This is a genomic window from Sphingobium sp. B11D3D, from assembly GCF_025961755.1.
GTDB lineage: Bacteria > Pseudomonadota > Alphaproteobacteria > Sphingomonadales > Sphingomonadaceae > Sphingobium.
On record NZ_JAOQOG010000001.1, the window covers coordinates 2,609,767 to 2,667,194 of the forward strand.

Genomic DNA, 57,428 nt, shown 5'->3' on the forward strand with positions numbered 1-57,428 from the left:
GCAAAATCGGGAGGGAAGGCAGGACGAGCGCCGGCGGGGGCCAGTTCGGGGCGATGATCCAGAGAAAGGCATGGCCGAACAGAAGCGCGCCGAAGAAGGTGCCGTTGGCGAACAGCAGGAACACGCTGCCCCACCAGCCGGGCGATCCGCCTATCTCGGCATGGGGCGGCGCCTCGACCCCATGTCCGATGGGCAGCGTGCCGCGAACCTGCTTGTCGCCAAGGAGCCACGCCCAGCGCCAGCCAAGCGCCGCCAGCAGGATGAGCGGCACCGGCGCCAAGATGTAGAGCTTGAACAGCATCAGCAGGAAGAAGCTGCCGGTGACCATCGCCGTCCACAAAGGCAGCGTCGTGTTGCCCGGCAGGACGACGATGTGCTCCACCCGCCCGCTTGCCGTGTCGACGGCCAGCGTCTCGCGCCAGCCATGGCGCGGCTCGGCGAGATAGCCCTCCCCGCGCGCCAGCGAAAGCGCAAGGTCGGGCGCCTTTTCGAGCGGCTCGCGGTCATCGACATGGGGCAGGCTCGCGATGTTGTAGGATGGCGGCGGCAGCATCATCGCCCATTCCAGCGTGCCCGCATTCCACGGGTTGCGGCGGGTGCGCGGCGCGTGGAAAATCTGCAGCGCAATGTCGATGACGAACAGGGCCACGCCGGTCGCCATCACAAAGCCGCCGACCGACGAGAGCAGATTATAGCCCGTCCAGCCGAGCCCCTCGGGATAGCTGTCGATGCGGCGGGGCTGGCCGAGCAGGCCGACCAGATGCATCAGGAAAAAGGTCAGGTGAAAGCCAGTGAAGATCAGCCAGAAGGCCGCCTTGCCGAGCGTGTAGCTATACTGCCGCCCCGTAAAATGCCCGAGCCAGTAATAGGCCGCCGCCAGCATCGGGAAGACGAAACCGCCGAACAGCACATAATGGAGATGCGCGGTGACGAAGGCGCTGTCATGCGCCTGCCAGTTGAACGGGACCATGGCGACCATCACGCCGGTCAACCCGCCCATCACGAAGGTGACAAAGAAGCCGATCAGGTACAGCATCGGTAGCTTCATTTGCGGCCGGCCGGCCCATAGCGTGCCCAGCCAGGCAAAGATCTGCACCCCGGTCGGCACCGCCACCAGCGTCGAGGCGGCGGAGAAGAAAGCCAGCGCCATATGCGGGATGCCGACGGTGAACATGTGGTGGACCCACAGCCCGAAACTCAGGAAGCCGAGCGCGAGGATCGCCGCCACGATCCAGCCATATCCAAGGATGCGGGTCCGCGCCATGACCGGCAGGATGGTCGAGATCGCGCCGGCGGCCGGCAGGAAGATGATGTAGACCTCCGGGTGGCCGAACAGCCAGAAGAGGTGCTGCCACAGCAGGGAGTCCCCGCCCCGCGCCGCGTCGAAGAACGGCCAGCCGAACGCACGTTCCAGTTCGAGCAGGATGGAGCCGAGGATGAGCGGCGGGAAGCCGATCAGCATCATCAGCGCTGTCACCAGCATGTACCAGGCGAACAGCGGCATCCGATCCAACGACATGCCCGGCGCCCGCAATTTGAGGATCGAGACGACGATGTCGACCGCCGTCACCATCGCGGAAATCTCCACAAAGGTGATGCCGAGCAGCCAGAAATCGGAATTGATCCCCGGCGAATAGGGTTTGGACGACAGCGGCGTGTACATGAACCAGCCCGCATCGGGCGCGATGCCCAGCAGCATGGCCACGATCAGCATCGTGCCGCCGAACAGATAGCACCACCAGCCATAGGCGGTGATGCGCGGGAAGGCGAGATCGCGCGCGCCCAGCATCTTGGGGAGCATGTACATCGCGAACCCTTCGAACATCGGGATCGCGAACAGGAACATCATGATGCTGCCATGCATCGTGAACAGTTGGTTGTAGATATCTGGCCCGACAAAGGCGCTGCCCGGCGTCGCCAGCTGGGCGCGGATCAGCATCGCCAGCAGGCCGCCGATCAGGAAGAAGATGAAGGCGGTTACCATCAACCGCACGCCGATCACGCTGTGATTGACCGTCGAGATGGTGCCACGCCAGCCGCGCGGCGTTCCCCAGATGCGCTCTAGGGCACGATGAAGCTGGAGCGCCTTCACTGCCCCTCCCCCGCCACAAAGCGCGCCCAACCCGCTGGGTCATGCGCGACGACGCGGAAGGCGTGACCCGTGTGCCCCGGGCCGCAAAACTCGGCGCACAGGCCATGATAAACGCCCGGCACGTTGGCCTCGATGCGCAGGACATTGCGATGGCCGGGAATGGCGTCCATCTTGCCCGCGAGGCGCGGCACCCAGAAAGCGTGAATGACGTCGAGCGTCCGCAGTTCGACATCAACCGGCTGGCCGGCGGGAATGTTGAGCACATCCTGCGTGACGACATCGCCGGTGCGGCCGGGCTGCGTGAAGGTCCACTGCCACCGGCTCGCTTCGGCGATGACGCGCAGGGTCTGCGCATCGTTGCGCGGCAGCAGCCGCTCGCCAATGACCAGACCATAAGCCAGCAGCGCGACGAGAACGACGGACGGGAAGATGAGCCCGCCGCCGATGATCCACCGCTTGGCCGAGGTCGGGCGCTCCAGTGAGCCGCGTCGAAAGGCGAGCGCGAGCAGCGCGCAGACCAGCACAAGGATCGCCACCGCCCCGGCCAGCATGACCCACCACAAGGATGCGATAGCATCCGCCGCCGGCCCTGCGGGCTCTAGCGTCGAGTAGCGGCCGGCACAGCCGCTGGAGAAAAACGCCGCGCCGGGCATTATGACCCGAGAGCGCAGACAGCGTAAAGGACGGCCATGCCCAGCACCGAACAGCGCGAAGATGCGCTGACCGACCCAATCAGCGCGAACCCCTCCTTCGATGACGCCGAATCGAAAATCGCGGTCTCTGGGCACCCCGTTCACGCCATGCTCGTCTCGTTCCCGATCGGCCTCGCGGCCTGCGCGCTGGGCGCCGATCTCTTCTATTGGTGGACCGGAGACGGCTTCTGGGCGCGCGCGGCGCTGTGGAGCACCGGCATGGCCTTTCTGATGGGCCTGCTCGCCGGCCTTTCCGGAACCGTCGAGCTGCTTAGCGTGCCGGGTATTCGCGCTCGTGCGGCAAGCTGGACGCACTTCATCGTCGCGATCACCCTGCTGTCCGTCCTCGGCGCCAATTGGGGCTATCGGCTGTCCGGCTATGAATCCGCCGTGCTCCCTTACGGCCTGCTGCTCTCCGTGCTGTCGGCCATTTTCGTGGCCTTTGCCGGATGGCATGGCGGCAAGCTGGTGTTTGACTATCAAATCGGCACCTCGTCGACCGGCAATTGACGGCCGCGCGGCGTCGTCAGCCAGTCCGGCATGGTCAAGTCGATGGAGGGCTTGCTTAGTACGATCGCAAAGATCGCCGCGCACAGAAGGAGGGCGAGCAGCACGAGCGGCAGGATCGGCGAGGGCTGACGCTGATTGCCATGCTCGCCCATCCGCACGACGAGATTGCCGATCCAAGCGTGCAGCCCGACCAGCAGCCCCACGAACAGCAGCTTGCCGAACATCCAGGGCACGAACACTTCGCGCAGAAACAACAGCGCGGTGCCGGCCGCAACCGCGATCACCGCAGCGGGGGTCAGCAAATGAGTATAGCCATAATGGGTGAAGCGGCGGATGCGCTGATACGCCTGCTGACCCTGCCCGCGCTCATGCTGCGCCAACAGCAGCGGCAAGGCGATCAGGCCGGCAGCCCACAACAGGATCGCGGCGATGTGCAATCCCTTGATGAGCGGAATCCACGCTGTCACGCGGGCGTCCACCGCCAGCCGTCGCTCCAAGCGCGCCGCGCGATCAATCCGGCGATCACGGCATAAGGCAGCATCGCCGGAACCCACATGATCAGACCGGCAAGCTGCTGATCGTGCAAGGGATCGATCCCATAGGCCAGGGGCGCGATGCGGTGATGGGGATAGAGCACGCGCGGTGCGAAGGTGATCAGCGCGCCCAGCAGGCCCATCTGCCCGACCCCGGCGGCAAGCGTGACCATCGCGGCAGGCCACGCCGCGCGCGCCGAGAATATCGCGCGCCAGAACCAGATGGCGGTGCCGAGCAGGGAAATCTGCATCAGCCAGTACAGACCATGATGATTGAGCGCCGCCGTGTAGAAAGCGGGGATGTGCCAAAGCCAGAGCGTGCCCGTGGATACGGCGAAGGGCAGCGCCGCGCTGCCGGAGCGCCCGCGCGGCAGAAGAAGCGCAAAGACCGGCGCCGCGCAGGCGACCAGCAGAATGTGGTGCACGGTTCTCGCGGAGAACAATGCGCTTGCGAGCGCACAGAGCGGCGACACGAAGGCGACCAGCATGATGCCGCAACCGGCGGCGACCAGTCCGGGCCGCTGTCGCCCGACGGTCGCGAGCAGCAGGATCGTCCCGCCCAGCATGGCGGCCAACAACCAGGGATCGAAGTTCCAGCTAAGGAGCAGCAGGCTCGGGTCCGGTGGTGCGCCACAATAAGGGATATTCGTGACGATTATACTTCCCCGAAAAGGTCCCAGGAGGAGTTGAGCAGCATCCCCGCCGCCACATGCCAGACCAATTGAACCAACGCCGCCAATCCGTGAGGGTTCCCGCCCGCTGGAGCTGGCAGCACACTTGCGAGAAAAGCTTCCCAGGCTAACACTGGCGGCGTCACCCGGTACATCTGCATCTCGGAGGATTTATGGACATTTCTGAAGCCGGCGGTCGCACCATTGCGGCCGACATCGAAACCGCCTTCAACAGTACGGACCTGGCCCTGCTCGATCTGGCGCGGCTGACGACAAGTATCCTCGAAACCAAACGTACCACGGTGATTGAGCCGGCGCGCTTTCAAAAGCTGTTGGATGATATGTCTGCCGCTCTATCAAATCTCGTCGAGGGACGTCGCAAGATGGTCGCGGTGCACAGAGCGCTCGTCTTGATCAAACGGGAAAGCAACTTGGCTGAGGTCGACTTCGGATGTTTCGGTATTGCTAACAGAGCAGCCGGCAAGCAGCCGGTCGATTCTCAGCGAAGTTGATACCGTTCAAGCCCGACCTTTCGCGACTGCAACTTGGCTGCTCATGCGTTTCACGAGCCGCAGTGTCAGGCGCCGACCCGCGTCGTTCGCAAATTGACGCTGTGATGAGCCTATGCCATAGGCGTCGCCGCCGCCGCGGTTGCCAAAACGATGCAACAGGGACGGCCTGATCAGCGCGAAACGCCTGATTAGCGGGTGTAGCTCAATGGTAGAGCAGCAGCTTCCCAAGCTGACGACGGGGGTTCGATTCCCCTCACCCGCTCCAATTTCCAGAAATTCCTACCAGCATTAAGCCGCCGAACCGGTTGAATTTTCCCGCTCGCACGGTGCATTTGAGGGTGGCCGCTCCACTGCGCTTGATCCACGCAGCGGAGGTCGGCAGATTCAGCGCGTGATGGCCGCTTCCTGACTGATGCGGCCCATTCGTCGGCTCAGGAGACAAAGAATGCGATCAGCGCTGGCAGCCCTCGTCATGATGATCGGCGCGATGTTTCTCTCGAGCGCAGCGACTGCCCAGCCGGCGCAGGCCTCCTCCGGGGGCGAGCCGTCTTCCGCTGCCTGCGTGAAAGACTCGAACGTCGACAGTTGCTGGCAGGCTGGCGTCGCGGCGGAACGGCGGGGCGATGCACGCGCCGCCCTCGCCGCCTATGAAGCATCCTGCGACGCGGGTTTTCAAGTGGGCGGCTGCTATGAGGCCGGGAAGATCTATTTTCTGAACAGCACGCTGCGGGACTATGGCGCCGCGAAGGAGAAAATGGCGCGCGTCTGCGATTCATCCGACATCGGGATCGGCCCCTATGCCTGCAAATATCTGGGGATCATCTACCGCAGGGGCCTCGCCGGCCAACCACAGTTGGACAGGGCCTTCAACATCCTGTCCCGCGCCTGCTTCCTCCACAATGACAGCCCGTTCATCGACGGAAATGGCTGCGAAATCCTCGCGGATGACATTCCAGACGCTGATGCGTTGGGCGTCTCTGACGATGTGTGGGCGCCGGACTATATCGCTTATCTGGCCTTCGCGATGGGCTGCACCGACGACATGCCAGCACTCTGCACCCGCGCGCTGACGATCCATGACCGCGCCGTCGCCACATCGGCCGGTTGGCTCGCGCGCTGCGCCGAGGATGCCGGGGCAGTGCAGTTCTCGGGGCGATGCGGGGATCTCGCGCGCGCCGCTACCGTCGACAATTTCGACCAGCGGCAGGCGCTTCGCCGGCGCCTCGTGCGGATGTTCGTTCGCGCGACGGAATATGCGGGATAGAGCACGCCCCCGCATCACCGCCAGGCGCGGGCCGCCCTCTGTGCGTCAGATACCGCCGTCGACCGGCTGAAAACCCGCCGCGACCAGCGCCGCGTTGAGATCGTCCACGCAGGCATCGAGCCGCGCCTGATCGGTGGCGCGGACTACGAAATTGGCCCCGACCTTGCCTTCGCGGAAGAAGGGATAGCTGCCGATCTGGCACCCCTCGTGCTGCCGCTCGATCTGGGCGAGCTGATCGGCAATCTCGCTTTCGGCCACATTGCAGCCAATGGTGCGCGAGAGCAGCGGCGCGCCGCCCTCGAGCTTGCCCGTCAGTTCCGCGAGCATGCCTGCCGTGATGTGCGGCACACCGGCCATGATGAAGATGTTGCCGACCTGAATGCCCGGGGCGCCGGAATAATGATTCGGGATCAGCGCGGCGCCCTCCGGCACGCGCGCCATGCGCAACCGCGCCTCGTTGATGCCGCCCCGCGAGGCGTAATAGGCTTCCAGGATTGCACGCGCTTCGGGATGGACGACCACGGGCACGCCCAAGGCAGCCGCGATGGAATCGACCGTGATATCGTCATGCGTCGGGCCGATGCCGCCGGTTGTGAAGAGATAATCGTTGCGGGCGCGCAGAATATTCACCGCCTCGCCAATCGCCGCCGCATCATCGCCCACCACGCGCACTTCCCGCAGGCGGATGCCCTGCACGTTCAGCCAGGTGCCGATCTGCGCCACATTGCGGTCCTGCGTGCGACCAGAAAGAATCTCGTCGCCGATCACGAGAAGGGCGGCAGTCCAGATGCGTTCGCTCATGGCCTGGCTTTAGACCCGGCGCCGCATCGCGCCAAGCGAGACCGGAAAATTTCTGCCCGGCGCCGTCATCCGCCGCCAGCCGCGCGCTGGGCGATGAGCGCCTCAAGGCGCGATAAACGGTCGGGCGGGAGGAGCTCGGCCGGGCTGTAGGTGGCCTCAAAGCACGGGATATCCTCGGGGAGCGCCGTCCATGGCATTTTGCTGGCGGTGAAGATCACCGCGTCCAGCTTCACCCGCGCGGGGTCGTCCAGCGTGCCGACCCGCACCCCCGCGCCGAGCCTGCCCAGTCGGGGATAATAGCTCCAGAGCGCCGTCCCGCATGCCGTGCAGCGGCAGATGATATGGTCGCCGCCACTGCCCGCCTTTACGACATGCTCGCTGAGCGTTCCGCTCAAGAGGTCCACGCTTTCGGCCTCCACGAACATGTTGACGACCGACGTCGACCCCGTCTGCACCTGGCAGCGCCGGCAGTGGCAGTTGTTCACGAAGATCGGCGCGCGCGAAACGCGATAGCGCGCCGCGCCGCACGCGCAGCCTCCGCTGAGGTCCCCTCCGGCTATTTGCGTAGCGTCCTGCATTGCGTCCCCCATCCCGTGGCAAGCCTATCGCCTTTCCGCACGCCTCCCCCTATATGGAGCGGATGACGACCTATCTCACGCCGACCGCCGAAACCCAGAACGTCCGCACCTCCGCCATCAAGCTGCATGGCCCGGAGGGCTTTGCCGGAATGCGCAAGGCGGGCCGGCTGGCCGCCGAGATTCTCGATGCGATCGTACCACTGGTCGTGCCGGGCGCGAAGACCTCCGACATCGATGATTTAATCCGCCAGATGATGCTGGATGCCGGCGCCGTGCCCGCGACACTGGGCTATCACGGCTATGCCTATAGCTGCTGCATCAGCCTCAATAATGTGATCTGCCACGGGATGCCGGGCGACAAGCCGCTCAAGGACGGCGACATCGTCAACATCGACGTTACCCCGTTGGTGGAGGGCTGGCATGGCGACACCAGCCGCATGTACCTGGTCGGCGATGTACCGGTGAAGGCGCGGCGCCTGGTCGACGTGACTTATGACTGCCTGATGCTGGGCATCGAGCAGGCCAAGCCGGGCAATCATCTCGGCGACATCGGTCATGCAATCCAGAGCTATGCCGAACGGCATCGCTACGGCGTGGTGAGGGATTTCTGCGGCCACGGCCTCGGCCGGGTGTTCCATGACGCGCCCGAGGTGATCCATGTCGGACGGCCCGGCACCGGCCCCGAATTGCGGCCGGGCATGATCTTCACCATCGAGCCGATGATCAATGCCGGCAAGCCGACCGTGAAGATGCTCGAGGATGGCTGGACGGCGGTCACGCGCGACCGATCGCTCTCGGCGCAGTTCGAGCATTCGATCGGCATTACCGAGGATGGCTGCGAGATTTTCACGCTCAGCCCCAAGGGTTTGCACCGCCCGCCTTATTGACGCTGGCCGCTATCCGGAGCTCGTGTTTCGACAGGCGCAGATCGGTGCCTATTATTTGGGCAACTGCTGTCCAAAATGCCCGAAATCCGGGCAATATCGACAAGTCACCGCAAAGTGTCCAATGCTTCGCTGGTGATTCGCGAACGGGCGCTGTAGCGTCCGATTTCCTGCGCGGTCGCGCATGTCGCCTGGGTCGAAATCGTCCGGGCAGCATGTCGCGGTCCGCAATCAAACCGCGAAACAAAGGGGTGCGTTTGACATGAAGAAGGTGGAAGCAATCATCAAGCCGTTCAAGCTGGATGATGTGAAGGAAGCGCTGCACGAAGTCGGCGTATCCGGAATCACCGTCACGGAGGCGAAGGGCTTCGGGCGACAGAAGGGTCACACCGAGCTTTATCGCGGCGCCGAATATGTCGTGGACTTCCTGCCGAAGGTGAAGCTCGAAGTGGTGGTGGCGGACGAGATCGTCGATCGCGTGGTCGATGCCATCTCCAGCGCCGCACAGACGGGCCGCATCGGCGACGGCAAGATCTTCGTCATCCCCGTCGAAAAGGCCGTGCGCATCCGCACCGGCGAGCTCGACGAAGCTGCCATCTGACCGTTTCCGTTCGCTGACCGAAGACCCGCAACAACTCAGACCAAAGAGAAGGTAACATCCTCATGGCCAATACGCCCAAAGACATCCTCAAGATGATCGAGGAAAAGGAGATCGAATGGGTCGATCTGCGCTTTACCGATCCCAAGGGCAAGTGGCAGCACCTGACCATGTGCGCCGGTGTGCTGGGCGAGGACGAGCTTGAGGAAGGCCTCATGTTCGACGGCAGCTCCATCGAGGGCTGGAAGGCGATCAACGAGTCCGACATGATCCTGAAGCCCGATCTGGACGCGGTCTATGTCGATCCGTTCAGCGCGACGCCGATGATGATCCTGTTCTGCAACATCGTCGAGCCCTCGAGCGGCGAACTCTACGGTCGTGACCCGCGCTCGACCGCCGTGCGCGCCGAGGCCTATGTGAAGGCCGCCGGTTTCGGCGACACTGTGTATGTCGGCCCGGAAGCCGAGTTCTTCATGTTCGACGACGTCCGCTTCAACACGGACTACAACGAGTCCTTCTACAAGATCGACGACATCGAGCTGCCGACCAACACCGGCCGCGAATATGAGGCCGGCAACCTCGGCCACCGTCCGCGCGCCAAGGGCGGCTACTTCCCGGTCGCTCCGGTCGATCCCTGCACGGACATCCGCGCCGAGATGGTCACGACCATGCTCGAAATGGGTCTGCCCTGCGACAAGCACCACCATGAGGTGGCCGCTGCGCAGCACGAGCTGGGCCTCACCTTCGGCACGCTCGTCACCACCGCTGACCGCATGCAGATCTACAAGTATGTCGTGATGATGGTCGCCCAGGCCTATGGCAAGAGCGCCACGTTCATGCCCAAGCCGATCGCGCAGGACAACGGCTCGGGCATGCACACCCACATCTCGATCTGGGACAAGGGCAATCCGCTGTTCGCTGGTAACGGCTATGCCGGCCTGTCCGACATGTGCCTCTACTTCATCGGCGGCGTCATCAAGCACGCCAAGGCGCTTAACGCCTTCACCAACCCGACGACCAACAGCTACAAGCGTCTGGTCCCCGGCTTCGAGGCGCCCGTGCTTCTGGCCTATTCGGCTCGCAACCGCTCGGCCTCCTGCCGTATTCCTTACGGTTCGGGTGCCAAGGCGAAGCGCGTCGAGTTCCGCTTCCCCGACGCGATGGCCAACCCCTATCTGTGCTACGCCGCGCTGCTGATGGCCGGCCTCGACGGCATCGAGAACAAGATCCACCCCGGCGAGGCAATGGACAAGAACCTCTACGACCTGCCGCCCGAAGAGCTGAGCCAGGTTCCCACGGTTTGCGCCTCGCTGCGTGAAGCGCTGAACAGCCTGGAAGCCGACCACGACTTCCTGCTCAAGGGCGACGTGTTCTCCAAGGACCAGATCGACGCCTATATCGAGCTGAAGTGGCCGGAAGTGTACCGCTGGGAAATGGCGCCCAGCCCGGTCGAGTTCGACATGTACTACAGCTCCTGATCCTCAGGACTAAGCTAACGGAAGGCCCGGGATCGAAAGGTCCCGGGCCTTTTATTGTGGGTGAATGCCAATGATCCGCGCCGCCGCCACGCACAGGGCGCGCCAATCATCCTCGCTTGTCATCCGCAGGGCCGCTCTCTACCCCTGAGCGAAGCTGGGGGAGGATCGCGCGACAATGGGCGGCAGAAGCGTCTCGATGACGGAAGGGCGGCTGCTCACGGTGCTGCTGCGCGTGGCCTGGCCGATCACCGTCACCAATCTCGCGCAGGCCAGCTTCGATATCGTCAACGCCTTCTGGGTTGGCCGGCTCGGCGAGGCCGCGATTGCCGCTGTGACCGCCAGCGGGCCGCTGTTCTTCGTGCTGATCGGCCTGGGTTCCGGCCTGTCGACTGCCGGCGCGGTGCTCATCGCGCAGAATATGGGCGCGCGGCGCATGGAAGCGCTCGATCATGTCGCGGCGCAGACCCTGCTGATGGTCGGCATCGTCGCGCTGGCCTTCACACTCGCGGGCGCCTTCTCGGCCTCGGCCGTGCTCACCCTCATTGGCGTGGAGCCGGCAATCCATGCGCGGGCGACCGATTATCTGCACATCCGCTTCATCGGCATGGTGCCGATGTTCGGCTTCATGGCCATGCAGGCGATGTTGCAAGCCGCCGGCGAGGTGCGCTTTGCGATGCGCGTGCAGATCGGCAGCGTCATCGCCAATGCACTGATCGATCCGCTGCTGATCTTCGGCATCGGGCCGTTTCCCGCCCTGGGCATTGCCGGGGCTGCGCTGGCGACGGTGATCGTGCAGATCGGCGCGCTGCTGGTACTGCTCCATCACATGCTCTCAGGGCGATCCGCCCTGCATGTGCGGGCCCGGCATTTCCGCGCGGACTGGTCGCATATCCGCCTGGCGCTGGGGCTTGGCCTGCCTGCTTCCATCGAGCAGGCGATCCGCACCTTCAGCTCGGTGCTGCTCATGGCGCTGGCCGCCAGCTTCGGCACGCTCGGCCTTGCTGCTTATGGCGTGGGGACGCGGCCGCTGTTCTTCTGGTTTACGCCCATGCTCGGCCTCTCCATCGCCACCGCAGCCGTGGTCGGCCAGAATGTCGGCGCCGGCCTCACCGAGCGCGCGGAACAGGCTGCGCGCCTTTCTGCCTGGCTCGGCTTTGGCGGGATGACGCTCATCGGCTTGTTTAATCTGCCATTCGTGCCGGCGATCATGGCCGCGCTGGCGCCGGGCGAGCCGGATGTGATCGCCCTCGCCTCGACCTTCGCCTATGTCTACTTCCCCTTTCTGGGCGTGCTCACCGTGCCGCAAGCGTTACTCGGGGCATTCCGGGGCGCGGGCAGCCCGAGCCACTCGATGGTCATCTCGATCATCATGCAATGGGGGTTCCAGATGCCGGCGGCCTATCTGATTGCTTATGCCACCCACTGGGGCATCGCAGGCGTATGGTGGAGTTATCCGATCGCCAATGTCGCGGCGGCCTTGCTCTGCCTCTACTGGTTCCGCCACGGCAGCTGGCGCCGCCGATTGACGCCGCCCGCCCCGGCTCAATAATCCTTGGAAATCCGCGCCGCCGCGCTCTGCCGGCCGATGGTCGACACGGTGGAGATCAAGGCCAGCCAGCGGGTGATCTGATATTCGATGCTGGTGGCGCTATAGCCCTGCCCGTCCGTAATCAGCTCGACATAGAGATGCTCGCCGATATTCTTGCCGGCCGCGATCGAGGTTTGCCGTCCCGTGGTGGTATCGGCCGCCAGCACGCGCAGCCGCGAGAGGCCGGTCGCGCGGCGGACGGCGTTGATCGGGTCAAGACCGCCACCCCCGCCCTGGAATGCCGCCACGGCCGAGGCAAGCTGCAGCGCCTCAGGCGCCGAGAGGTTGGCGATCGAGGTTCCGAACAGCAGGCGGGAGAGCAGTTCATCCTGCGCCATCGCCGGAATGCTGGAGAAGGCGATGATCGGCCGCATACTCGTGCCGGTCACGTTGATCGTTGCGCTCAAATCCTGCACGTCCGCCACCGCGCGGATATCGAGGCGCGGATTGACGGGGGTGCTACCGGTGAAGGTCAGGCGGCCCTCCTGCAGATCGAACCGGCGCCCCGCGAAATCATAGGTGCCGCGCGTCAGCGTCGCCACGCCGGAGAAGGCCGGCGCGGTCGCCAGCCCGCCGATCTTGAGATCGGCCGACCATTCGCTCTGCATCCCCAGCCCTTCGACGATGAGGCCGCGCGGCGCCTTGGCGGTGATGTCGAGCCGCCAGGGCGCATCCGCCCGCGCCCGCTCCACCTGATCGCCCGAGCGGTTGATCTCGACCAGACGCAGGCGCGGAATTTCCGTCGACGAACTGGCGCGCCCGAGCGTAAACCGGCTGGAGACGGCCTCCAGATTGCCCGAGATCGTGCCCCCGCTGCCGGAGGAGACGATGCGTACGGGGCCGGTCACTGTCGCGCCGACATCGTCGCGGTCCATCAGCACTGCGCGATCTGCCTGCAGCGCGATATCCATGCCGATGCCGCGCTCGGCAGAGAGATCGAACACCGCCGTACCGGTAACCTTGCCGCTGCCGGCCCGGCCCTGAAGGTCTGGAATCGACAGTTGCGATCCGTTGAACCGACCGCTCGCCTGCACATCGCGGATCACCATGCCGGTCACCGGGCTGGTGATGCGGCCATTGCGCGTGGAGAGCGTCCCTTCAATGCGCGGGTCCGACAAGGTGCCGCCGGCACTGGCGGACAGGCGCAGATCGCCGCCCAGCGAAACGATCTCGACATTGGTGAGCCGCCAGAGCGTGTCGGCATCGCCGGCATAGCGGAACTGGGCCTGCAAGGGCGACCGGAACAGACGCTGGCTCAGCGACCCGCTGCCAAGCGGTGTCACCAGCGCCTGCGCGCGACCGACCACCTTCCCGCCACGCGCCACCACGGCACGGGCTGCCAGTCGGCGCGTATCCAGCTCGGCATTGAGGCCCATATCGATCGGCGCTGAGCTGAGCGCCAGGCCAGAGCGAGTGAGGCCTTTCACGCGCAAATTGAGCTTGCCGGTCGGCGGCCCGTCGACCGGCGCGACATAGTGCGCCGTGCCGTCCATGGTGCCACCCAATCCCAGGTCGTCATTGGCCAGATCGAGCAGCAGCAGCGGCACCGCCTGCATTGTGGCATTCAACTCCGTGCGCGTGGCGCCGAGGAAGCCGGACAGGCGCAGGGCGCCGCGCTGCATCCGCAGCGTCGCGGGCGCGAGGCGCCAGCCATCCCCTTCCCGGCTGAACACCGCCGTCCGGTCGAGCCGGATCGCCGATTCATCCAGTGAGCCATCCAGATCGATGCTGATCCGGTTCGGCGCGATGCCGGCGCGCGCCTGCAGATCGAAACTGCGCCCCGTCCGCGCGTTCATGGAGACGGTGGCCGTTCCCTCGCCATTGACCAGCTTGAGCGCACCGGCGAACCGCCCGATCCGCACGCCGCCGACGCGTACGCCGCGACCCTGCGCATTGGCGTTGATCGTCACCGCGCCAGGACGGAGCAGCGCTTCGCCCTCCAGCGAGCCACGATTGATGACGATGCCCGGCGAGCCTGTGAAGTTGGCCCCGCTCAGATCGACATCGAAGCCGATGCGCTGCACGCCATCGACCATGCCCAGCGTCACTGCGCCCTCGGCGGGACCGGAAAGCGACAGGGCGCCCTGCAAGCCGCCGTCCACCGGCACGAGATCGCCGCGCACCGTGACGCCGCTCACGCCCAGATCCGCCACCGAGATCGTCGCGGCGCCACCGCGCGGCAGCAGGATCGCGCCGGTCGCGGCGAAGGTGCCGAACATCGAGCCGCCCTCGACCGTCACGGCATAGCCCTGATCGTCCGGGGTCAGCAGCGCGTGGACATTGGCGAGGCCAACTGCCGGCAGCGGGCGCGCAAGGGTGATGTCGACCCGGGGGCGATCCGGCTTCCCAGCGAGCGCCAGTTGCAGGGGACCGTAATCGCGATGCTCGCCCTGCCCGCGCAGATCGAGCTGGCCAGCGCCGTCGATCCGCCCTTGGCCGACAAGGGTGAGCGCGGGCGCCACCAGCCGCAGATCGCGCAACGCGATGCCGCCGCCCGGCGCCAGCCCGACCTGACTGGTGATGATCGGCAGCCCCTCCCCAAGGCCAAGCAGGAAGCGATTGTCGAGCCGCCGCATCGTCGCGCGGGCCGTGCCGGAAAAGCTGCTCTGCCCTTGCGGCGGCCGGGCCAGCCGCAGCACGGCATCGAGATCGAGCCGACCCAGGCCGGCAATCTCCAGTCCATTCAGACCGCCGCGAAAACTCGCGAGATAGCTCCCAGAGCCGAGATTGCCTTGCCCCTCGATCTGCCCGCGAAAACCGCTGGCCCGCACGTCCGAGCGATCCATGCGCAGATCATCGCCATTCTTCAGCAGCACGCTCTGAATCACCAGATTGCGCAGCCGCTCATCCACGGCGCGCTGGCCGACAGTCAGTGCCTGCGCCGTCAGCCGGATGGGAAAGCGTCCGCGCGGGCCGTTCAGCCGGCCCTCGCCTTCCAGACGGATATTGCGAAGCGCCAACCCGCCCTGCCGCAGCTCGGCAGAGGTCAGCAGATACCCCACCTCCATCGCATCGAATGCGCCGGACAGCCGGGCGCGCAGATTGACGGACTGGCCGGCGACGCCCTTCGCCAACTGGCCGGGCCGCGCGACCACCGCCGAAACGCGCAGCTCATCGAACCGATTGCGGCCGAAATCCACACCGCCATTAGCCGTCAGCTTGGCGGCCGGCATCGCCAGTGAGGCGGTGCCCGAGAGCAGCCGGTTGTCGAACCGCACGTCCGTCTCGATCTGCGCCTGCTGGCTGCCCAGCGCGGTCAGCGGTTCGAGCGGGCCGAGCAACGCCAGCGGCCCCTTCGCCTGATAGCGGCCCTCAACTGCGGTCAGTGCGACGTTCGCGGTGAGGCGGTTGGCGGTCAGCGCCGTCAGCCGGCCCTTCCAGCGGCGCCAGTCGCCATCGCCATGGATGCGAAGCGAAACCGGTTGCTGGGCGTCCAGCGTACTCGCGATCACGCCGCCCTGTGGCCCGACGACAATCGCATCGAGATCGAACCGACGATCGTCCGGGCGACTGTCCAGCGCCACACGCAGCACATCGCCCGTGCGCGGCGCGGTCGCCAGCAGGTCGATGACCGCGCGACCGGAGCGCACGTCGGCATTGCCAATTGCGCGGACCACGTGCGCCTCGCCCAACACCGCCGGGCCGATGCCCAGCCTGTCCACCCGCAGGTCCGCCAGCCGAATGTCGAACCCCGGCAGCAGCGGCTGCTTGGGCGAGGTCGAGGGCTTGAGCGCGGGCCGGCGGGAAAGGTCGGCCGAATGGATGTGCAGCCGATCAAGATCGAGCCGGTTGGAGAGCCAGCCGAGCGGATACCAGCTCACATCGGCGCGATCGACCCTGGCGAACTGCCCTTGCGTATCGAAAAAGCGCACATCGCGCAGCACCATGTCGTTGAAGACGCGCCCCTCAATGGCGCCCACGGTGATGCGCAGGCCGGAGGTCGCCTCCCACTGCGCGATCTTGCGGATGATGAAGCGATGGCCGCCTTCGCTATCCAGCCAGCGCACCCCACCCCAGAGCGCCACCACCAGCGCTACGATGAGCAGAATGACCGAGAGGCTGAACCCCGAGCGCAGCAGCGAGCGCTTGCGGCGGGGCGGCGGCGGCGCCTGCTCCGACGCACCCTCCGGCAGGGGCTCGTCTTGCGCGGCCATCAGAATGCCTGCCCCAGCGACACATAGACGCCGATGCGCGAGTCGCCCGGTTGCGGATTCAGCGGGGTGCCGACATCGATCCGGATCGGCCCGAAGTTGCTGTAATACCGAAAGCCGAGGCCGGCACCGACGCGCATCTCGCGGATCGTGGGCAGGGGATCGGGCGAGATCGTCCCGGCATCTATGAACGGCACGATGCCGAACTGGTTGAGACTACCGAAGCGATAGCGCGCTTCCAGCGAGATTTCGCCAAGGCTGCGCCCGCCCACCGGATCGTTATTGAGGTCGCGCGGGCCGATGGCCTGATAGGCATAGCCGCGCACCGAGGCGCCGCCGCCGGCGTAGAAGCGCCGCGTCGGCGCAATGCGGTCGGCCGACGCGCCGACGATGGTGCCCAGACGCGCGCGCCCGGCGATGGTCAGTCGCTCGCCGACCGGAATATAGGTGCTGCCATCGATCTGCGCGCGGACATAGCCGAACGCGCCATCCTGCAAAGAGAGCTCGGGAGACAGGCGCCCGCCGAGGCGGAAACCCTTGCGCGGATCGAGCAGATCGTCGCTGCCATCATGAGTCAGGCTCGTCGGCAGGGCGAGAATGAGATAGCGGCGCCGCACCGGATCGGGCGACCCCTCATATAGGCGCCGCTCGTCGCTGACACGCAGCTCAAGGCCAGCGGACCAGGTCCATTCCTTCTGGAAAATCAGGTTGGTGTGCTTTTCCAGACTCGCGGCGATGCCTGCGGTCAGCGCGTCATAAGCCGGCTGATCGACATTGGCGATGCTGAGCTCGCCATTGAGAGCCTGATCGCGCTGCCACAGATTGTTGCGCCGGAAGATCGCGGACGCGCTCTGTTCCTGGGTACCGATCACGCCGCGCAGCGTCACCGCCCCTTCCGGCGGCACCAGATTGCGGTGCTGCCAGCGCACTTCCACGCGCGCGCCTTCGCCGGTGCCATAACCGATTTCCCCCGCGATCGTCCGTGGCGGCGCGCGGGTCATGTTCACGACGATGTCCACCGCCTCGCGGTCAGGCCGCGCTTCGGGCGTGATGGTGAGCTGGGAGACCAGCCCGGTCGCGACGATGGCCCGGTTGAGATCGGTCAGCTCGCTTTGCTTGAACGGGTCGCCGGGCGAGAAGCGGCTGATGACGGCCACGTGCCGCGCATCGAACGGCGCGCCCTCATTCACACGGATTGAGCCGAAGCGAAGGAAGTCGCCGGTATCGGCGTTGAGGCTGAGCAGGGCCTGACGCTGCTGGTGGTCGACAGTGAGCACCGGCTCGCGCACCTGCGCAAATGGATAGCCGCCCTCTTCGAGGCTGACGCGCAGCGCGCTTGTCGCGGCCAATATGGTGTCGGTGTCGGCCGGGTCTCCCACCTTCACGGGGAAAAGCGAGCGCAACGGCTTGCCGTCCGCCATCGTCCCGTCCAGCCCGAACACCTCCACCGCGCTCAGGGCGAAGCGCTGGCCGGGGACGGCCCGTAGCGCGACGCGGACATAGGGGTCACTTGCTCCACTGACGCCAAAGCGCGCACGGCTCCGGCCCTCATAATAGCCCCGGGTGCGCAGCAGATCTTCGAGCAGTTCCTCATCGGTCTGCGCCCGACGCCGGATCTGCGCGATGCTGGCACGGTCGCCTTCCCCCGTCCGCAGCGCCGATAGTGCATCGAACCGGCTGTAGAACATGGGATCGGCAGCATCATCCAGCCCTTCAAGATTGAGCTGATAACGCAGCGGCTGGGTGGGGTCGAGCGCAGCAAGGGCTGCCGCTTCGCCCGCCGTGCCGCCTAGGGGGTCCGGCTCAGTGCCGGCGGGAGCTTGCGTTGGAGGCGTTGCTGTCCCCTGCCCGCCCGCTAGCGCGGGCTCGGCCTCTCCTCTGGCGTCACTGTCCTCCACTGCCAGAGGTTCCCCCGGCTGATCGAGGTCCGGCCAGTCGAGGCCGATGTCGGGCATGTCCTCGAGATCGAGCGCGTCCTGCGCGGCGTCGGGCGCTGGGGTGGCTTGACCGGGCGACGTTTGCGCCAGCGCGCGGTCGCACGTCAGCGCGCCCTGCGCCGCCAGCAGGATCGCCATGAAAGTCCCACCTGCACGGGAACACCTGCCCAAACGCGATCGCCGCAGCATCAGGCCTGTCTATGAGCTTGTCGCAGGACTGCAAGCAGCATTCGCGCGTGACGTACCGTTTTGCGGCGGGCTGTCCGGCCGGACGGCTCAGAAGGCCCGTTCAAGCCGCGTCAGCAGAACATGCGCCGGATTGATCGGCATCGCCGACAAGCGGGACCTGCGGGCCAGGAACTGGCGCTCGAGGCGGGCCACTCGCGCATAGAGCTCCTCGGAGCTGGCGATGAGCGCGCGCATCTCTTCGTTGAACTGGCACGAGACGTCGAGCGGCGTGAGGGCGGCTGGGCCAAGCCGATAGCGCTCCTCCTCCCGCGCGGATTCGCGCATCTCGCCGTTGAAGATCGCGCGCTGCGTGAGCAGCCACGCGATGACGTGCATCAGCCGCGTCGTCACCTTGATCGATTCGCAGGAGAAATCGACCCAGCCGATGCGACCCAGCGACTGACGATGCTCCTCGGCGCGATCATCGAAATAGGAGCGCGCCTCATCAGCCAGCACCATGGCATCGACATACAGGGCGTCGACAAGCTGACGGTCAAGCACGTGCGGGGGCATCGAGTCGTTCATGAGACTGTGCTGCCACAAGCCGGGCGGAACGTCAGGTCGATTAACCTTCAATATACCATCTGGGCGGATCCGGCGGCCGCTTATACCCGTGGGCGGTCAGGCGATAATGTCAGGAATGAGGCTGTTTTCCAGCATGGTGATCTCGTCGCGGAGGCGCAGCTTGCGCTTCTTGAGGCGGGCAAGCTGGAGTTGGTCGGGCAAGGAAAGCTGACCCAAAGCCGCAATCGCGCAGTCGAGATCGCGATGCTCGACACGCAAGGCTTCCAGCCGCTGCTCGATTTCCTCGATCGATATCACCGATTCGCCCCCAGTTCTGAACGGCACGCCTACATGGCAGGGCACCCTTGGCGCGGCAATGCGCAACTGCGCAACAAAAGAAGGTGGTTAGCGACTTTTCTTTCGCGTGCCCGCAAGCTTCTGTCTGCCCACAGAAAGAATGTTTAACGAAAGAACGTGACACCGCATGACGGGTCTCGATTTATCGCAGCTTCGCGCAATTGCCAGAGACAGCGAGCGCGATTGGTGATCTACTGAACCTCCATTGAAGCAATGGCCAAGGAGGACATGATGGACACAAGCCACGTTTCCGCACTGCACGCCAAGCATGCCGGGCTGGAGGCCCGGATCAAGGACGAGATTACCCGTCCTGCGCCGGACAGTTACCGGCTCGCCACCCTCAAGAAAGAGAAGTTGCGCATCAAACAGGCACTCGCTTCCGCAGCGACCTGAGCGCCAGGGCTATGACAGCCAGGTAGGGGCGCTGGTCGCCCCTGCTCTGGCCAGCCCGGCTATCGTCAGACGACTGACGATCCCCCAACGACCAAGCTGAAAACGCCTGCCGGAGCCACATCGTGCGGGACGCTCTGTTGGCACGCCATCGCGATGGAGCCCGATCAGTAAACGCGCTTCTTCGGCGCGATATAGTCGATGTCGTCGGTCAGCGTGTAGTCATGCACCGGACGGCTATCGAGCTTCACGCTGCCTCCCTTGCCACCCCAGCCTTCGAACCAGCCAAGGGTGTGCTTCATCCAGTTGGCATCGTCGCGATCGGCATAATCCTCGCGTGCATGGGCGCCACGGCTTTCCTTGCGCGCAATCGCGCCGTGGATGGTGACGCTGGCTTGCGAAATGAGGTTGTCCAGCTCCAGCGTCTCGACGAGATCGCTGTTCCAGATGAGCGAGCGATCGGTGACCCCGATGTCCGTCATCCCCTCGTAGATTTTGCCGAGCTTTTCGACACCTTCCGCCATCAGCTCCTCGGTGCGGAACACGGCGGCGTGAGCCTGCATCGTGCGCTGCATGTCGAGGCGGATCTGCGCCGTGGGCGTGCCGCCCTTGGCATTGCGGAAGTGATCGAGACGACCCAGCGCCAGCTCGTCACCGCTCTTGGGCAGCGGCTTGTGCGGCGTATCGGGCTTCACGATCTCGGCAATACGCTTGCCGGTCGCCCGGCCGAACACCACGAGGTCGATCAGGCTGTTTGAGCCCAGGCGATTGGCGCCGTGTACCGAGACGCAGGCAGCCTCACCGACCGCGAACAGGCCCGGCACGACATGATCGGGATTGTCGCCCTTCCGGGTGACAACCTCGCCATGATAATTGGTCGGAATGCCGCCCATATTATAATGGACGGTCGGCACCACCGGCAGCGGCTGGCGGGTCAGGTCCACGCCCGCGAAGATCTTGCCGCTCTCGGTAATGCCCGGCAGGCGCTCGGCCAGCACCTTGGGATCGATATGATCGAGGTGCAGGTGGATGTGATCCTTGTTCGCGCCGACGCCCCGACCCTCACGGATTTCCATCGCCATGGACCGCGACACGACGTCGCGCGAGGCGAGATCCTTGGCGGACGGGGCATAGCGCTCCATGAAGCGCTCGCCTTCCGAGTTGGTGAGATAGCCGCCTTCGCCGCGTGCGCCCTCGGTGATGAGCACGCCTGCACCGTAGATGCCAGTCGGGTGGAACTGGACGAACTCCAGATCCTGCAGCGGCAGGCCGGCGCGCAGCACCATGGCACCGCCGTCACCCGTGCAGGTGTGGGCGCTGGTGGCCGAGAAATAGGCCCGGCCGTAGCCGCCCGTAGCGAGCACGACGCAATGGGCGCGGAAGCGATGGATCGTCCCATCATCCATGCAGAGGGCGATGACGCCACGGCAGACAGGGCCGTCCGGCGTGTCCTCCATGATCAGGTCGAGCGCGAAATATTCAATGAAAAAGTCCGCGTCATACTTCAGGCTCTGCTGGTAGAGCGCGTGCAGCATGGCGTGGCCGGTGCGATCCGCCGCCGCGCAGGTGCGCTGGGCCGGCGGGCCTTCGCCCATATTCTGCATCATGCCGCCGAACGGGCGCTGGTAGATCTTGCCTTCCTGCGTGCGGCTGAACGGCACGCCGGCATGTTCCAGCTCGTAAACGGCCGCGGGCGCCTCGCGCACCATATATTCGATGGCGTCCTGGTCGCCGAGCCAGTCGGAGCCCTTGACCGTATCGTACATGTGCCAGGTCCAGTGGTCCGGCCCCATATTGCCGAGGCTCGCCGCGATGCCGCCTTGCGCAGCGACGGTGTGGCTGCGGGTCGGGAACACCTTGGTGATGCAGGCGGTCTTGAGGCCGCTCTCGGCAATACCCATGGTGGCGCGCAGGCCCGAGCCGCCGGCGCCGACGACGACGGCGTCATAGGTGTGATCGATGATCTTGTAGGCTTGCGTCATGATTAGAGCGCCCCTCCGGCCAAGGCGATTTTCGCGACAGAGAACAGGCTGACCGCGGCACAGCCGATAACGAAGAAGTGCAGCAGGATGAGCGTGGCGAACTTCAGCCCCTCATCATGCACATAATCCTCGATAAGCACCTGAAGACCGAGGCGGATGTGATAGAAAACGCTGACAATCATCACCATCATCGGCACCGCGACGATGGGCTGGGTCAGCCAGCCGGTGATGGCCGCATGATCATGCGCCGGAAGCAGCGCCAGGCTGGCCAGCAGCCAGCTCACCAGCAGCAGATTGCCGATCGCCGTGAAGCGCTGGGCGATCCAGTGATGCGTGCCGCTCCGTGCCGAGCCGAGGCCACGCACGCGGCCCAGTCTGGTTCCGCTGCCCATCAGAATGCCCTCCCCACGAAGATCCACGCCCAGAAGGCCACAGTCGCCAGCGCCGAGGCGGCGAGAATGACCTTCGACCACCGCTTGTTCGCCGTCAGCTCAAAGCCCGCGCCCATGTCCATCACCAGATGGCGCAGGCCCGAGAGCATGTGCTGGAAGAAGGCCCAGGTCAGGCCGATCAGCACGATGCGCGCGATCACATTGGCAATCAGGCCAGCCAGATCGCCCGCATCAGCTTGCCAGACATAATATTGGAAGTTCGCATAGGCTGCGGGTCCGCTCGCCGCCGCATACAGCCACCAGGTCAGGCCGAGGCCCCCCAGAATCGCCATGCCATCCCCCGTCACCCGGTGGAGGATGGAAAGAAGCATATGCGGGCCCCACTTCCAGATGGTGAGGTGCGGGGAAAGCGGCCTTCGCCCGGATTGCGCCATGATCGAGCAGTCCTGTTCGTGAAAGAATGCGCCCCTTTAGCGCAAAGCTGCTGCACTGCAAACGCTCGCTGGCGCCATGTCACCAATGTGCAGACTGAGGTCCCGATGAACATGGAAAACAGAGGATGTTAGCCCTCGATTAACGAAAGGCCGATATCACGCCACCCCATACGACCCGGCAAATGGCAGGACAAAAGGGGCACCGAGGCCATGATCGCAGGAAAAAGCGACACGATTTCAATGGCTGAACGGCTGCAGGAGTTCGACCCCCAAGCGACATTGCCGGGGCGGGCGCGTCAAATCCTGGCTTATCTCGGAGACCGCATCGACGAACTGGGCGACACCGCCATGGCGGTCTACCTCCCCTGCATCGACCTTACGGCGGTCGGCCCGGCGGAGCTGGAAGCCACGCGGCAGGGCGCAAGAACCTTCCATCGAACATTGCTCAGCGATTTCGCCGGGGAAGAATGGACGGAGATGGCGCGGACCGGCGTCATGAAGATGCTGGCGCGCGATGTCTCCATCCGCACCCAGATCGTCATCATTAACCGCGTGGTCGACAAGGTCCGTGATATCCTGACGGAGCTCGTGGCCGATCGCGACGAGCGCTCGGAATTGCTGGCCGCCATGCGGTTCATCTCGCTGGTGCAAGCGGAAGTGTGCTGCGCCTTTTACGCCGACACGATCCGCGAGCAGGACCGGATCGAGCGGCAGCGCCAGCGCGACAAATTCTCCGAACTTCTCAACACGCAGATCGATCTGGCCGCGCAACTGGGCGAGCGCCTGCGCGAACAAGCCCGCGAATCCTCGAACGCCACGCGCGGGATGCTCGATAAGGCTTCCGAAGTCGCCGCCGCTGCCGAACAATCGGCCATCGCCATGCGCGAAGCCGCGCACACCAGCTCCGGCCTGATCCGCGCCATCGAGGAAGCCCGCACCGAAGTGGACCAGGCGGCGGAAGTCGCCGCCCTGGCCTCCGAGCAGGCCGGCGAGGCCGTGAATGTCTCGACCGCGCTGAGCGATCACGCACAGTCCATCGAATCGATCCTCGGCCTGATCCGCGATATTGCCGGGCAGACCAATCTCCTTGCCCTCAACGCGACCATCGAGGCCGCGCGCGCCGGCGATGCCGGACGCGGCTTTGCCGTCGTCGCGCAGGAAGTGAAGTCGCTGGCGAGCCAGACCGCCCACGCCACCGACGACATCGCGCAGAAGATCGCCGCCATCCAGAACGCCACGCGGCATACGGTCGAGACCAACGAACGCATCCGCGAAACCGTGCTCAACGTGCAGACCATGGGCATGCGCATCCGCACCGCGATGGACGCGCAATCGCAAACCGTAACGATGATTACCGCTGCAGTGGACGAGACGGCGCTTGCCGCCGACTCCATGTCATCCAACATTTCGGCGATCCGGCAGGATACGGAGATCGTCGCCTCGGAGATCGACGAGCTGGAAAGCGGCTTCACCGAAGTCCGCAACCTGCTCGGCGCCCTGCGCACGCGCTCGGCCAATTTCGTGGTCTCCATGGCACCGGCGACCGACGCCCAGGCAGAGCCGCAGCCGGCTTATCCGCCAATCCGACGCGCCGTCTGACAAATCCGCTCCGCGGGGGGTGACACGGTCCATTCTCTCTCCCTTTGCCGTCCAAATCGGCTAGAGAGAGGGCATGACAAAGCGTTCCTCCACCGCCAGCGTCGCGCCCGCGACGCCCTGGCAGATGACCTTTTCCTGCACGCGCGCCGTCGCCGAGCGGTTCGAGCTTGAGGCCGAGCCGCTGTTCATCGACTGGCCCTCGCCGCCCGCGATTCTGGCGAGCGAGCCGGACGAAAGCCAGCCCGATGCCTGGCAGCTTGACATCATCTTCGAAACCAAGCCGACGCGCGCGACCATCGATGCCATCGCGGCGCTGATGCCCGATGGCGCGGCCACCCCCTACACGCTGGCGCAATTGCCGGACACCGACTGGGTGACGCAGAGCCAAGCCGGCCTGGAACCGATGACGGCCGGGCCGTTCCATGTCCGCCACGACAGTGTGGACAGCCCGCGCGCCGACCGCATCGATTTTCTCATCCCCGCCAGCCGCGCCTTCGGTACCGGCCAGCATGAGACGACACGCGGCTGCCTACTGGCGCTGGCCGACCTCAAGGCGCGGGGTATGCGCTATGGCAATATTGCGGACATCGGCACCGGCACCGGCCTGCTTGCATTCGCCGCCAACCGTCTGTGGCCGCGCGCTCATGTGCTGGCCTCCGACATCGATCCTGTCGCGGTGGACGTTTCGGCCGAAAATGCCGATTTGAACGGCGTTCCGCTCGGGGCCGGCGCGGGGGCGCTGCGGTTGGTCGCCGCGCCGGGGGTCGAGCATCCGCTCATTCAAGGCCTTGCGCCTTATGATCTGCTCATCGCCAATATTCTCGCCGGGCCGTTGATCGAGTTGGCGCCAAGCCTCTCCGCACAGGTCGCCGAGGGCGGCACGCTGATGCTGGCGGGCCTGCTGGATAGTCAGGCCGGCCGCGTGCAGGCCGCCTATCGCGCGCAGGGCATGGTGCTGATCTGGCGGTTCGACCATGGCGACTGGCCCACGCTCGTGCTGCGCAAGCGCCATCGCTTCGGCTGGCGCCGCCCGACGCGCTGGCGCACGGGCGATCATGGCGCCGCGCCCGGCTTCGGCAGCTGGTAAGACCGGCTACGCATTGACAGGGCGCCCGCGCCGACCGACCATCCCCGCCTGACGCTGCGAGGGAGAGATTCGGCATGTGCGACAATGACATCCATCAGGGCCTGGTCGAGGATTGGAGCGTCACCCGGCGCATGTTCATGGCCACCGGTGCCGCCGTCGGCTTCGCTGGCGCGGCGACCGCGCAGGCCGTCGCCAACGTCACCGAGAAGAATGTGACCATCAAAACGCCCGACGGTTCTGCCGATGCCGCCCTCTTCCACCCCGCCGGCACGGGGCCCTGGCCTGCCGTGCTGATGTGGCCGGACATAATGGGCCTGCGCCCGGTGTTCCGCGAGATGGGCCGGCGCCTAGCAGCCGAGGGCTATGTGGTCCTCGTCCCCAACCCCTTCTACCGCAACGCCGTCGCGCCGGTGATCGACGGAACATTCGACTTCAGCAATCCGGAGTCGCGCAAGATCCTGTTCGGCTATCGCGCCGCCATGAGCGATGCCGCAGTCGATCATGACGCGGCGGCCTATCTCGCGTTCCTCGACGCGCAGCCGCAGGTCGACAAGGGCCGTAAGGCCGGCGTGCAGGGCTACTGCATGGGCGGTCCGCTCTCCTTCCGCACCGCCGCTGTCGCTTCGGCACGGATCGGCGCGGTCGGCAGCTTCCATGGCGGAGGCCTGACCACCGACCAGCCGAGCAGTCCGCATCTGCTCATCCCCAAGACCGATGCCGCCTATCTCGTCGCGGTGGCGCAGAATGACGATGCCAAGGAGCCGGAGTCCAAGACGATCCTGCGCAAGGCGTTCGATGCGGCGGGCAAGACCGCCACGGTCGAGGTCTACCCCGCCGACCATGGCTGGTGCGTGCCCGGCAGCCAGGCCTATAACCATGACGCGGCGGAAAAGGCCTGGGCGGCGTTGCTCGCCATGTACCGCACGGCGCTGGCCTGACGCGGAGGCGCCCTAGCCGGCGCTCCGCACGATCTCGGCCCAGGCGGCCTCGTCGATCACCTCGATCCCGAGGTCGGCGGCTTTCTTGAGCTTGGAACCGGCGCCCGGCCCCGCAACCACCAGATCGGTCGACGCGCTGACCGATCCGGCGGACCGGGCCCCCAGCGCCTCGGCCTGCGCCTTGGCTTCATCGCGGCTCATCGTCTCCAGCTTGCCGGTGAAGACGATGGTCTTGCCCGAGACGGCGCTGGCCTTCACATCCACCACATAAGGCGGCGGCGAAACCTGCGCGAGCAGGTCGTCCCACGCCGCGACATTATGTTCCTCATGGAAGAAGTCGCCCAGCGCCTCGACCACGGCGCCGCCGATGCCTTCGATCGCGGTGAGCGTGGCCTTGGCCTGTTGGACAACGTCCCCGTTCGGGTCGAGCGACGTCGAGACCCGTTCGCGCATCAGCATCTCGACTTCGCTCGATGCGAACGGAAGCCGGTCGGCATTGGCAAGCATCGACCACGCTTGCAGCACCGGCAGGGTCGCGAAGGCCTTCATCAGATCGCGCGCTGTTACCGCGCCGACATGGCGAATGCCGAGGCCGAACAGCAGCCGCGCGGCATCGGGCGCGCGCCGGTCCTCGATGGCCTTGAGGAGATTGTCGACCGACTTCTCCTTCCAGCCCTCGCGGCCCAGCAGATCGGCGCGATGCTGCCTGAGCCGGAAGATGTCCGCCGGGCCATACTCCAGCCAGCCGAGCGCGAAGAACTCGCGAATGGTCTTGTCGCCCAAGCCATCGATATCCATCGCGCCGCGACTGACGAAGTGGTTGAGCCGCTCGATGCGTTGGGCCGGGCAGATGAGGCCCGCCGTGCAGCGCACATCGACCTCACCTTCCTCCGCCACCGCCTCGCTGCCGCATTCCGGGCAATGATCGGGGAAGACATAGGGCGCCCGCTCCGCATCCCGCGTCAGATTGTCCACGACCTGCGGGATCACATCGCCAGCGCGCTGGACGAGAATCCGGTCGCCGGGCCGCACGCCCAGCCGCGCGATCTCGTCGCGATTGTGCAGGGTGACGTTCTGGACCACCACGCCACCTACCGTGACCGGCTTGAGCCGCCCCACCGGCGTCAGCTTGCCCGTGCGGCCGACCTGAATGTCGATGGCTTCCAGCGTCGTCTCGGCCTGTTCGGCAGGGAATTTATGCGCAATCGCCCAGCGCGGTGCCTTGGCAACGAAGCCGAGCCGCGCCTGCCAGTCCAGCCGGTCCACCTTGTAGACCACGCCGTCGATATCGTAATTCAGGTCCGCGCGCTGCTGCTGGATGGCGCGATAATGCGCCAGCATCGCCGCGCTGCCATCGCACAGCACCAGATGCCGCGACACCGGAATGCCCCAGCCTTCCAGCGCTTTCATCACGCCATATTGCGTATCCGCCGGCAGGCCATCATCGCTCACCACGCCCCAGCCATGCGCGAGAAACCGTAGCGGACGGCTGGCGGTGACGCTCGCATCCTTCTGGCGCAGCGATCCGGCAGCGGCATTGCGCGGATTGGCGAACTGGCGCACGCCCTCGGGGTCGAATGCCTCACCGCGCGCCTCGGCCGTCGCGCGCGCCTCGTCCATCAGCCGCGCATTGAGCGCGGTGAAGGCGGCCTTCTCCATATAGACCTCGCCGCGCACCTCCAGGATGGCCGGCGCGTCGACGGGCAGGGTCTGGGGAATATCGCCGATATGCGCAACATTGGGCGTCACGTCCTCGCCCACCTCGCCATCGCCGCGCGTCGCCGCACGGACGAGCTTGCGGTCCTCATAGCGGATGGAGAGCGACAGGCCGTCGATCTTGTCCTCCGCCGTCATCAAGACCGGCTCGTCCTCTCCGAGCGCCAGATACCGCCGCACGCGCGCACCGAATTCCGCCACATCCTCGTCCGCAAAGGCGTTGTCGAGGCTCATCATGCGCTTCTCGTGACGCACCTTGGCGAGCGCAGACGTCGCCACCGAAGCGCCCACCTGCCGATTGGGGCTGTCCGCACGGATCAGATGCGGGAAAGCTGCCTCCAGCGCATTATTCTCGCGCACCAGCGCGTCGAAAGCGGCATCGCTGATCTCGGGCGCGTCATTGGCGTGATAGAGCGCGTTGTGCCGCGCTATCTCCTTCGCGAGCCGCATGAGGCGGTTCGCGGCCTCAGCTTCGGTGAGTGTGTGGGGGTCGGTCATGCGCTTTTCCTCCCCTCCTCTTCAGAGGAGGGGCCGGGGGTGGTGTTGGACGTCCCCATCCTCACACCCCCTCCAGCAGCCGCTCGGCCTGCGCGCGGGCTTCGTTGGTGATCTCGGCGCCGGAGAGCATGCGGGCGATTTCCTCGCGGCGTTCGGCATCGTCGAGCGGATGGACGCCGGTGCGCGTGATGGTGCCCTGCGAGGATTTGGCGATGAGCAGATGCGCTGCGCCGCGTGCGGCCACCTGCGGGGAGTGAGTGACGACGATCACCTGCCCGTCACCGGAGAGCCGTGCCAGCCGCTCGCCGATCGCGCCGGCCACGGCCCCGCCGACGCCCCGGTCGATCTCGTCGAAGATCATCGTGCCCGCGCTGCCCTGCGCGGCGAGCGCGACCTTGAGGGACAGGATGAAGCGCGACAATTCGCCGCCCGACGCGATCTTGGTGAGCGGTGCGAAAGGCGCGCCGGGATTGGTAGAGATCATGAACTCGACCCGATCCTTGCCGGACGCGCGCCACTGCCCTTCCGGCAGCGGCTCGACATCGGTGCGGAAGCGCGCCGCATCCAGCTTGAGCGGAGCCAGTTCGCCGGCGACCGCCGCGTCCAGTCGGGCAGCGGCCTCCCGGCGGCCATCGCTGAGCGCCTGGGCTGCGGCTTCATATGCCTGCCGTGCGGCCGCGACGTCCCGTTCAAGATCGGCCAGCCCTGCCTCACCCGCATCGATCCGCGCGAGCTGATCGCTCATGCGCGCCGCAAGATCGGCCAGATCGTCGGCCGCGACCTGATGCTTGCGCGCCAAGGCCCGCAGATCGAACAGCCGGGTCTCGATCGCGTCGAGCCGCGCGGGATCGACGGACAGCGCTTCGCCGGCCCGCGCGAGATGCTCCTCCGCTTCGCTGGCCTCGATCACGGCGCGATCGAAGGCAGCCAGCGCCTGCGTCAGCAACTCATGCTCCTCGCCGATCCGGTCCAGCCGTCGCGCTGCCTGCCGCAGCTTGGCCAGCGCACCGTCCGATCCGCCGAGCAGATCATCGAGCGCAGCCATGTCCTCGGTGAGGCGCGCGCCTTTCTGCATGTCAGCACGCTCGGCGGCGAGCGTCTCCTCTTCACCCGGTTCGGGCGCGAAGGCCGTCAGCTCCGCCACGGCATGGGCGAGATAATCGCGTTCACGAGCGGCGCTCTCCAGCGTCTCGCGGGCCTCGGTGAGCCGCGCCTGCGCAGCCTGCCAGACGCCGTGTGCGGTGCGTACCGCTCCGGCATCCAGTCCGCCAAAGGCATCGAGCAGGTCCATATGCCCGCGCGGATTGATGAGGCCGCGCTCGTCATGCTGGCCGTGAATCTCGACAAGATAGGCGCCGACATCGCGCAGCAGCGCCGCCGAACAAGGCTGATCGTTGATGAAGGCGCGGCTGCCGCCATCGGCCTTGAGCGTGCGGCGGATCAGCAGCGGCTCGCCCGGCTCCTGCGCGACGTCGCTTTCGGCCAGCAGGATGGCCAGGGCAGAACCGGGCGCCGGCGGATCGAATGTCGCGGTCACGCTGGCCTGATCGGCACCGGCACGCACAAGGCCGCTATCGGCCCGCATCCCCAGCGCAAGGCCCAGCGCATCGAGCAGGATGGACTTGCCCGCGCCGGTTTCGCCGGTGAGCACGGTCAGCCCCCGCTCGAACACGAGATCGAGCGCCTCGATGAGCACGATGTTACGGATCGAGAGGCCGGTCAGCATATGCGGTGCAGAGCTAATCCATTGCCCTCATGCTGTCACCCGCCTTCGCCAGCGCAACGCGCCGGAAAGAGATCAGGCGCTCGGAGCGTGCTGCGTCATCAGGCGATAGGAGCGCTGATACCAGTCCGAATCAGGATAGTTGGTCTGCAGCACGGCAGCGGCCCGCTTGGCTTCTTCCGTCATGCCGAGCGCCAGATAGCTCTCGACCAGACGGTGCAGCGCCTCTGCGGTGTGGCTGGTTTGCTGGTAATTATCGACGACCTGACGGAAGCGCATCGCGGCGGCGATCCACTCGCGGCGGCGCTGGTAGAAGCGGCCGACTTCCATTTCCTTGCCGGCGAGATGGTCGTTCACCAGATCGAGCTTGAGCCGTGCATCGGATGCGTAGCGCGAATCGGGGTAGCGGCGGACCAGCTCGTTCAGCGCGTCACGAGCTTGCAACGTCAGCTTCTGGTCGCGCGTCACGTCGCTGATCTGCTCATAATAGCACAGAGCGATCAGATAATAGGCATAGGCCGCGTCGCGGTTGCCGGGATGGATGGAGAGAAAGCGCTGGGCCGACTGGATCGACTGGCGATAATTGCGCGCGGCATAATAGCTGAACGAGCTCATCAGCTGCGCGCGACGGGCCCAGGGCGAATAGGGATGCTGGCGCTCCACCTCGTCGAACAGCACGGCAGCCTCGGCAAAGCGACCATTGTCGAGCCGCTGCTGGCCCGCCAGATACAGCGTGCTGACGTCGCGCGCGACATAGCGCGTATCAACGCGGTTCGAACTGCGCGCGCAGCCGGCCAGCAAGGCGAGTGAGATCAGGCTGGCGGCAATCAGCCGGCCACGACGCAGCGGTGTAACGGTCATGCGCAGCCTCTTAACCGAGCAACCGGACCGCGCCAAGCGAATGATGCGCGCTTTGCGCCACGGGCAGAAGACAGATGATGCATGGCGCGCGAAACAAGGACCGGCCCGTTGAACCGGCGCTGAACGAGAGCGGCTGAATGGGCGCCTGACCCTCTTTCCCCATGCGGGCGCACCGCCCGCAAACCGCGCCGCCGCTCTCTGTGTGGGAGGTGGGAAGCGGCGACGCGGCCTGCACCTTGCGGAGCAGAAAACGGTCGACGCCCGACCCGAACCGGGGAATGCGCACGCCAGCGTGGGGGATGGCGGCACACGGTTCAGGCCGGTCGTCGACCTGCGAAGCTGTCAGACGTCCGGGTGGTCGCTGACATAACTCCGCATCCTCGCGGACCCGAGGGGCGTTAGCCCGACCGTCCGCCGCTCGGGTTCTTCACCCGCAACGACGGCCAGCCCCGCTTGGACCAGTTTATCGATCACTGCAGCGGCCTCAGCCGGGCTGAGCATGTTGCCCACGGCCAAGGCCGTGTCGCTCACCGGACTGGACTGCAGTTCACCGACGAAAAGAGAGAGCATCACGTCCATGGCGCGATCGGCCATGACGGGCGTGTAGAAATGCTTGCTGCGCAGACGGCCGAGCATGTGCATGCGGCCGGCCTTGGCCCGCAGAACGCTCGAAGCTTCCGCGGAGCGAGGATCAGCCGGCGCGTCCGACCGGGCTGCGGCGTCGCGTTGCACGATATTGGGCACGTCAAAAAACTTTCGATTCGGCATCGGACTACCCTCGCCGCGCGGGAAACACCCCGCGCGCGAAAGATGCGCCGCCGCTGTGAGAAGAGGCGGCGGATAGACCACCGTCTCTGCCGGCGCATGTCCCGTAACCACCAGACAGGAGGAGCCTATCGTCACCAGCCGCGCTCACTGACCGGGAAGACCGGGCCGAGCGGCGGGAATAAGACCCGTGAGGTGGTCGGGTTGACCACTCATTGTCCAATACCGCGATGGTCGCCGAGATAATTGCGCATTCGCGCCGATCCCATCGGGGTCAGGGTGATCGCATCGCCTTCGCCGACAGCAGGCCCGCCCGCTCCCGCCGACCCGGCGCGGACCAGACCTGCCTTGATTAGCGCTGCAACCACCTCGTCTTGCGGATCGCTGCGCAGATCCTGCGCGCCGTTCAACGATGCCCGGGAGACCGTCCGCCCCTCGCTCTGGGCAAGGAACAGCGTCAGCATGGCCGCCATGGCGTCATCGGCCATCACCGGCTCTGGAAAGAGGGCACTGCGCTGGCCCATAAGGGCCTGCAAACGCCGCGCCCGCTCGATCACCGGGTCATCCGGCAGACAAGCGCGCGCATCGTCGTCCACGCCCGGTGGGCGCGGCTTATTGGCTGTATCGAACATCACGATCCGTCCCTGGGATATTCGCGGGGTTCACACTGAACCCGTGTCTCCTCGCCTATCCCTGCCTCAACATCATTCTCAAACGCGTGGCAGTCAGCGGCGGTCCGTCATGTCTTGAAGTCGATTGTCATCTGGTGCGACCCTGCAATTTTAGAAGCCTTTTTGGCTTTCTAAGGCAACATTATGTTATGCGAGCTTCACTTTGTGCGCCGTGATCACGGGAAGTCAACCGCTAAAGGACGGGTCGATGGAGCGATGCGATGGGGGCCCACCTCATCTGTCCCGTTTTGATTCGTTCCTGCCGGAATCAGCACCAAAACGGCACGCTTCGAGGATGTTGGACAGCGCCGGCAGCATTGCCGCGCGAAAGGCATAGCTGCGGCGGCCTGTCTCGATCGCCGATCCGGCGAGGCCTTTTTCGCTGAGCGCAGCCCGCAGCGTGGAGATGTGAACCTTGATCGCCGCACGCGACATCGCGCCGCGGTCCAGGAGCAACGCAAGTTCATCGAGCGGGATCAGCCGGTCAGGCTCGGCAATCAGGCGCAGGAGCAGGCGCGCACAGATATGGCCCCGCAGTGCCAGGGCCGCATTCAGATGGGCAACTGCAATCGGCTCGTTCGCGTGGCTGAGCAGCCCAACCGGCAACGCGCCGTTGGCAAAGGGCCTCACACCGGCCCCTTCCGCATCGTTGTGCTCTATCTCAAGCAGATGGCGCGCGGCCTCGATGCGGTCTGCAGCTTCCTGAATCAGCCGGGCCGCACGATGACGACGCGCTTGGCCGGATCGATCTGGCTCCGTCACCCCGCCCCTCCACGGTCAACGGGGACACGTCATTGGGCGGCTTGCAATGGCGCGGTGCGGCACCGGTCTTATGCCCTGCAAGGTGCCGGAGCGTGGCATGGGTTCCTTCCTGTCGATCGAGCAGGAGACGCTAACCCAGTCCGCCCCCGGCATTCCATCAATTGCCTCCATTTCGGAGTCGAAAAGGCGCGGCGAGGCTAGCACCGCTGCCGGGCGCGCTTCGTCAGCCTGCGGCTCGCGCGGAGCCCTGCCCCTTTCGCCCTTTGGCTCCGCCACCAAGTGCCGATACGAGCGCGGCAAAGCATATTGCCGCCTAGATCAAGACAGCACGCCGCGCGCTACCGAGAGAGAGACGGGATGGGATGGAGAGGTGAGCTTTGCAATCTGAACAGCTTTTGAGCCTGCGCAATGTCCGCACGGTGCGCATCGGTGCCGGTCTTCTGCCGGCCTGTGCCGCCGATGTCGTCGCGTCCGGCGCCGAAAGCGCGCTGATCGTCTCCGGCAGCCCCCTGCGTGCGCTCAGCGAAGCACTCGCCTCCGAACTGGCCAAAGCCGGCTGCGCCGCCACGATTTTCGACGCCATTGCCGGTGAGCCGACCTTCGCCGATTTTGAGGCCGCCATGGCGACGGCGCGCGAGAGCCAAGCCGGCTTCATCATCGGACTGGGCGGCGGCAGTGCGATGGATGTCGCCAAGCTGGTCGCCGCGCTGATGGATGGCGCGCAGGGCATCGATGACGTCATCGGCACAGGCCTCCTCCAAGGCCGCGCCATTCCGCTCGCCTGCATCCCGACCACCGCCGGCACCGGTAGCGAAGTCACCCCCATCGCCATTCTGGAAGACGTGGCGGCGGAACTGAAGAAGGGCGTGGTCAGCGATCATCTGGTGCCGGATTTCGCCTATCTGGATGCCGAACTCACCGTCTCAATGCCCCGCGCCGTCACCGCCGCGACCGGGCTGGATGCGCTTACGCATTGCATCGAGGCCTATGCCAACCGCTTTGCCCATCCCGTCGTCGACGCCTGGGCGCTCGAAGGCATCCGCCTGATCGCCGGCCATCTCGAACGCGCCTGCACGGACGGCACAGACCTGGAGGCGCGCGATGCCATGCTGCGCGCGGCGCATCTGGGCGGCATGTGCCTTGGCCCAGTGAACACCGCGGCAGTCCACGCCTTGGCCTATCCGCTCGGCGGCGAATTCCACATCCCCCACGGCGTCGCCAACTCGCTGCTGCTGCCGCATGTGCTGCGCTTCACCCTGCCTGCGGCCCCCGCTCGCTACGCTCAGGTCGCTGCCGCCCTTGGCGTGGCGCGGACCGGCGATGACGAGGCGGATGCGCTGGCCGGCATCGCGCAGATCGAGCGCCTTTCCGCCGCCATCGGCATCGAGCGGCACTTGTCCGCCTTCGGCATCGGCGCCAACGCGGTGCCCAAAATGGCTGCCGCCGCCATGACCGTGCAACGGCTGCTCATCAGAAATCCGCGCGAGGTCACCGAATCCGATGCGCGCGCCATCTACGAAGCTGCGCTATAGGACCGACACCCCATGAAAGCCGACCTCTTCTCCTGGTATCGCGGCGCGGACCGCAAAACCCGCCGCGTGTTCTGGACGTGCAGCGCCGGCTGGGCGATGGATAGCGCGGATGGGCTGGTCTATCAGTATCTCATCCCGCTGCTCATCGTTGGTCTTGGCATCTCGCTGACCGAGGCCGGAACCATCGCCAGCGCCAATTATTTCGCGGCGGCGATCGGTGGCTGGATCGGCGGCTGGCTATGCGACCGCTATGGCCGTGCCCGCATCCTGCAGCTCACCATCCTGTGGTTCTCCTTCTTCTCCTTCGCGTCCGGCTTTGCGCAGAATTTCGAGCAACTGCTCGTGCTGCGCGTGTTGCAGGGCATCGGCTTCGGCGCGGAATGGGCGGTGGGTGCGGTGCTGCTCGGCGAAATCGTCTCGCCCAAGCATCGCGGCAAGGCGCTGGGCACACTGCACAGCGGCGCGGCAGTCGGCTCAGGCCTCGCAGCCTTGATCGCCGGACCTTTCGCCTCCGCCTTCGATCCCGAGATCGGCTGGCGCCTCGCCTTCTTCGTCGGCATCATTCCGGCCGCGCTCATCTTCTTCATCCGGCGCGGATCGGACGATTCCGACCTGTTCAAACAGGCCCAGCAGCGCGCCCAGGAAACCGGGCAGCGCACCAGCCTCACCAGCATCTTCCGGCCCAAGGTCGTCCGCATCACCATCTTGGCATCGCTGCTGGCCGTCGGCGCGCAGGGCGCGGGCTATGCGGTGAGCAGCTACCTGACGGTGTTCCTCGCCAATGAGCGCGGCATCGGCATCGCGATGGCCGGGCTGTGTGTGATGTTCAACAGCGTCGGCGGTTTCTTCGGCTTTCTGTTCAACGCCGCGATCAGCGACTTTGTCGGGCGCCGCAACGCCTTCCGGCTGTTCGGCCTCGGCTTCGTGATCTCCGCCGCCATCTATCTGTTCGGGCCATGGGGCGGGAATGTCTGGTTCCTCGTGCCGTTCGGCATCGTCTACGGCTTCTTCCAGTTCGGCATCTATGCAAGCTTCGGCCCCTATTTCACCGAACTGTTCCCGACCGAACTGCGCGGCACCGGACAGGCCTTTGCTTATAATTTCGGCCGTGCCGCGAGCGCTCTGTTCATCATGACCGTACCCTTGGTGGCCGCCATCATCCCGCTGGGCGCGGCGATGGCCATCGTCGGCATGGGCGGCATCCTGTGCGCCCTCATCGCAACGCTGATGCTGCCCGAGACCGCCGGCCGCGCGCTGCAGTCCCTCGATGATTTCGGTCGGGACGAAGCCCCCCAACCCATTGAGGCAAAGGCAACCGCTCCATGAGCCAGCACCCCATTGCGATCGTCATCGGCGGCAGCCGCGGCATCGGCGCCGCCATCGTCCAGCTGCTCGCGGCGTCCGGCTACCATGTCGTGTTCAGCTACGCGCGTGACGCAGCGGCGGCGCAGACCGTCGCAGCGAGCGTCACCACTGCCGGCGGTCAGGCCCACGCGGTGCAGGCAGACAGCGCGCGGGAGGCCGATCTGATTGCCCTGTTCGACGAAGCGCAGGCGCTGGGGCCGATCGGCGCGCTCGTCTATTCCGCCGGGATCACCGGCCAGGCCTCTCCCCTGGCGGAGGTCTCGGCGGAAACCCTCGAGCGCGTCATGGCGGTCAATCTCACCGGCGCGATGTTGGCCGCGCGTGAAGCCGTGCGGCGCATGGCCCTCTCGCGCGGCGGCGCGGGCGGCGGCATCGTCTTCATTTCGTCGCGGGCGACCGCTTATGGCTCGGCCGGGGAATATGTCTGGTATGCGGCATCCAAGGGCGGGCTCGACAGCCTGATGACCGGACTGGCGCGGGAAGTCGGCGGCGACGGCATTCGCGTCAACTGCGTCTCCCCCGGCCCGGTCGCTACCGAAATGCTGAGCGCCGAGCGGCTGGCCGCCGGCGCTGCCCGCGTGCCGATGCAGCGCGCTGCACAGGCGGATGAGATCGCGCAGGCGGTCCGCTATCTGCTCTCGTCCGAGGCCTCTTTTGTGAATGGCGCGAACCTCGCCGTCTCCGGCGGCGTGTGACTATGGGAAACTTGCAAAGCGCCTTGAAATGGTTGACCCTGAAGGAAAGCGGCCGGGACGCCTCGATAGAAGGACAGAGGGCACGCGGAGAGGATAAACATGGAATCCTACAGCACTGAAGCCTTCCCCATATCGACGCGCGCGGCGGCATGGACAAAGCTCTATTCGCAGCAGCTCAATCGCGTGAACTTCACGCCCGCGGATCGGCACGAGTTTGCCGCGCGCCTCAGCCTCAGCCATTTCGGGCCGATCCAGCTCGCCAGCATCGCGGCCAACCGCAGCCATATAGAGCGGACGCGCAACCACATCCGCCCCGGCGCGCCGCGTCTCTATTCTTTCCTCATGCAGGCGCGCGGCAACAGCGTGCTCGACCATTGCGGGCATCAGGCCCAGCTCGATCAGGGCGATTTCGTGCTGTGCGACAGCGCGGCACCGCACAGCTTCACGCTCGGCGACAATTCGATGATCATCATGCTGCGCGTGGATGCCGGCCTCATCAAGAAGCACCTGCCCACGCCCGAGCGCTTCTGCGGCCTCAAGCTCGATCATGAGGTGGGGCTGACCGCGGTCATGTCCGCCATGCTCGAAAATCTGAACACGCAGGTGCAGAGCGGCTTCCATTCCGATCATGATGGCCGTTTCGCCCGCCATGTGCTTGAAATGCTCTCCACCGCCTATGCGATGGGCTTTGACGAGCAGCCGGAAGGCTCGGCGGTGATGCTCGGCCGGCAGAGCGAAGTCATTCGCTACATCGAGGACAATCTGCGCGACCCGGAACTGACGCCCGCACGCGTCGCCGAGGGGCTGCGCATCTCGCCGCGCTACCTGCGCACGCTCTTCGCCTCGCGCGGGGAGAAGGCGTCGAGCTACATCGTGCGGCGGCGGCTGGAGGAGTGCGGCAAGCAGCTGCGCAATCCGGCCTGGGCCGGCCATACGCTGACCGAGATCGCCTTCGCCTGGGGGTTCAACAGCGCGGCGCATTTCACCCGCACCTTCCACGAGCATTTCGGCATGGCGCCGCGCGATTACCGGCGGGCGGGCTCGAACTGACGAGCCGACCGGCGCCTTCCTGAGCAAGTCATCCTGCCCGCCCGGGCAAGCGGCGGCGCAACCTCTATGTCAGCCCGGTCTCCACGCCGACAGGCGAGACATGGAGGACGGAAGACGCAATGGTTGCCAGGGAAGTGCTTGATCTGAACCAGATATTGTCGCTGCAGCTGACCGAATATTGGCACGAGATCGATACCAACAAGGGGCGCAAGGCCTCGGATTATTATACCGAGGATGCCGTCTTCCACGGCCAGTTCGCCTCCTATAACGGCCGCGCGAAGATCCAGCAATTCTATGACTGGCGCGCCGAACGCGGCGAGCGGCTCGCGGTCCATGCCTTCACCAACTTCCGGGCATGGTTCACCGGGCCGGACAGCGCGGAAGCGACCAATTACCTGTTCCTCTATGCCGCCGATGGCGTGCGTCCCCTCCCCACCCATCCGCCGGTGACGATCTCGCTGGCGACCGACCGTTATGTTCGCGGCGCCGGCGGGCGCTGGCTGTGCACCTATCGCCGGTTCGAGCATTTGTTCGAGAGTGATACTCCGATCACAAATCCGAACCTGGACGATCAAGAAGCAAGGTGAGCAGGCCCATGAGCAGACAGCGCGGCGAACTCGACGAGAAGGATCTTCTGCTTTCCAAGGCCTATGTGGCCGGTGAATGGGTGGATGGCAGCGGCGACCCGATCGCCGTCGACGATCCCTATACGCTCAAGACCGTGGGACAGGTGCCGCGCGTCAGCGAAGCGCAAGTGTCTGAGGCCATCGATGCCGCGAACCGCGCCTTCCCGCAATGGGCGCGGCGGCCTGCCAAGGAGCGCGGCGCGATCCTGCGGCGCTGGTATGAGCTGGTCATTCAGCACAAGGAGGACTTCGCCCGGCTCATCACGCTTGAGAATGGGAAGGCGCTCAAGGAATCGCGCGCCGAGGTCGACTATGGCGCCGGCTTCCTCGAATTCTACGCCGATGAGGCGACCCGCTCGTTGGGCGAGATCATCCCTGCCCCCGTGACCGGTCGCCGCCTCATGGTCGAGCGCGAGCCGATCGGCGTGTGCGTGGCGATCACGCCATGGAACTTCCCGCTTGCCATGCTCACGCGCAAGGTCGGGCCGGCGCTGGCGGCCGGCTGCACCATGGTCGCCAAGCCGGCCGAGCTGACGCCGCTCACCGCTTTGGCCTTCGCCAAGCTGGGTGAAGAAGCGGGTGTGCCGGCGGGCGTGTTCAGCGTGGTCACCGGCAATTCCAAGACCATCGGCCCGGTGATGACCGGTTCGCCGATCGTCCGCAAACTCTCCTTCACCGGCTCGACCCCGGTGGGCGCAATGCTGGCGGAAGCCTGCGCGCCGACGATCAAGCGGCTCGGCCTCGAACTGGGCGGCAATGCGCCGCTGCTCATCTTCGATGATGCCGACCTCGACACCGCCGTCGAAACGGCGATGGTCGCCAAGTTCCGCAATGGAGGCCAGAGCTGCGTCGCGGCGAACCGCATCTATGTGCAGAATGGCATCCGCGACCGCTTCCTCGACGCCTTCGGCAGCAAGGTCGCCGCGATGAAGGCTGGCGACGGCTTCGAGGACGGCATCGATGTCGGCCCGATGATCGACGATCGCGCCATTGCCAAGATCGACGAGCATCGCGAGGATGCGCTGCGCCATGGCGGGCGCCTCATCGCCGGTGGCGCGTCACCGGGCGGGCGCATCGCGGTGCCGACGCTGATTGGCGACGTTGCCTCGGATGCGCTGCTGACCCGGGAGGAGACCTTTGGACCGCTGGCCGGCGTCATCGGCTTTGCCAGCGTGGAGGACGGCGTGCGGCTGGCGAACGACACGCCCTTTGGCCTCGCAGCCTATCTCTGCTCAAGCGACCCGGCGACGATCGCCCGCGTAGGGCGGGATCTGGAGAGCGGCATCGTCGGCATCAACACCGGCCTCATCTCGACGCCTTATGCGCCCTTTGGCGGCGTCAAGCAGTCCGGCCTCGGGCGCGAGGGCTCGCACCACGGTCTCGCCGAATATCAAAACCTCAAATATCTCTGTCACGCAGGACTTTAGACCCACTTATGCGCAAACACGCCAAGGTCATTATCACATGCGCGCCGACCGGCTCCATCCACACGCCCTCCATGTCGCCGCATTTGCCGGTGAGCGCGGACGAGATTGCGGAGGCCGCCATTGGCGCAGCGCAGGCCGGCGCGGCGATCCTGCACCTGCATGCGCGTAACCCGGCAGACGGCAGCCCAAGCCCCCGCGCGGCCGATTTCATGGCCTTTCTGCCGCGCATCCGGGAGGCGACGGATGCGGTGGTCAACATCTCCACTGGCGGCAGCGCCACCATGTCGCTGGATGACCGGCTGGAAGGCGCCAAGCAGGCCCGGCCCGAGCTGTGCTCGCTCAACATGGGACCGCTGATCTTCGATTTCTCCGGGGCGGCCAAGCGGGTCACCCAGTGGCAGCACGGCTGGGAGAAGCCCTATGTCGAAGGCGCGCGCGGGCGGATCATGTACAATGACAATGCCTATATCGAGCGCATCATGCTGGAGGTCGGCCGGGAGTTCGGCACGCGCTTCGAGTTCGAATGCTATGACATCGGCCATCTCTACACGCTCGCTCATTTTGCCGACCGCGGCCTCATCGACCCGCCCTTCCTCGTCCAGGGCGTGTTCGGCATCCTGGGCGGCATCGGCGCGGACCCGCGCAATCTCGCCCATATGGTGACCATGGCCGATAGTCTGTTCGGCGAGGATTATGTGTTCTCGGCCTTCGCGGCGGGCCGCCATCAACTCGGCTTCTGCACCCAGAGCGCGCTGCTCGGCGGCAATGTCCGCGTCGGGCTGGAAGACAGCCTGTTCATCGGCAAGGGCGAGCTCGCCACCTCCAACGCGCAGCAGGTGGAACGCATCCGCCTCGTGATCGAAGCCCTGGGCCGCGAGATTGCGACGGCTGCCGAAGCCCGCGCGTTGCTCGGCCTCAAGGGCGGCGACGCCGTCGGCTTCTGAGCCAGAGCTTCGGCCTCCCTTCAACGTCCATCGCTTTTGGGTGCCCGCCCGGCCTGAATGGCCGAGTGGGCATTTCGACAAAGGAAAGCCGGGCCTCCTTTCGGAAGCCCGGCTGGCATCTGCAGCGCTGGCGTCAGATCAGAATTTGACCCGTACGCCGGTCCGGAACCGCGCACCGAAGGTGTCGAAATAGACCGGGTTGGTTGGATAGTTGGAGCCACCCAGGCCGCCGCCACCCGGCGCAATCGGCGGCTTCTTGTCGAAGATATTGTCGATCGCGCCGAACACCTCGATGCTGTTCCCACCATTTCCGACCGGAATGGCATAGGACATGGCGAGGCCGAAATAGCTCGCTCCCTTCACGCGGTTGGTGTTGATGCTGTTGCGCAGCGTCGGATCGTAGCCTTCATCTTCCGGCCCCACCCGCTCGACATTGTAGATGCCCGAGCTGATCCGGCGCATGCTCACCGTGGCGTTGAAGGGCCCGCTATCATAGCTCAGGAACGCGTTGACGATCCACGAGGGCGCGGGATTGAAGTTGCCGCCGCTGCTCACCGGCCCGGTCTGCCCGGCATAATCGATCACCGGCGTCGTCGGGTCGGCCTGCACCTTGAAGTCATATTGGTGGTTGGCCAGCACGCGCAGGTTGAGCGCCCCGCCCCAATCGGCCGAAAGGTCGGACAGGCGCAGCGTATAGTCGAACTCGAAATCGAGGCCACGCACGGTCATGCTGCCGAGGTTCACCTGGCGGGCATCGATGTACGAGATGTTCGTCGGCGAGACGAAGGTGATCCGGTCACAGAAGATGTCGAACTGATCGCAGAAATCGACGATCTGCTGGCCGCCGAGCCGGCTGACAGCATCCTCGATCGCGATCTGATACCAGTCGACCGACATGCGCAGGCCTGGGATGAAGCTTGGACGAAACACGATGCCCGCCGTCGTCGTATCCGCCTTTTCCGGCGTCAGCGCGAAGCTGCCGCCATTGAGGATCGGGGTCGGATCGTCATTGCCCACGCCCGCGATGTTCGGATTGTCGACGATGCCCTGCGATGAGCCTTCCTCCGTCGCCACCTGGCGCTGGAAAAGCTCGCGGAAGCCGCCAGCGCGGATATCGCGCGAGCGCGAGCCGCGCAGGCGTACACCGCCGCCGATTTCCCAGATGCCGCTGAGCTTGTAGCTCACCGCCTCGGTCGTCTTCTCCTCGCTGGTGAACGCATCCGACGCCTTGTTGCGCGTCCAGCGGACGGCGCCGTTCAGTTCCAGCGTTTCGAAGAAAGGCCGGTTCGCCAACAGCGGCACGCTCACTTCGCCGAAGGTTTCGAGAACCTCGATGGTGCCGCCATAATCGAGGCCAAAGGTGAAGGCGTAGTCGGTGTAATTGGGGATATCGCCATGGGTCACATCGCCCTTTTCCTTGCGATATTCCACACCCGTGGCAGCGCCGACCGGCCCGGCGCCAAAGCCGTCGAACAGTGAGCCGCTGATCGAGGCGGCAGCGACATGCTGGGTATAGAGGAAGTCCTCCACCACCGGGCGATAGGCATAGTCGATGGCTGCCTGGCTGAGATTATCGAGACCAAACAGGTTCATCGGTACGCAGCCCTGCGCGCGCGGATTGGGATTGGCCTTGAGCAGTTCCCGGCAGACGATCTGGTTGGTCGCCGGATTGACCACGGCGTCCAGCCCATATTGGAACTCGGTGTTCACGCGCGAATAGCGGGCCGACTGGTGCCGCTTGTTGCGGCCGTACTGATAATAGACGTCCCAGTTCCAACCCCCACCAATCTCGCCGGTGACGCCGAACACCGCTCGCCAGACATCGGCGGTGACCGAGTTGAGCGCCGGGATCTGCGCATCAACATCTTTGCCGAGGCTGAACTGGGTGCCGGCTAGCAGCGTCTTGAGCGAGGCGGGCAGGAAGGCATTGTCCGGCTGCACGAAATAGGTCGAGCGTGGACCTGCCGTCACGCCGCTGTTGGAGGCGGAGCGGTGCGCGTAGGTGACTTCGGTATAGGCTTCGACCGTGTCCGACAGGTCGTATTTGCCGGAGAGATAGCCGACGAATCGCTCGACCGGCGTCTGGATGTCGGAATCCGCATAGGTCGATTCGCCGTCGCCGCCCTGCCGCGGACCGGTCTGCGACGATTGGACGTATGTGCCGGGATCGAACTGCACGATGCCGGTGCCGTCGTCATTGAAGCGGATGTTGCGCGCCGCCGGCGCGGCAGGTGCACGGTTGCGGACGACGCCGCGCGCATCGTTGAACGCCTGCTTGGAATTGGGGCCGATGATGAAGTTGGGCAGACCATAGCCCGGCGTGCCGGGACGATCGAAGCCAGAGAGCGAGCCGTTGGCCAGCACATTATTGGCATTCACGAAGACGTCGTAGCTTTCCGCACACCAGTCGCGCGAAAGCGAGCAATCGCCGATGCCGTCCTTCTTCTCATATTCGCCGCCGATGACGATATGGCCGCGGCTGCCGACGCGTGTGCCATAGACGAGCGAGCCATGATGCCCCTTGCCATCCCCCCGGAAGGTTTGGCCATAATCGACCTGCCCGCGCAGCCCCTCTAGCTCGGTATCGAGGATCAGGTTGACGACACCGGCAATCGCATCCGACCCATAAGCCGCCGATGCGCCGCCCGTCACCGTCTCCACGCGCTTGATCATCGCGGTGGGAATGAGGTTGAGATCAACCGCACCGCCATCCGATGTCGGCACGAAGCGGCGGGAATTGACCAGCGTGAGCGTGCGCGTGCCGGAATCCGGGTTGAGCCCGCGCAGGTTCGCATAGGAAGCGCCGACATTCGCGCCCGCGGTGATGCCGGCGGTTGCGTCCGACTGGAACGCCGTGTTCTGCGGGATAAGCTCGACGATATCGCCGGCATTCACGATGCCCAGCTTCTCAGTCTGCTCGATGCCGAACACCGTCGCGGGCGTCGGCTCGTTAAAGGCATTGTTGCGGATGCGCGTGCCCGTGACGACGATCGAGGGCTCGCTCGCGTTTTCCGCGCCGCTGCCATCCTGCGCCTGAGCCGGCATCGACAGCAACGCCGCCGCCGGCAGTGCCGCCCACATCAAATGCGACGCGCCCCCGCGTCCTTTCACTTTCAAAGTCATTCGTACGGCCTCCCCCTTATGTATATTTTGCGCGCACGACCTTTGCCGGGCGCGATCTCATGCGGACCATCGCATTGCGCAACGGGCCGCTTCTTATCTCCAAGTGATCCAGCTTATGCCGAATTCGGCACAAACAGAGCCGGACGACGGTATCGTCCGGCTCTGATGTCATCGGTACGTTGCGGTGCTCTTACGCCCAGTTGAGCGCACGCTTGATCGTGCCGCCCAAAATCCACTCCTTATCACTCTGCGAAATCTCATTGGTGTGGAGCAGGCTGTAGAGCGCGTCCGCATAGGGCTTCCAGTCCTTGCGGAGCGGGAAGCCGTTGGGACCCGGCGGCGTTTCCGTGCCCCAGCGCTGACGGGTCATGTCGCTGGCCCACAGGCACCGTTCCGGGCCGAAGGCGTGCAGGATCTTGTGAATGTACGGCCAGATGTCGTGATAGGGATAGGCCTCCTTGGAGATGATCGGCATCCCGCACAGCTTCACATAGACATTGGGATAGCGCGCCATGTCGAGCAGCTTGGGCAGGTTCGCCCAGCGGTCCTTGGGCGGCGCGACCATCGACTGGGTAACCCCGTAGTGATCGATGATGATATTCATGTCCGGGTGACGCTCGGCATAGATGGCGGCCTCGTGACCGAACTCATGGGCACCGACGAACATCGGGATCTTATACTTGGCGCCATAAGCGAAATAGCGGTCGAACGCGCCCTGCTTGACCAGCGGACTGACCGCGATCTGCGCGCCCGGCTTACGCCAGACCTGCCCGTAATTGGTGAACAGCACGCGCGTGGCGAGCATCCCAGGCTTCTTCTTGAACGCCGCCATCTGCTGCTCGAGATCGGGCGCCGCATGATCGAACACCTCGACCGCCCCGAACCGATCCGGATAGTAGCGCACCGCCGCTTCGTTGAAGGACCGACCGGCATAGATGATCGCCTTGTCGACGCCGACGCAATCGATCGCCTCGCGCGCCAGCTCGACGTTGATGAACTCTTCAAGCTGCGGCGTGATCGTCTCGCCTTCGGGCTTGGCGGCGCGCATGCCGCCGCCGATATGGGGTTCGTGGATCTGACCGTCGATGATCTGCATGTACCTTGTTCCTCTCGCCTATGCTTGATGGTCGGTGGCGGGCACGTGCCCGCCTTCCGATCAGAACCGCTTGTTCAGGGTGAGATACCACTCACGCGGGGCGCCCGGCTGGCCATTGATCTGCGGATAGCCAATGGCCTGGTAGATGAAGTAGTTGCGCCAGTAGAACTGCTTGAAGACGTTGGTGACGCCCGCTGCGATGGAGAAATCATACTCCTTGTTCGCGTAGGTCAGGCGAGCGTTGACCAGCGAATAGCCGTCCTGATTATACTCTACACGGTCCGGGCTGTAGACCTGGCTGCCGGTGTAGAACCAGTCGACACGTGGCGTGACCGTGCCCTGCAGAGCCGGCGCATCGACCTCATACTGGATGCCGGCATTGGCCTTGAGCTCCGGGATCGCCACCGGGCGCCGGTTCTGGCCGGCCGGGCGGGCATCCAGATCGGCCGACGAGAATTTGTGGTAGCCGATCGAGCCGCCGACCGCCAAGCCCTCGACCGGACGGAAATCTAGCTCCAGCTCGAAGCCTTTCACCTTGCCCGGCGTGTTCTGGTAGAAGGTGCGGCCGATGCAGGCGAAGCCGGGCGTGTTAGCGGCGATTTCAGCCGACGTCAGCGGACGGCAGGTCGTGAAGGCAGGGTTCACCGGGTTGGGGATTTCAAGGAAACCGCCCGGCGCTGGCTGCCCGTTCGCACCCAGCTGATACTCCTGACCGGAGACACCCGTCGGACGGGTCTTATAATCCGTGTAGAAGGCCGCAGCGTTGATCCGCAGCATCCGGTCGAACAGATCGGTCTTCACGCCCAGTTCGTACGACTGGGTTTCATCGCCCGGATATTGCGCGACCTGGCTCGGCTGCAGCGGACGGGCATTGAAGCCCGGCAGCCGCGCGCCAGTGGCCACGGACGCGTAGATCATCGTGCGCTCGCTCAGCTTGTAATCCGCGCCAACCTTCCAGTCGAACCGCTCATCCTTGATGTCGAAGTTGAAGACGGTCTGACCGGTGGGCGAGATGGTGAACTGCGTCGAGGTGGCCGTGGTGCCATCCAGCACGCTGCGATAATCGACACCCTTCTTGTCCTTGGAGAAACGCCCACCGAGCGTCAGGCCAAAGCGATCGCCAAAGGGCCGCAGCGTGGCGTTGGCGAAGACCGCCTTGCTCTCCGGCGTGTAGCGGCTCCAGAGATAACGCTGCGTATTGTTGAACGGCGACGTGCCGGAGAAGCGCTGTTCGCCATCCGCCCAGTAGTAGAAGGCGCCGACGACCCAATCGGCCCAGCCGGTCTTGCCGATCAGGCGGATTTCGCCGGTCCAGTCATCCTGGAACACATCATTGCGATTGTTTTCCATGGCGACGGGCGAACCATCGACATCGAACCCGAACACGCCATCATAGCGGCGATAGCCGACGATGCCGACAACATCGATATTGTCGCTGATCTCATATTCGATCCGCGCATTGCCGCCCCAGTTCGTCTGCGGAACGTTGCTGGGGTGCGTAATGCCGCCGCGGAAAGGCGAGCCATTGTAGAATGTGTTGCCAGGAATCGCGGTGCCGGCGGCAATCGGATCGGCAAAAGTCGCGAAGGTCGTATAAGGGTCGCCGGTGATGAAGCGGCTATCATAAGCAAAGGTCGGGCCGCCCGGTGCCGTCCAGCGGTTGAACAGCGTCGAGACCGCGGAGCGGCCGGCTGCGACGGCCGGATTGATGGCGACGACGCTATCCATGGCCGCCTCCGAATTGTCCTGGAGATAATCCAGCGCGGCGGTGATCTTGAGGCGCGGCGTGGGCTCCCAGTAGATCTGGCCACGGATGGCCTGCACATCCTCACCACCCAGATGGCCGATGGTGCAATCCTTGGGCGGATTGATGTCGGAATTGTTGAGCAGGCCGGCATCCGCAGTCGGGAACAGCCCGGCCAGCTGAGGCGTGCCCCGGCGGATCATTTCGCAGCGGAAATCGAGCTGCCGCTGATAGCCAGTCATCTTCTTGACCAAGCCGGAGACGGAGAGCGACATGGTCGATCCGAGCGGCAGGTTGATGCCGGCGCGCATTTCGCGGCGGTCGTAGCTCCCGACCGTGAACTCGCCATAGCCCGAGGCTTCGCCGAGCACCGGCCGGCGGGTGGTGAGGTTGACGGCGCCAGCCAGCGAGTTGCGGCCGAACAGCGTGCCTTGCGGGCCGCGCAGCACCTCTACCCGCTCCAGATCAAGCAGATCGAACATGGAGCCGAAGACCAGCGGATAATAGACATCGTCGATATAGAAGGCGACGCCCGCCTCGCCCGACAGATTGGTCTCGCTCGAGCCGATGCCACGGATGAAGGCGCTCATGCCGGGGCCGAATGCCGCCTGCGACTTCTCGAAGGAGACGTTGGGAACGACCCGCGACATTTCGGCGACGTTGGTCAGCCCCTGCTCCATCAGCGCGTCTGCCGGCAGCGCCGAGATCGCAATCGGCGTATCCTGCAGGTTGGTCGCGCGGCGGGTCGCCGTAACGACGATGTCCGCGATCCCGGTTCCACGCTCGGAAGCGCCGTCCGCCTCAGTGACCTGCGCATGGCCGGTCTGCGCTATACACAGCGCCAGCGCGGACGCTGAAAGCTTGCCGAAAGTCCTCTTCATCTCATCCCCTCCCGAATTGGTGCAGCCATGTCTGGCCTCGGGGGGAGCACTAGAGGGCCTCCATCATCCAATCTTGCCGGATGCGGCACTGAACGACGCCTTGCCCGGCATATGCCGTTTACGAACCCGCGTTCATCACGCGAACTGCTGCAGTTCCGGATAAGGCAGCGCCGGTCCCTCTCCGATGCGGAAGGTGCAGTGACCGGTATAGACCGCGGCATCGCCATGCGCGCGCACGGGCCGGCTCATGAGGTAACGGCCATTGATCAGCCGGACCGTGCCGTTTTCGTAGCGCGCCACGACGTCCTTCTGCACGACCCGCACCTGCCGACCGGCGAACAGCGCCTCCAGCGCATCGGTATCATCATGGATGCCATCGGCATGGAGCACTGGCACTTCGGCGGCCTGAAGGGCGGCGGGCACCATGGCCGCGCCGACGATGGCGCCGCCGCTCGCACCGATGAAACCGCGACGGGAAAGCTGGGTGTTGGTCATCATGGTCTCCAATCAGGAAAAATAGAGCTTGAGTGCAGTCCGGCAAATCTGGGCGCGCTGAGCGGGATCGGGCACCCAGCGGCGGTAGCTGGCCAGCACCTGCTCGTAGCCAATGCGGCGTTCGTAGCCGACGAAGGGCGCGTCACTGCCCCACAGCAGGCGATCGGTGCCGACGCGTGACACCAAATGGTCCGCGACATGCTGGGCGAGGCTTTCGAGGTCGCCATCGGGATCGTCGCGCCAGGCTTCCGGCCCCGGCAGGCGGAAGCCGCCCGAGAGCTTGACCCAGGTATGTCCCTTGTCGACGGCATCGAGCATCGCGCGGAAGCCGACGCAATCGAGCGGCGCTTGCGGATCGGGATGGCCGAAATGGTCGATCACGATATCGACGCCGCTCTCCACCAGCGCATCGAGCACCGGCGGCAGGTTCTGTCCCTCGATGGCGACATGGACATGCCAGCCAAGATCGCGGGCGCGGCGGAACAGCAGCCGATATTCGTCGCTGCGATAATCGGCATGATATTCGGCGCGGGCGAGCTGCAACCGGATGCCGATGATGCCATCGTCGCGCATCCGCTCCAGCACGTAGAAATCCGTGCCCGGCGGGACGATGGCGGTGCCGCGCAGCCGCTTGTGGCGGCGCAGTTCGGAGATCAGATAATCATTGTAGCTGCCCGAAATACTCAGCGCCGAAATGACGGCGAAGTGGATGCCATGCGCATCCATCCGCGCCAGCAAATCGTCGGCAGTGAAGGCATAGTCCGGAGTGATCCACGCGCCGCTGGTAACGGGCATGTCCGCCGAAAAGATGTGGGCATGGCAATCGATGATAGGATTGCGCACCGCGTCATCGGTCAAGGATGTCATCTGGTCCCCCTCCTCGACTGCATCATTGCGCGCGCGGATACTCATCCGCGTTCAGCACCCAGCCGGGCATGTCCGAGAAATCGGCACGCGGTGGCGAGAAGATATCGACCAGCACGTTACGACCGGGCGCGGACGGCGCGGAGGTGTGGATGACGCGGGGCGGAATGACGCACACCGACGGCGCGCCGCAGCGCTCATGCTCGTCGTCGCGCCAGTCATGCTGGTTGGCCGTCCATGGCCAGCGCAGATGGTGCATATAGTCGCCCTCCAGCGCCAGGGAGCACTGCTCGAAATCATCGTGATGATGCGGCGAGAGCTTGGTCACATCGCGCGGCCCCTGCGGCGGGAAGACGTTGACCATGAAGGTGGTGCATCGCCAGATCTTGCCGAAGCGCCCCGGCTCGTCGGGCACGTCCAGGCTGTAGCTGCGCAGCTTGAACCCATCGACCGGATCTGGCCACGGCTGGAACGGCGGAATCTGCGGATGCGGCCCGGCATAGGCCTGCGGATTGACGACCCGCGCAAGCAGATCTTGCGCCTCCAGCGAAAACAGCCGGACGATCTGGCCAGCCGAGCGGACCGTGATGCGGCTATCGCCCGGCGGCACGAAGTTGATGCTGTTGCCGGCAATCTCGTGCGCCACGCCGTCGATCTCGATGGTCAGCGCGCTCTGGGCATCCGGCAGCAGTAGGACATATTCGTCGATCTGGCCGGCTCGCTCGAACACCGCACCTTCTTCCGCCTGCGAGTAAGCGACTACGAAATTCTGCCCACGCGTGAGCCAAGTCTTGAGGCCGGGCGCCGTCTCCTGTGGGGCCTCTTCATAGAAGCGGGCGTAAGTGGAGGCCCCGAAGGCGCTGGCCGGCGCGGCTCCCCCGGCTGCGGCAGTCGAGAGGCGGGAACGGGGATCGTCGGATTCGTACATGAATTACTCCGTGGCGGCGGCGCGGCGGCCGTCCGACCAGTGCAGGAAGGTCTCGGGAGCGCGGCCGCTCACCGGATTGGCGAAATGGAAGCCCATCGGGGCGATGGCGGGATAAGGCGCGAAGGTGACGCCGCGCAGCGGGCCATCCGGCGGGTTCTTGGCAACATCCTCGGGCTTGGGGCGATAGCGCTCGCTGGCGCCCGGCACAATCGCGGCCCAACCGCCGGCATAATCGGCGAGCCAGACATAATCGAGATCCATGCCGTGAATGCACCAGACGCCGTTTTCGAGCACCGCCTGATTCTCGTAGATGCCCGAAATCCACGACCCCTGCCCCTTGGCGGCGCTGTTGAACTGGAACAAGCGCAGGCGGATATTGGCGCGCATCCCGTCTTCCGAAACGGTCACATAGGGCTGCGTCTTCTGGTGGATGGCCATGAACGCCGCCGAGCGCCCGGCATTGCCATAGCGCCCGAACAGCGATCCCCGCACACGCTCCCGCCCGACATAGGTGCCGATATAGGAGAGCTCTTTCCAGCCGTCGGTGGCGAAGAGATCGGCCGTGTCGTCCCAGCGGAACTCGTCGATATAATAGCCATAGGCATCGGCGATGTTTTCCGCGCCATCGAAGGCAGCCGCGCGGGCGAGCAGTGTCGCTGCGTCTCCGGTGCTGGCAAAGGATGGCGCAGGCGCGAGCGCATCGGCGAAGCGCACGGGTGCAGGTCGATGACCGGGATAGGAGGCGTCGGCCAGTTGCGAGGGCCGGTCCGGTCGCGCCGCAGCCACGCCGGGCAAACCGGCCGCAAGCGGCGCCTGCCAGCCTTTTGCATAAGCCGCGCGCATCACCGGCACGCGGCGCAGCGCCGTGATACGCCAGCGGCCATCGTCACCGCGCGCGCAGGTGAAATCCTGAATCGTCGCCGACCAATAGGTCTCACCGCCATGCTGACCGGTCATCCCGATCTCGATATTGCGCACCGTGGCGCTACGTCCGCCCGCATCCATCGTCACGACCGGCATGAGCTGGGGACGGTCGTTCAATTCGCCGGTCTTCAGACCGGCCTCGCCGAACAGCGCGAGCGCACGGCGGACGCCGGCATGGCCCACAAACTGCCCGGTGCCGGCAATGTCGACAAACGCGTCTTCGGTGAACAGATCAACGATATCGTCGTCCATCTTGCGGTCGAGGTAGAAGCCGAACGCAGCCTGGAGATTCTGCACCAGCCCTTGCGAGACCAGCAGATCGGCCCGCGCTGCGATCTCGCGGACCGGCAGCGGGCTCGGTGCGGGACGCTTGGCGCCCCACGGATTACCGGCCTGATCTGGCGTATAGTGGAACGGCACCATCGGCACGCTGGGCGCGACATGCGTCCAGCCCTTGTCATATGGGCCGGCGAATTGCGGGTGATAGTGCATCCGCGCAATCGCCCAGCCCCCCATGCCGCCAGCGTCGCCGGAGACCCGGACATAATCGATCACGTGAATGCCGCCGGCCCAGCCAGCCGACTGGCCGTTCACGCCCGTCATCGCCACCTCATGCCAGCGTCCGCGCGCGGACTGGCCATCGGGCGCGAGGGTAATCACCGGGCTGAGGAACAGGCGCAGATTGAGATGCCCTGCCGGCAGTCCACGACTGTCGCCGCCCATCGTGCTGCGCAGATGCGCCTCGATGGGTGTGCGGCCCGTCACGGATTGCGTGCCGTCGGTCCATAGGCCGTCAGCGGCGAACAGACGCGCCATGTCCGGCCACTGGCCGGCTTGCGCATAATGCGCCCAGACATGCTGGAGGCGTTTGATCTCGCGGATCGCGCGGACATCCGCGAGGCGCGCGGTGAGGTTCGCAGCGTCGCCGCCGCCCGATGACACCATGCGGGAGGCCGCGCAGCCCGCCAGCAGCGAAGCCGCGCTTCCGAGCAGGATCGCGCGTCGCGAGAGGATCATGTGCCACTGCGCGCTCACGCTGCCGGCTCCAGCGCCAGCGCCTCTTCGTAGACGCTGCGGTCGATCAGCCTCGCAAGCTGCGCGCGCGACCGTGCCGGGCGCTTGTCACGCTCTGCCAGCCATAGTTCTTCCTCAGTCATGATATCGAGCAGATCAGCAGGATAATCAGCGTTGAAGGCGTGATGCTTCCAGGCCGTCTGCACTTCCTGTGCCGAATGGCCGCCCCGCTCCACCACCAGGACCTGCGCCGCTGCAGGGTCCTTGCGGAGCGCCGCCGCTGCATCGATCACGGCACGGACGAAGCGGACGATCTTCTTGCGCTTGACCGGATCGGCGAGATTTTCAGCTGTGCTGTTGAGGTTGAACTGCTCGGCATAAACGCCATCGCCGCTGAACTCGATCAGGTCGTTACCCAAGGCGCGCGCGCTGTTCTCGCTCTCCGGCTCCCAGATGATCACGGCATCGACGCGCCGTTCGGCGAGCGCCTTGGTCATCTCGCTGAGCGGGCCCGGCGTACGGACGACCTCGATATCGTCATAGGACAGGCCAGCCTGGGCCAGCATTTTGTGAAAGAAATAGCCCGAGGACGTCTGCGGGATCGACGCGACGCGCTTGCCCTTGAGGTCCGCGACGCTCGCGATCCCCGCCGATTTCCGCGCAACGATGCGATAATGCCCCTCGGCCACCTGCAGGATGATGCGCAGATTGGGATGCTTGACCGAGTAGCGCAGCGCCTGCGTTTCGGCATGCGTGGCGACATCCGCCACGCCTTCCTCGCCGAAGCCGGCAATGATCGGCTCTCCAACCAGATTGGGAATGCCGCCCATCTTCACCGTGGCGGCATCGGGATAGAAAGTCTTGGCCGCCAGGAGCACGGGCGCGATCTCGAAGGTCTGGATATTGCCGTACACGGCAATGGGGCCCGGCTTCCCCTCATCCCTGGCTGTGGCACTCGCGGGAAGGAGCGCGCCGGCCGCGAGCATGGCCGCCATTGCGAGACTGTTCCTGATTGTGCGCACCGTCATCCCTCCTCAACACCGCAACCTGTTGGCCCGGCCCTATTCATTCACGCTAGGCGCCCACGCTGGCGGGCCGCAATTCAAATGCGCGTTGATGCCGCGCGAGGAAAAACTGGCTTCCGTCGAGGACAAATAGCGCAGGCTGGGCTGCGCCTCGCTCGCCTCAATCCAGCCCTCCCCGCACCGCCTGCACCGTTTGCGCCGCAGCGTGCGCGAACATCATCGCATCATTGCTCACCATCACCAGCGAGAAGCCCATCGCCAGATATGGCGCGGCTTCCTGCGCGGTGCCGACGGCCACGCCAGACAGCAGGCCCGCCTGCTTGGTCGCGGCGAGCATGGCGGCGGTGAGCGCCTCAACATCGGGATGCGCGGCCGATTTGCCGCTGGAGAGAAACAGGTCGCCATGGCCGATGAAAATGCCGCCCACATGCTCGACCGCCGCAAATTCCGCGGTCCGCTCCAGACTGGCCCAGTCCTCAAGCTGGATCATGCGCAGGCATTGCCCGTCGCCCCGCGCGACATAGTCCGGGATCGGCGCCAGTCCCCAGCGACCAGCGCGCGAGGTGAGGCCGAGGCCCCGCTCACCAGCCGGACTGAACACCATCTTGCGGCACACCGCGAGGGCATCGGCAGGAACGGTGATGCGCGGCACCAGCAGACCGTCGGCACCAGCATCGAGCAGCGGCTGGATCGTCGATGCGCTGTGATCGGGCAGCCGCACCAGCGCGGCCATGCCCATCGCCTGCGCGGCTGCGATTAGCGTGTAGGCGCGCTCCAGAGTGTGCGGGGCATGCTCCATGTCGATCACCACGACATCGAAGCCGGCATGGCCGATCAGCTCCAGCGTCGCCAACGACGGCAGCTTGACCCATGTTCCCAACAGGCCCCGGCCCTGCGCGGCCCGCTGCAGCGCATAGTCTACGAAATTGTCCACTAACCGCCCTGTTCGATCCGCTGCACCGGTGCGCAAAAAGCCACTGTGCGCAGGCCGGCGGCGCCCGCTTGTCTCGAACGGCTCGGAGTCTTTGCAGAGCTGCAACGCCCGCTCGGACCGTGGGCATGAAAAAAGCCCCGCATCGCTGCGGGGCTTCTCTCAATCTCGCTTTGAAGGCGATCAGTCGTCGTCGCGCTTCAGGAAGGCAGGCGCGAACTCGGGCGCCGGGCCGTCATCATCGCTGCGCTCGCGGCGGGGGCCGCGTTCGCCACGCTCGCCGCCACGGTCACCACCGCGATCCCGGCGGGGACCACGGTCGCCACGGCCACCGCCGTCACGACGCGGACCACGGTCGCCGCGATCACCCCGGTCGCCACGGTCACCGCGCTGTTCGCGGGCAGGACGGGTGTCCTCCAGCTCCTCGCCGGTTTCCTGATCGACAACGCGCATGGAGAGGCGCACCTTGCCACGCGGATCGATCTCGAGGACCTTGACCTTGACTTCCTGGCCTTCCTTGAGGACGTCCGCCACCTTCTCGACCCGCTCGTTGCGGATTTCCGAGACGTGGACGAGGCCGTCCTTGCCGCCCATGAAGTTCACGAACGCGCCGAAGTCGACCAGATTGACGACCTTGCCGTTATAGACCTTGCCGACTTCCGCTTCCTCGACGATGCCGAGGATCCAGGCCTTGGCCGCCTCGATCTGGTTCACGTCGGACGAGCTGATCTTGATCAGGCCTTCGTCGTCGATGTCGACCTTGGCGCCCGTCTCCGCGACGATCTCGCGAATGACCTTGCCGCCCGTGCCGATGACTTCACGGATCTTGCTCTTGTCGATCTGCAGCGTCTCGATGCGCGGGGCATGAGCCGAGAGTTCGGTGCGGACTTCGCCCAGCGCCTTGCTCATCTCGCCCAGAATGTGGGCGCGACCGTCCTTGGCCTGACGCAGCGCGACCTCGAAGATCTCCTGCGTGATACCGGCGACCTTGATGTCCATCTGCATCGTGGTGATGCCTTCGGAGGTACCGGCGACCTTGAAGTCCATGTCGCCAAGGTGATCCTCGTCACCCAGAATGTCGCTGAGGACCGCAAAGTCCTTGCCTTCCAGGATCAGGCCCATGGCGATGCCGGAGACCGGACGCTTCAGGGGCACGCCGGCATCCATCATCGAGAGCGAACCGCCGCAGACGGTCGCCATCGAGGAGGAACCGTTGGACTCGGTGATGTCCGAGAGCACGCGGATCGTGTACGGGAACTCGTCCTTGCTCGGCAGCACCGGGTGCAGCGCGCGCCAGGCGAGCTTGCCGTGGCCGACTTCACGACGACCGGGCGCGCCGAAGCGGCCCACTTCACCGACCGAATAGGGCGGGAAGTTATAGTGCAGCATGAAGTTCTCGTAGGAGAGACCGGTCAGACCGTCGATCATCTGCTCGGAATCCTTGGTGCCGAGCGTGGTCGTGCAGATGGCCTGCGTCTCGCCGCGCGTGAACAGCGCCGAGCCGTGCGTGCGGGGCAGGAAGCCCACCATCGCCTCGATCGGGCGGATCTGCGTGGTCGTGCGACCGTCGATACGCTGACCGTCCTTGAGGATGGCGCCGCGCACGATTTCCGCTTCCAGCTTCTTCATGAGCTTGTTGGCGACCATCTGGGTCTGCGCGCCCTCAGCCGCGAACGCTTCCTTCGCCTTGGCGCGGGCTTCGTTCAGGGCACCGGAGCGTGCCGACTTGTCGGTCAGCTTGTAGGCGGCGGCAATGTCCTTGCCGATCAGCTTCTTGAGCTTGGCCTTCATGTCCGCCGTATTGTCGGAAAGGTCGATCTCCCACGGCGACTTGGCAGCCTTCTCGGCCAGCTGGATGATCGCATCGACGACCTTGCGCGAGGCATCATGCGCGAACATGACGGCGCCGAGCATGACGTCTTCGGAGAGCTCCTTGGCTTCCGATTCCACCATCATCACGGCCGTGTCGGTCGCGGCGACGACGAGATCCAGCTCGCCGGTCTTCACCTCATCGAGGCTCGGGTTGAGCTGATACTCGCCATCCTTGTAGCCGACGCGCGCGGCGCCGATCGGGCCCATGAACGGCACGCCGGAAATGGTGAGCGCAGCAGAAGCCGCGATCATCGCCACGATATCGGGCTCGGTCTCGCCATCGAAGGAGAGAACCTGCGCGATCACGTTGATCTCGTTGTAGAACCCTTCCGGGAACAGCGGACGCACCGGGCGATCGATCAGGCGGGAGACCAAGGTCTCCTTTTCCGTCGCGCCGCGCTCGCGCTTGAAGAAGCCGCCCGGAATACGACCGGCAGCCGAGAATTTCTCCTGATAGTGAACGGTGAGCGGGAAGAAATCCTGCCCTTCCTTCACCGACTTGGCGGCAGTGACAGCGCACAGCACAACCGTTTCGCCATAGGTCGCGAGCACCGCGCCGTCGGCCTGACGGGCAATACGGCCCGTTTCGAGCTTGAGGGTCTTTCCGCCCAGCTCGATCTCTACTGTCTTTACATCAAACATTGGTTTTCCTTCCACCCACCGGCCCTATTGCGCGGCGGGGCTGCAGTGCGGGCTAAGCCGGCCCGCGGCGGTTCGGGACTAGTCTTGCGTCCCACAAAGAGGTTGGCCGAAGTGCCATCCCCTCCTCGTCACTCCCGCGAAAGCGGGAGTCCAGTTCTGTCATCTCAGCCTTGGACGGCGCTCCCGCGCCTGCCTCGTGCTGGATCCCCGCCTGCGCGGGGATGACGCAATACGTAAACGGCCCGCCGAAGCGGGCCGAACGATTGGGTCACTTGCGAAGGCCGAGCTTCGCAATGAGAGCGGTATAGCGCCCCGCATCCTTCTTCTTGAGATAGTCGAGCAGCGAACGACGCTTGTTGACCATCATCAGCAGGCCGCGGCGGCTGTGATTATCCTTGTGGTGGCCCTTGAAGTGCTCGGTGAGGTTGGAAATGCGCTCCGTGAGGATCGCAACCTGCACTTCCGGCGAACCAGTATCGCCCTCTTGCTGGGCATTGTCCTTGATCAGTTCCGCCTTGCGTTCAGCCGTAATCGACATCGTCATTCCTTTCCAAAATCAGAGATTGAAGCCCCGCACGACCCGGATTTCCGGGCCCAAAGCCTCCACCAGCGCCACAGGCGTATCGCCCTCGGCTGCCAGCATGAGCCCTTGCTTGCGAGGGTCCCCGGGCAGTGTCCGGCCTTGTCTCAAGGCCATCGCCTGCTGCGAGGTGACGGGGAGAGCCGGGATGTCGTCCAGCCCTGCCGTCAATGGCAGCATATGCTGCGCAATGGCGCGCCCTTTACCAGCATCGCTCAGAATGTCCAGTGAAATAGCCCGATCCAGGGTGAACGGACCGGCCTTTACCCGGCGCAGCATCGTCACATGCCCGACCGTGCCGAGCGCCAGCGCGATGTCCCGCGCGAGGCTGCGGATATAGGTGCCTTTCGAAACATGGGCAGTGAGGGTGACGGCTTCAAGGGTTTCGCTGGCGGCCTGCTCATCCTTGAGGCCTCCCCCCGTCCCGTTCGCATCGAGCGAAGTCGAGATGCCCGCGAGCGACGCAGCGGTGTC

50 protein-coding genes and 1 tRNA gene (2 of these 51 only partly in view) are annotated in these 57,428 nt (G+C 65.3%); 20 read left to right on the plus strand and 31 right to left on the minus strand.

Annotated elements, in window-relative coordinates:
* Together ctaD and coxB are read right to left on the minus strand one after the other, a co-directional pair.
* A protein-coding gene (gene ctaD / locus M2334_RS12370) for a cytochrome c oxidase subunit I (protein WP_264594884.1) crosses the window boundary here: on the minus strand, nucleotides 1-2,092 show its 5' portion. It extends 362 nt beyond the left edge of the window; the window shows 2,092 of its 2,454 coding nt (coding positions 1-2,092); its start codon is at nucleotides 2,090-2,092; its stop codon lies off the left edge, out of view.
* Entirely contained in the window at nucleotides 2,089-2,745 is a 657-nt protein-coding gene (gene coxB, locus M2334_RS12375) for a cytochrome c oxidase subunit II (protein WP_264594885.1), read from the minus strand. Before coxB ends, ctaD begins: the two co-directional genes overlap by 4 nt.
* 36 nt (nucleotides 2,746-2,781) lie before the next feature.
* Here coxB and M2334_RS12380 point away from each other — a divergent pair, with 36 nt between their 5' ends.
* Complete coding sequence (locus M2334_RS12380; RefSeq protein ID WP_220128507.1) at nucleotides 2,782-3,294, plus strand: DUF2231 domain-containing protein; 513 nt, start codon at nucleotides 2,782-2,784, stop codon at nucleotides 3,292-3,294.
* On the opposite strand, the gene M2334_RS12385 is transcribed toward M2334_RS12380, so the two are convergent.
* Both M2334_RS12385 and M2334_RS12390 read right to left on the minus strand, forming a co-directional pair.
* On the minus strand, nucleotides 3,264-3,773 hold the full coding sequence (locus M2334_RS12385) for a CopD family protein (protein WP_264574732.1): 510 nt from the start codon (nucleotides 3,771-3,773) through the stop codon (nucleotides 3,264-3,266). The two genes, M2334_RS12380 and M2334_RS12385, sit on opposite strands and share 31 nt — an antisense overlap.
* Nucleotides 3,758-4,393, minus strand: a complete 636-nt coding sequence (locus M2334_RS12390) for a cytochrome c oxidase assembly protein (protein WP_264606084.1) — start codon at nucleotides 4,391-4,393, stop codon at nucleotides 3,758-3,760. The genes M2334_RS12385 and M2334_RS12390 overlap by 16 nt, the downstream gene beginning before the upstream one ends.
* 278 nt (nucleotides 4,394-4,671) lie before the next feature.
* Between M2334_RS12390 and M2334_RS12395 the strand changes: the two genes are divergently transcribed.
* From M2334_RS12395 to M2334_RS12405, 3 genes are all read left to right on the plus strand, one after another.
* Complete coding sequence (locus tag M2334_RS12395) at nucleotides 4,672-5,010, plus strand: hypothetical protein (RefSeq protein WP_264574731.1); 339 nt, start codon at nucleotides 4,672-4,674, stop codon at nucleotides 5,008-5,010.
* Between the two features lie 191 nt (nucleotides 5,011-5,201).
* Nucleotides 5,202-5,275 (plus strand) — tRNA-Gly (locus M2334_RS12400).
* A gap of 180 nt (nucleotides 5,276-5,455) precedes the next feature.
* On the plus strand, nucleotides 5,456-6,274 hold the full coding sequence (locus M2334_RS12405) for a hypothetical protein (protein ID WP_264574730.1): 819 nt from the start codon (nucleotides 5,456-5,458) through the stop codon (nucleotides 6,272-6,274).
* 45 nt (nucleotides 6,275-6,319) lie between these two features.
* Here M2334_RS12405 and M2334_RS12410 read toward each other — a convergent pair whose 3' ends face one another.
* Nucleotides 6,320-7,075, minus strand: coding sequence for a competence/damage-inducible protein A (locus M2334_RS12410; RefSeq protein ID WP_264574729.1), 756 nt, complete (start codon nucleotides 7,073-7,075; stop codon nucleotides 6,320-6,322).
* Nucleotides 7,076-7,140: 65 nt separating this feature from the next.
* Nucleotides 7,141-7,653 carry a GFA family protein gene (locus M2334_RS12415; RefSeq protein ID WP_264605585.1) on the minus strand — a complete coding sequence of 171 codons (513 nt, stop codon included), beginning with the start codon at nucleotides 7,651-7,653 and terminating at the stop codon, nucleotides 7,141-7,143.
* Nucleotides 7,654-7,715: 62 nt separating this feature from the next.
* On the opposite strand from M2334_RS12415, the gene map reads away from it, so the two are divergent.
* The 4 genes from map to M2334_RS12435 all read left to right on the plus strand — a co-directional run bounded on the left by map (nucleotide 7,716) and on the right by M2334_RS12435 (nucleotide 12,162).
* Complete coding sequence (gene map / locus M2334_RS12420; RefSeq protein ID WP_264576285.1) at nucleotides 7,716-8,540, plus strand: type I methionyl aminopeptidase; 825 nt, start codon at nucleotides 7,716-7,718, stop codon at nucleotides 8,538-8,540.
* Nucleotides 8,541-8,799: 259 nt separating this feature from the next.
* Nucleotides 8,800-9,138, plus strand: coding sequence for a P-II family nitrogen regulator (locus M2334_RS12425; RefSeq protein ID WP_181559032.1), 339 nt, complete (start codon nucleotides 8,800-8,802; stop codon nucleotides 9,136-9,138).
* A 62-nt stretch (nucleotides 9,139-9,200) separates the two neighbouring features.
* On the plus strand, nucleotides 9,201-10,613 hold the full coding sequence (gene glnA / locus M2334_RS12430; protein ID WP_181559031.1) for a type I glutamate--ammonia ligase: 1,413 nt from the start codon (nucleotides 9,201-9,203) through the stop codon (nucleotides 10,611-10,613).
* A 175-nt stretch (nucleotides 10,614-10,788) separates the two neighbouring features.
* Nucleotides 10,789-12,162 carry an MATE family efflux transporter gene (locus M2334_RS12435; RefSeq protein ID WP_264605586.1) on the plus strand — a complete coding sequence of 458 codons (1,374 nt, stop codon included), beginning with the start codon at nucleotides 10,789-10,791 and terminating at the stop codon, nucleotides 12,160-12,162.
* Here M2334_RS12435 and M2334_RS12440 read toward each other — a convergent pair.
* The 4 genes from M2334_RS12440 to M2334_RS12455 form a co-directional block, all read right to left on the minus strand.
* Complete coding sequence (locus tag M2334_RS12440; RefSeq protein ID WP_264605587.1) at nucleotides 12,156-16,355, minus strand: translocation/assembly module TamB domain-containing protein; 4,200 nt, start codon at nucleotides 16,353-16,355, stop codon at nucleotides 12,156-12,158. The genes M2334_RS12435 and M2334_RS12440 overlap by 7 nt on opposite strands.
* Nucleotides 16,355-18,427 carry an autotransporter assembly complex protein TamA gene (locus M2334_RS12445; protein ID WP_264605588.1) on the minus strand — a complete coding sequence of 691 codons (2,073 nt, stop codon included), beginning with the start codon at nucleotides 18,425-18,427 and terminating at the stop codon, nucleotides 16,355-16,357. Before M2334_RS12445 ends, M2334_RS12440 begins: the two co-directional genes overlap by 1 nt.
* Before the next feature lie 138 nt (nucleotides 18,428-18,565).
* On the minus strand, nucleotides 18,566-19,042 hold the full coding sequence (locus M2334_RS12450) for a DUF1465 family protein (protein WP_264605589.1): 477 nt from the start codon (nucleotides 19,040-19,042) through the stop codon (nucleotides 18,566-18,568).
* A gap of 96 nt (nucleotides 19,043-19,138) precedes the next feature.
* Nucleotides 19,139-19,366 (minus strand): YdcH family protein, encoded by a 228-nt coding sequence (locus M2334_RS12455; protein WP_413716446.1) that lies wholly within the window; start codon nucleotides 19,364-19,366, stop codon nucleotides 19,139-19,141.
* 243 nt (nucleotides 19,367-19,609) lie between these two features.
* Between M2334_RS12455 and M2334_RS12460 the strand changes: the two genes are divergently transcribed.
* On the plus strand, nucleotides 19,610-19,771 hold the full coding sequence (locus M2334_RS12460; protein WP_181561349.1) for a YdcH family protein: 162 nt from the start codon (nucleotides 19,610-19,612) through the stop codon (nucleotides 19,769-19,771).
* A gap of 164 nt (nucleotides 19,772-19,935) precedes the next feature.
* Here M2334_RS12460 and sdhA read toward each other — a convergent pair whose 3' ends face one another.
* The 3 genes from sdhA to sdhC are packed head-to-tail and all read right to left on the minus strand — an operon-like array spanning nucleotide 19,936 to nucleotide 22,576.
* Entirely contained in the window at nucleotides 19,936-21,750 is a 1,815-nt protein-coding gene (gene sdhA / locus M2334_RS12465; RefSeq protein ID WP_264584568.1) for a succinate dehydrogenase flavoprotein subunit, read from the minus strand.
* 2 nt (nucleotides 21,751-21,752) lie between these two features.
* Nucleotides 21,753-22,142, minus strand: coding sequence for a succinate dehydrogenase, hydrophobic membrane anchor protein (gene sdhD, locus M2334_RS12470; protein ID WP_264605590.1), 390 nt, complete (start codon nucleotides 22,140-22,142; stop codon nucleotides 21,753-21,755).
* Entirely contained in the window at nucleotides 22,142-22,576 is a 435-nt protein-coding gene (gene sdhC / locus M2334_RS12475) for a succinate dehydrogenase, cytochrome b556 subunit (RefSeq protein WP_264569748.1), read from the minus strand. Before sdhC ends, sdhD begins: the two co-directional genes overlap by 1 nt.
* 240 nt (nucleotides 22,577-22,816) lie before the next feature.
* Here sdhC and M2334_RS12480 point away from each other — a divergent pair, with 240 nt between their 5' ends.
* The 3 genes from M2334_RS12480 (at nucleotide 22,817) to M2334_RS12490 (ending at nucleotide 26,200) form a co-directional block, all read left to right on the plus strand.
* Nucleotides 22,817-24,175, plus strand: coding sequence for a methyl-accepting chemotaxis protein (locus M2334_RS12480; RefSeq protein WP_264594893.1), 1,359 nt, complete (start codon nucleotides 22,817-22,819; stop codon nucleotides 24,173-24,175).
* A gap of 73 nt (nucleotides 24,176-24,248) precedes the next feature.
* A complete protein-coding gene (locus tag M2334_RS12485) occupies nucleotides 24,249-25,262 on the plus strand; it encodes a 50S ribosomal protein L11 methyltransferase (RefSeq protein WP_264594894.1) in 1,014 nt (337 codons plus the stop codon).
* A gap of 74 nt (nucleotides 25,263-25,336) precedes the next feature.
* The gene (locus M2334_RS12490) at nucleotides 25,337-26,200 is read left to right on the plus strand and encodes a dienelactone hydrolase family protein (RefSeq protein WP_264594895.1); all 864 of its coding nucleotides are present in this window, start codon (nucleotides 25,337-25,339) and stop codon (nucleotides 26,198-26,200) included.
* A gap of 12 nt (nucleotides 26,201-26,212) precedes the next feature.
* On the opposite strand, the gene ligA is transcribed toward M2334_RS12490, so the two are convergent.
* The 6 genes from ligA to M2334_RS12520 form a co-directional block, all read right to left on the minus strand.
* On the minus strand, nucleotides 26,213-28,414 hold the full coding sequence (ligA, locus tag M2334_RS12495) for an NAD-dependent DNA ligase LigA (RefSeq protein ID WP_264605591.1): 2,202 nt from the start codon (nucleotides 28,412-28,414) through the stop codon (nucleotides 26,213-26,215).
* Between the two features lie 61 nt (nucleotides 28,415-28,475).
* Entirely contained in the window at nucleotides 28,476-30,140 is a 1,665-nt protein-coding gene (recN, locus tag M2334_RS12500) for a DNA repair protein RecN (RefSeq protein WP_264605592.1), read from the minus strand.
* A 72-nt stretch (nucleotides 30,141-30,212) separates the two neighbouring features.
* A complete protein-coding gene (locus M2334_RS12505) occupies nucleotides 30,213-30,998 on the minus strand; it encodes an outer membrane protein assembly factor BamD (protein ID WP_264576295.1) in 786 nt (261 codons plus the stop codon).
* A 342-nt stretch (nucleotides 30,999-31,340) separates the two neighbouring features.
* On the minus strand, nucleotides 31,341-31,766 hold the full coding sequence (locus M2334_RS12510; protein WP_264576296.1) for a hypothetical protein: 426 nt from the start codon (nucleotides 31,764-31,766) through the stop codon (nucleotides 31,341-31,343).
* A 209-nt stretch (nucleotides 31,767-31,975) separates the two neighbouring features.
* The gene (locus M2334_RS12515) at nucleotides 31,976-32,395 is read right to left on the minus strand and encodes a hypothetical protein (protein ID WP_264603876.1); all 420 of its coding nucleotides are present in this window, start codon (nucleotides 32,393-32,395) and stop codon (nucleotides 31,976-31,978) included.
* A gap of 273 nt (nucleotides 32,396-32,668) precedes the next feature.
* Entirely contained in the window at nucleotides 32,669-33,196 is a 528-nt protein-coding gene (locus M2334_RS12520) for a helix-turn-helix domain-containing protein (protein WP_264576298.1), read from the minus strand.
* Between the two features lie 377 nt (nucleotides 33,197-33,573).
* Between M2334_RS12520 and M2334_RS12525 the strand changes: the two genes are divergently transcribed.
* The 7 genes from M2334_RS12525 (at nucleotide 33,574) to M2334_RS12555 (ending at nucleotide 40,835) form a co-directional block, all read left to right on the plus strand.
* Nucleotides 33,574-34,728 carry an iron-containing alcohol dehydrogenase gene (locus M2334_RS12525; RefSeq protein WP_264605593.1) on the plus strand — a complete coding sequence of 385 codons (1,155 nt, stop codon included), beginning with the start codon at nucleotides 33,574-33,576 and terminating at the stop codon, nucleotides 34,726-34,728.
* A 12-nt stretch (nucleotides 34,729-34,740) separates the two neighbouring features.
* Nucleotides 34,741-36,054, plus strand: a complete 1,314-nt coding sequence (locus M2334_RS12530) for an MFS transporter (RefSeq protein ID WP_264574711.1) — start codon at nucleotides 34,741-34,743, stop codon at nucleotides 36,052-36,054.
* A complete protein-coding gene (locus M2334_RS12535; RefSeq protein WP_264605594.1) occupies nucleotides 36,051-36,788 on the plus strand; it encodes an SDR family NAD(P)-dependent oxidoreductase in 738 nt (245 codons plus the stop codon). The genes M2334_RS12530 and M2334_RS12535 overlap by 4 nt, the downstream gene beginning before the upstream one ends.
* A gap of 99 nt (nucleotides 36,789-36,887) precedes the next feature.
* Complete coding sequence (locus M2334_RS12540) at nucleotides 36,888-37,838, plus strand: helix-turn-helix domain-containing protein (RefSeq protein WP_181559011.1); 951 nt, start codon at nucleotides 36,888-36,890, stop codon at nucleotides 37,836-37,838.
* 119 nt (nucleotides 37,839-37,957) lie between these two features.
* Complete coding sequence (locus tag M2334_RS12545) at nucleotides 37,958-38,425, plus strand: nuclear transport factor 2 family protein (RefSeq protein ID WP_181559010.1); 468 nt, start codon at nucleotides 37,958-37,960, stop codon at nucleotides 38,423-38,425.
* Nucleotides 38,426-38,433: 8 nt separating this feature from the next.
* Nucleotides 38,434-39,891 (plus strand): NAD-dependent succinate-semialdehyde dehydrogenase, encoded by a 1,458-nt coding sequence (locus tag M2334_RS12550; protein ID WP_181559009.1) that lies wholly within the window; start codon nucleotides 38,434-38,436, stop codon nucleotides 39,889-39,891.
* A gap of 8 nt (nucleotides 39,892-39,899) precedes the next feature.
* Nucleotides 39,900-40,835: a 3-keto-5-aminohexanoate cleavage protein gene (locus M2334_RS12555; protein WP_264605595.1), complete on the plus strand. Its 936-nt coding sequence runs from the start codon at nucleotides 39,900-39,902 to the stop codon at nucleotides 40,833-40,835.
* Nucleotides 40,836-40,973: 138 nt separating this feature from the next.
* Here the strand turns inward: M2334_RS12555 and M2334_RS12560 are convergent, their stop codons facing one another.
* From M2334_RS12560 to M2334_RS12595, 8 genes are all read right to left on the minus strand, one after another.
* Nucleotides 40,974-43,916, minus strand: a complete 2,943-nt coding sequence (locus M2334_RS12560; RefSeq protein ID WP_264605596.1) for a TonB-dependent receptor plug domain-containing protein — start codon at nucleotides 43,914-43,916, stop codon at nucleotides 40,974-40,976.
* Between the two features lie 232 nt (nucleotides 43,917-44,148).
* Nucleotides 44,149-45,054: an amidohydrolase family protein gene (locus tag M2334_RS12565; protein ID WP_264605597.1), complete on the minus strand. Its 906-nt coding sequence runs from the start codon at nucleotides 45,052-45,054 to the stop codon at nucleotides 44,149-44,151.
* 60 nt (nucleotides 45,055-45,114) lie between these two features.
* A complete protein-coding gene (locus M2334_RS12570) occupies nucleotides 45,115-47,679 on the minus strand; it encodes a TonB-dependent receptor (protein ID WP_264579440.1) in 2,565 nt (854 codons plus the stop codon).
* A gap of 135 nt (nucleotides 47,680-47,814) precedes the next feature.
* Nucleotides 47,815-48,177, minus strand: coding sequence for a twin-arginine translocation signal domain-containing protein (locus M2334_RS12575; RefSeq protein ID WP_181559004.1), 363 nt, complete (start codon nucleotides 48,175-48,177; stop codon nucleotides 47,815-47,817).
* Nucleotides 48,178-48,186: 9 nt separating this feature from the next.
* A complete protein-coding gene (locus M2334_RS12580) occupies nucleotides 48,187-49,041 on the minus strand; it encodes an amidohydrolase family protein (protein WP_264579441.1) in 855 nt (284 codons plus the stop codon).
* Between the two features lie 22 nt (nucleotides 49,042-49,063).
* Nucleotides 49,064-49,966, minus strand: coding sequence for a hypothetical protein (locus tag M2334_RS12585; RefSeq protein ID WP_264579442.1), 903 nt, complete (start codon nucleotides 49,964-49,966; stop codon nucleotides 49,064-49,066).
* A gap of 3 nt (nucleotides 49,967-49,969) precedes the next feature.
* On the minus strand, nucleotides 49,970-51,925 hold the full coding sequence (locus M2334_RS12590; RefSeq protein WP_264605598.1) for a nuclear transport factor 2 family protein: 1,956 nt from the start codon (nucleotides 51,923-51,925) through the stop codon (nucleotides 49,970-49,972).
* A complete protein-coding gene (locus M2334_RS12595; RefSeq protein ID WP_264605599.1) occupies nucleotides 51,922-52,899 on the minus strand; it encodes an ABC transporter substrate-binding protein in 978 nt (325 codons plus the stop codon). The genes M2334_RS12590 and M2334_RS12595 overlap by 4 nt, the downstream gene beginning before the upstream one ends.
* Here M2334_RS12595 and M2334_RS12600 point away from each other — a divergent pair.
* Nucleotides 52,889-53,062, plus strand: coding sequence for a hypothetical protein (locus M2334_RS12600; RefSeq protein ID WP_264574698.1), 174 nt, complete (start codon nucleotides 52,889-52,891; stop codon nucleotides 53,060-53,062). The two genes, M2334_RS12595 and M2334_RS12600, sit on opposite strands and share 11 nt — an antisense overlap.
* Before the next feature lie 27 nt (nucleotides 53,063-53,089).
* Here M2334_RS12600 and M2334_RS12605 read toward each other — a convergent pair whose 3' ends face one another.
* From M2334_RS12605 to truB, 4 genes are all read right to left on the minus strand, one after another.
* Nucleotides 53,090-53,863, minus strand: a complete 774-nt coding sequence (locus M2334_RS12605; protein ID WP_181559000.1) for an HpcH/HpaI aldolase family protein — start codon at nucleotides 53,861-53,863, stop codon at nucleotides 53,090-53,092.
* Nucleotides 53,864-54,043: 180 nt separating this feature from the next.
* Complete coding sequence (pnp, locus tag M2334_RS12610; RefSeq protein ID WP_264605600.1) at nucleotides 54,044-56,374, minus strand: polyribonucleotide nucleotidyltransferase; 2,331 nt, start codon at nucleotides 56,372-56,374, stop codon at nucleotides 54,044-54,046.
* 268 nt (nucleotides 56,375-56,642) lie between these two features.
* Entirely contained in the window at nucleotides 56,643-56,912 is a 270-nt protein-coding gene (gene rpsO, locus M2334_RS12615) for a 30S ribosomal protein S15 (RefSeq protein ID WP_181558998.1), read from the minus strand.
* A gap of 18 nt (nucleotides 56,913-56,930) precedes the next feature.
* Nucleotides 56,931-57,428 carry the 3' portion of a tRNA pseudouridine(55) synthase TruB gene (gene truB, locus M2334_RS12620; protein ID WP_264606086.1) on the minus strand. It continues 501 nt past the right edge of the window, so 498 of the gene's 999 nt are visible here — the last part of the coding sequence; its start codon lies beyond the right edge, outside the window; it ends in the stop codon at nucleotides 56,931-56,933.

Excerpts from the sequence above, each read along its gene's own strand:
- coxB (WP_264594885.1), bottom strand. The coding sequence starts at position 2,745 with ATGCCCGGCGCGGCGTTTTTCTCCAGCGGCTGTGCCGGCCGCTACTCG.
- M2334_RS12380 (WP_220128507.1), top strand. The coding sequence starts at position 2,782 with ATGCCCAGCACCGAACAGCGCGAAGATGCGCTGACCGACCCAATCAGC.
- M2334_RS12390 (WP_264606084.1), bottom strand. The coding sequence starts at position 4,393 with ATGCTGGGCGGGACGATCCTGCTGCTCGCGACCGTCGGGCGACAGCGG.
- M2334_RS12395 (WP_264574731.1), top strand. The coding sequence starts at position 4,672 with ATGGACATTTCTGAAGCCGGCGGTCGCACCATTGCGGCCGACATCGAA.
- M2334_RS12405 (WP_264574730.1), top strand. The coding sequence starts at position 5,456 with ATGCGATCAGCGCTGGCAGCCCTCGTCATGATGATCGGCGCGATGTTT.
- M2334_RS12410 (WP_264574729.1), bottom strand. The coding sequence starts at position 7,075 with ATGAGCGAACGCATCTGGACTGCCGCCCTTCTCGTGATCGGCGACGAG.
- M2334_RS12415 (WP_264605585.1), bottom strand. The coding sequence starts at position 7,653 with ATGCAGGACGCTACGCAAATAGCCGGAGGGGACCTCAGCGGAGGCTGC.
- map (WP_264576285.1), top strand. The coding sequence starts at position 7,716 with ATGACGACCTATCTCACGCCGACCGCCGAAACCCAGAACGTCCGCACC.
- M2334_RS12425 (WP_181559032.1), top strand. The coding sequence starts at position 8,800 with ATGAAGAAGGTGGAAGCAATCATCAAGCCGTTCAAGCTGGATGATGTG.
- glnA (WP_181559031.1), top strand. The coding sequence starts at position 9,201 with ATGGCCAATACGCCCAAAGACATCCTCAAGATGATCGAGGAAAAGGAG.
- M2334_RS12435 (WP_264605586.1), top strand. The coding sequence starts at position 10,789 with ATGGGCGGCAGAAGCGTCTCGATGACGGAAGGGCGGCTGCTCACGGTG.
- M2334_RS12440 (WP_264605587.1), bottom strand. The coding sequence starts at position 16,355 with ATGGCCGCGCAAGACGAGCCCCTGCCGGAGGGTGCGTCGGAGCAGGCG.
- M2334_RS12445 (WP_264605588.1), bottom strand. The coding sequence starts at position 18,427 with ATGGCGATCCTGCTGGCGGCGCAGGGCGCGCTGACGTGCGACCGCGCG.
- M2334_RS12450 (WP_264605589.1), bottom strand. The coding sequence starts at position 19,042 with ATGAACGACTCGATGCCCCCGCACGTGCTTGACCGTCAGCTTGTCGAC.
- M2334_RS12460 (WP_181561349.1), top strand. The coding sequence starts at position 19,610 with ATGGACACAAGCCACGTTTCCGCACTGCACGCCAAGCATGCCGGGCTG.
- sdhA (WP_264584568.1), bottom strand. The coding sequence starts at position 21,750 with ATGACGCAAGCCTACAAGATCATCGATCACACCTATGACGCCGTCGTC.
- sdhD (WP_264605590.1), bottom strand. The coding sequence starts at position 22,142 with ATGGGCAGCGGAACCAGACTGGGCCGCGTGCGTGGCCTCGGCTCGGCA.
- sdhC (WP_264569748.1), bottom strand. The coding sequence starts at position 22,576 with ATGGCGCAATCCGGGCGAAGGCCGCTTTCCCCGCACCTCACCATCTGG.
- M2334_RS12480 (WP_264594893.1), top strand. The coding sequence starts at position 22,817 with ATGGCTGAACGGCTGCAGGAGTTCGACCCCCAAGCGACATTGCCGGGG.
- M2334_RS12485 (WP_264594894.1), top strand. The coding sequence starts at position 24,249 with ATGACAAAGCGTTCCTCCACCGCCAGCGTCGCGCCCGCGACGCCCTGG.
- M2334_RS12490 (WP_264594895.1), top strand. The coding sequence starts at position 25,337 with ATGTGCGACAATGACATCCATCAGGGCCTGGTCGAGGATTGGAGCGTC.
- ligA (WP_264605591.1), bottom strand. The coding sequence starts at position 28,414 with ATGACCGACCCCCACACACTCACCGAAGCTGAGGCCGCGAACCGCCTC.
- recN (WP_264605592.1), bottom strand. The coding sequence starts at position 30,140 with ATGCTGACCGGCCTCTCGATCCGTAACATCGTGCTCATCGAGGCGCTC.
- M2334_RS12505 (WP_264576295.1), bottom strand. The coding sequence starts at position 30,998 with ATGACCGTTACACCGCTGCGTCGTGGCCGGCTGATTGCCGCCAGCCTG.
- M2334_RS12510 (WP_264576296.1), bottom strand. The coding sequence starts at position 31,766 with ATGCCGAATCGAAAGTTTTTTGACGTGCCCAATATCGTGCAACGCGAC.
- M2334_RS12515 (WP_264603876.1), bottom strand. The coding sequence starts at position 32,395 with ATGTTCGATACAGCCAATAAGCCGCGCCCACCGGGCGTGGACGACGAT.
- M2334_RS12530 (WP_264574711.1), top strand. The coding sequence starts at position 34,741 with ATGAAAGCCGACCTCTTCTCCTGGTATCGCGGCGCGGACCGCAAAACC.
- M2334_RS12535 (WP_264605594.1), top strand. The coding sequence starts at position 36,051 with ATGAGCCAGCACCCCATTGCGATCGTCATCGGCGGCAGCCGCGGCATC.
- M2334_RS12540 (WP_181559011.1), top strand. The coding sequence starts at position 36,888 with ATGGAATCCTACAGCACTGAAGCCTTCCCCATATCGACGCGCGCGGCG.
- M2334_RS12545 (WP_181559010.1), top strand. The coding sequence starts at position 37,958 with ATGGTTGCCAGGGAAGTGCTTGATCTGAACCAGATATTGTCGCTGCAG.
- M2334_RS12550 (WP_181559009.1), top strand. The coding sequence starts at position 38,434 with ATGAGCAGACAGCGCGGCGAACTCGACGAGAAGGATCTTCTGCTTTCC.
- M2334_RS12555 (WP_264605595.1), top strand. The coding sequence starts at position 39,900 with ATGCGCAAACACGCCAAGGTCATTATCACATGCGCGCCGACCGGCTCC.
- M2334_RS12560 (WP_264605596.1), bottom strand. The coding sequence starts at position 43,916 with ATGTGGGCGGCACTGCCGGCGGCGGCGTTGCTGTCGATGCCGGCTCAG.
- M2334_RS12565 (WP_264605597.1), bottom strand. The coding sequence starts at position 45,054 with ATGCAGATCATCGACGGTCAGATCCACGAACCCCATATCGGCGGCGGC.
- M2334_RS12570 (WP_264579440.1), bottom strand. The coding sequence starts at position 47,679 with ATGAAGAGGACTTTCGGCAAGCTTTCAGCGTCCGCGCTGGCGCTGTGT.
- M2334_RS12575 (WP_181559004.1), bottom strand. The coding sequence starts at position 48,177 with ATGATGACCAACACCCAGCTTTCCCGTCGCGGTTTCATCGGTGCGAGC.
- M2334_RS12580 (WP_264579441.1), bottom strand. The coding sequence starts at position 49,041 with ATGACATCCTTGACCGATGACGCGGTGCGCAATCCTATCATCGATTGC.
- M2334_RS12585 (WP_264579442.1), bottom strand. The coding sequence starts at position 49,966 with ATGTACGAATCCGACGATCCCCGTTCCCGCCTCTCGACTGCCGCAGCC.
- M2334_RS12600 (WP_264574698.1), top strand. The coding sequence starts at position 52,889 with ATGGCCGCCATTGCGAGACTGTTCCTGATTGTGCGCACCGTCATCCCT.
- M2334_RS12595 (WP_264605599.1), bottom strand. The coding sequence starts at position 52,899 with ATGGCGGCCATGCTCGCGGCCGGCGCGCTCCTTCCCGCGAGTGCCACA.
- pnp (WP_264605600.1), bottom strand. The coding sequence starts at position 56,374 with ATGTTTGATGTAAAGACAGTAGAGATCGAGCTGGGCGGAAAGACCCTC.
- rpsO (WP_181558998.1), bottom strand. The coding sequence starts at position 56,912 with ATGTCGATTACGGCTGAACGCAAGGCGGAACTGATCAAGGACAATGCC.